Origin of the sequence: Paenibacillus sp. USHLN196 (genome assembly GCF_037144955.1) — a bacterium.
Taxonomy (GTDB): Bacteria; Bacillota; Bacilli; order Paenibacillales; family Paenibacillaceae; genus Paenibacillus; species Paenibacillus xylanexedens_C.
In genome coordinates this window covers 1-57671 of the sequence record NZ_JBBCYH010000002.1, presented here as the reverse complement: position 1 = coordinate 57671, position 57671 = coordinate 1, and the positions used below count along the sequence as shown (strand labels likewise).

At 48.1% G+C, this 57671-nt stretch carries 38 protein-coding genes, 2 rRNA genes, 1 pseudogene and 1 riboswitch; of the genes and pseudogenes, 11 read left to right on the top strand and 30 right to left on the bottom strand.

Annotated elements, in window-relative coordinates; all coding sequences use genetic code 11:
- Positions 1-127 precede the first annotated feature (127 nt).
- From WFI24_RS03545 to nirB, 6 genes are all read right to left on the bottom strand, one after another.
- Complete coding sequence (locus WFI24_RS03545) at positions 128-1684, bottom strand: glycoside hydrolase family 30 protein (protein WP_336758832.1); 1557 nt, start codon at positions 1682-1684, stop codon at positions 128-130.
- Positions 1685-1786: 102 nt separating this feature from the next.
- Positions 1787-4486 carry a beta-glucosidase H gene (locus WFI24_RS03540; RefSeq protein WP_336758830.1) on the bottom strand — a complete coding sequence of 900 codons (2700 nt, stop codon included), beginning with the start codon at positions 4484-4486 and terminating at the stop codon, positions 1787-1789.
- Positions 4487-5135: 649 nt separating this feature from the next.
- Entirely contained in the window at positions 5136-10106 is a 4971-nt protein-coding gene (locus tag WFI24_RS03535) for a DUF4132 domain-containing protein (protein ID WP_336758828.1), read from the bottom strand.
- Between the two features lie 24 nt (positions 10107-10130).
- A complete protein-coding gene (locus WFI24_RS03530; protein WP_336758827.1) occupies positions 10131-10550 on the bottom strand; it encodes a hypothetical protein in 420 nt (139 codons plus the stop codon).
- A gap of 331 nt (positions 10551-10881) precedes the next feature.
- The gene (nasC, locus tag WFI24_RS03525; protein WP_336758826.1) at positions 10882-13014 is read right to left on the bottom strand and encodes an assimilatory nitrate reductase catalytic subunit NasC; all 2133 of its coding nucleotides are present in this window, start codon (positions 13012-13014) and stop codon (positions 10882-10884) included.
- Positions 13015-13034: 20 nt separating this feature from the next.
- Positions 13035-15212 carry a nitrite reductase large subunit NirB gene (gene nirB / locus WFI24_RS03520; RefSeq protein WP_336758825.1) on the bottom strand — a complete coding sequence of 726 codons (2178 nt, stop codon included), beginning with the start codon at positions 15210-15212 and terminating at the stop codon, positions 13035-13037.
- Positions 15213-15639: 427 nt separating this feature from the next.
- Here nirB and WFI24_RS03515 point away from each other — a divergent pair, with 427 nt between their 5' ends.
- Positions 15640-16869, top strand: a complete 1230-nt coding sequence (locus WFI24_RS03515) for a nitrate/nitrite transporter (RefSeq protein ID WP_145321515.1) — start codon at positions 15640-15642, stop codon at positions 16867-16869.
- Positions 16870-16989: 120 nt separating this feature from the next.
- On the opposite strand, the gene fabF is transcribed toward WFI24_RS03515, so the two are convergent.
- Positions 16990-18228, bottom strand: a complete 1239-nt coding sequence (gene fabF / locus WFI24_RS03510) for a beta-ketoacyl-ACP synthase II (protein WP_336759621.1) — start codon at positions 18226-18228, stop codon at positions 16990-16992.
- 143 nt (positions 18229-18371) lie between these two features.
- Between fabF and WFI24_RS03505 the strand changes: the two genes are divergently transcribed.
- Complete coding sequence (locus WFI24_RS03505) at positions 18372-19235, top strand: helix-turn-helix transcriptional regulator (protein WP_336758824.1); 864 nt, start codon at positions 18372-18374, stop codon at positions 19233-19235.
- Between the two features lie 151 nt (positions 19236-19386).
- Positions 19387-20061 (top strand): response regulator transcription factor, encoded by a 675-nt coding sequence (locus tag WFI24_RS03500; RefSeq protein WP_336758822.1) that lies wholly within the window; start codon positions 19387-19389, stop codon positions 20059-20061.
- 19 nt (positions 20062-20080) lie between these two features.
- On the opposite strand, the gene WFI24_RS03495 is transcribed toward WFI24_RS03500, so the two are convergent.
- The 16 genes from WFI24_RS03495 to WFI24_RS03420 all read right to left on the bottom strand — a co-directional run bounded on the left by WFI24_RS03495 (position 20081) and on the right by WFI24_RS03420 (position 40066).
- Complete coding sequence (locus tag WFI24_RS03495; protein ID WP_336758820.1) at positions 20081-23308, bottom strand: response regulator; 3228 nt, start codon at positions 23306-23308, stop codon at positions 20081-20083.
- A 193-nt stretch (positions 23309-23501) separates the two neighbouring features.
- A complete protein-coding gene (locus tag WFI24_RS03490) occupies positions 23502-23807 on the bottom strand; it encodes a hypothetical protein (RefSeq protein WP_336758818.1) in 306 nt (101 codons plus the stop codon).
- 69 nt (positions 23808-23876) lie between these two features.
- Positions 23877-25874, bottom strand: a complete 1998-nt coding sequence (locus WFI24_RS03485; protein ID WP_336758816.1) for a methyl-accepting chemotaxis protein — start codon at positions 25872-25874, stop codon at positions 23877-23879.
- Between the two features lie 537 nt (positions 25875-26411).
- On the bottom strand, positions 26412-27251 hold the full coding sequence (locus WFI24_RS03480; RefSeq protein WP_336758814.1) for a MetQ/NlpA family ABC transporter substrate-binding protein: 840 nt from the start codon (positions 27249-27251) through the stop codon (positions 26412-26414).
- A 91-nt stretch (positions 27252-27342) separates the two neighbouring features.
- Positions 27343-28014: a methionine ABC transporter permease gene (locus WFI24_RS03475; protein ID WP_145321244.1), complete on the bottom strand. Its 672-nt coding sequence runs from the start codon at positions 28012-28014 to the stop codon at positions 27343-27345.
- Complete coding sequence (locus tag WFI24_RS03470) at positions 28011-28820, bottom strand: methionine ABC transporter ATP-binding protein (protein ID WP_336758812.1); 810 nt, start codon at positions 28818-28820, stop codon at positions 28011-28013. The genes WFI24_RS03475 and WFI24_RS03470 overlap by 4 nt, the downstream gene beginning before the upstream one ends.
- 131 nt (positions 28821-28951) lie before the next feature.
- Complete coding sequence (locus WFI24_RS03465) at positions 28952-30847, bottom strand: outer membrane protein assembly factor BamB family protein (protein ID WP_336758811.1); 1896 nt, start codon at positions 30845-30847, stop codon at positions 28952-28954.
- A 61-nt stretch (positions 30848-30908) separates the two neighbouring features.
- A complete protein-coding gene (locus tag WFI24_RS03460; RefSeq protein ID WP_336758809.1) occupies positions 30909-31256 on the bottom strand; it encodes a hypothetical protein in 348 nt (115 codons plus the stop codon).
- A gap of 100 nt (positions 31257-31356) precedes the next feature.
- Positions 31357-32151 carry an energy-coupling factor transporter transmembrane component T family protein gene (locus tag WFI24_RS03455; protein ID WP_336758808.1) on the bottom strand — a complete coding sequence of 265 codons (795 nt, stop codon included), beginning with the start codon at positions 32149-32151 and terminating at the stop codon, positions 31357-31359.
- A complete protein-coding gene (locus tag WFI24_RS03450; protein WP_336758807.1) occupies positions 32126-33697 on the bottom strand; it encodes an ABC transporter ATP-binding protein in 1572 nt (523 codons plus the stop codon). The genes WFI24_RS03455 and WFI24_RS03450 overlap by 26 nt, the downstream gene beginning before the upstream one ends.
- Positions 33698-34291 carry an ECF transporter S component gene (locus WFI24_RS03445; RefSeq protein WP_036672660.1) on the bottom strand — a complete coding sequence of 198 codons (594 nt, stop codon included), beginning with the start codon at positions 34289-34291 and terminating at the stop codon, positions 33698-33700.
- A 570-nt stretch (positions 34292-34861) separates the two neighbouring features.
- Positions 34862-35530 (bottom strand): pectate lyase, encoded by a 669-nt coding sequence (locus WFI24_RS03440; RefSeq protein ID WP_264935380.1) that lies wholly within the window; start codon positions 35528-35530, stop codon positions 34862-34864.
- A 326-nt stretch (positions 35531-35856) separates the two neighbouring features.
- Positions 35857-36732 (bottom strand): radical SAM/SPASM domain-containing protein, encoded by an 876-nt coding sequence (locus tag WFI24_RS03435; protein WP_145321260.1) that lies wholly within the window; start codon positions 36730-36732, stop codon positions 35857-35859.
- A 138-nt stretch (positions 36733-36870) separates the two neighbouring features.
- Entirely contained in the window at positions 36871-37725 is an 855-nt protein-coding gene (locus WFI24_RS03430; RefSeq protein WP_336759620.1) for a carbohydrate ABC transporter permease, read from the bottom strand.
- 6 nt (positions 37726-37731) lie between these two features.
- Positions 37732-38604 carry a carbohydrate ABC transporter permease gene (locus WFI24_RS03425; protein WP_336759619.1) on the bottom strand — a complete coding sequence of 291 codons (873 nt, stop codon included), beginning with the start codon at positions 38602-38604 and terminating at the stop codon, positions 37732-37734.
- Positions 38605-38746: 142 nt separating this feature from the next.
- A complete protein-coding gene (locus tag WFI24_RS03420; RefSeq protein WP_336758798.1) occupies positions 38747-40066 on the bottom strand; it encodes an ABC transporter substrate-binding protein in 1320 nt (439 codons plus the stop codon).
- A gap of 157 nt (positions 40067-40223) precedes the next feature.
- On the opposite strand from WFI24_RS03420, the gene WFI24_RS03415 reads away from it, so the two are divergent.
- The gene (locus WFI24_RS03415) at positions 40224-41132 is read left to right on the top strand and encodes a helix-turn-helix transcriptional regulator (RefSeq protein ID WP_336758796.1); all 909 of its coding nucleotides are present in this window, start codon (positions 40224-40226) and stop codon (positions 41130-41132) included.
- Positions 41133-41303: 171 nt separating this feature from the next.
- On the opposite strand, the gene WFI24_RS03410 is transcribed toward WFI24_RS03415, so the two are convergent.
- A complete protein-coding gene (locus WFI24_RS03410; protein WP_336758795.1) occupies positions 41304-45275 on the bottom strand; it encodes a DUF5695 domain-containing protein in 3972 nt (1323 codons plus the stop codon).
- Positions 45276-45396: 121 nt separating this feature from the next.
- Positions 45397-47385, bottom strand: a complete 1989-nt coding sequence (locus tag WFI24_RS03405) for a glycoside hydrolase family 127 protein (protein ID WP_336758794.1) — start codon at positions 47383-47385, stop codon at positions 45397-45399.
- Between the two features lie 205 nt (positions 47386-47590).
- Positions 47591-47693: riboswitch (TPP riboswitch) on the top strand.
- Between the two features lie 161 nt (positions 47694-47854).
- Here WFI24_RS03405 and WFI24_RS03400 point away from each other — a divergent pair.
- The 7 genes and pseudogenes from WFI24_RS03400 to WFI24_RS03370 all read left to right on the top strand — a co-directional run bounded on the left by WFI24_RS03400 (position 47855) and on the right by WFI24_RS03370 (position 54085).
- Positions 47855-48619 carry an ABC transporter ATP-binding protein gene (locus tag WFI24_RS03400; RefSeq protein WP_336758793.1) on the top strand — a complete coding sequence of 255 codons (765 nt, stop codon included), beginning with the start codon at positions 47855-47857 and terminating at the stop codon, positions 48617-48619.
- The gene (locus tag WFI24_RS03395; RefSeq protein ID WP_336758791.1) at positions 48609-49412 is read left to right on the top strand and encodes an ABC transporter permease; all 804 of its coding nucleotides are present in this window, start codon (positions 48609-48611) and stop codon (positions 49410-49412) included. The genes WFI24_RS03400 and WFI24_RS03395 overlap by 11 nt, the downstream gene beginning before the upstream one ends.
- A 38-nt stretch (positions 49413-49450) precedes the next feature.
- Positions 49451-50524 carry an ABC transporter substrate-binding protein gene (locus WFI24_RS03390; protein ID WP_336758789.1) on the top strand — a complete coding sequence of 358 codons (1074 nt, stop codon included), beginning with the start codon at positions 49451-49453 and terminating at the stop codon, positions 50522-50524.
- A gap of 216 nt (positions 50525-50740) precedes the next feature.
- Positions 50741-51559 (top strand): annotated as a pseudogene (gene thiM / locus WFI24_RS03385) (hydroxyethylthiazole kinase); the annotation flags it as partial.
- Positions 51556-52368: a bifunctional hydroxymethylpyrimidine kinase/phosphomethylpyrimidine kinase gene (thiD, locus tag WFI24_RS03380; protein ID WP_336758787.1), complete on the top strand. Its 813-nt coding sequence runs from the start codon at positions 51556-51558 to the stop codon at positions 52366-52368. The pseudogene thiM and the gene thiD, both read left to right, overlap by 4 nt.
- On the top strand, positions 52368-53033 hold the full coding sequence (gene thiE / locus WFI24_RS03375) for a thiamine phosphate synthase (protein ID WP_336758785.1): 666 nt from the start codon (positions 52368-52370) through the stop codon (positions 53031-53033). The genes thiD and thiE overlap by 1 nt, the downstream gene beginning before the upstream one ends.
- Positions 53034-53341: 308 nt before the next feature.
- The gene (locus WFI24_RS03370; RefSeq protein WP_336758784.1) at positions 53342-54085 is read left to right on the top strand and encodes a MerR family transcriptional regulator; all 744 of its coding nucleotides are present in this window, start codon (positions 53342-53344) and stop codon (positions 54083-54085) included.
- 364 nt (positions 54086-54449) lie between these two features.
- Here WFI24_RS03370 and WFI24_RS03365 read toward each other — a convergent pair whose 3' ends face one another.
- From WFI24_RS03365 to WFI24_RS03345, 5 genes are all read right to left on the bottom strand, one after another.
- Entirely contained in the window at positions 54450-54932 is a 483-nt protein-coding gene (locus WFI24_RS03365) for a hypothetical protein (protein ID WP_260870971.1), read from the bottom strand.
- 282 nt (positions 54933-55214) lie between these two features.
- Positions 55215-55871 carry a deoxynucleoside kinase gene (locus tag WFI24_RS03360; RefSeq protein WP_336758781.1) on the bottom strand — a complete coding sequence of 219 codons (657 nt, stop codon included), beginning with the start codon at positions 55869-55871 and terminating at the stop codon, positions 55215-55217.
- Complete coding sequence (locus tag WFI24_RS03355) at positions 55868-56491, bottom strand: deoxynucleoside kinase (protein ID WP_336759618.1); 624 nt, start codon at positions 56489-56491, stop codon at positions 55868-55870. The genes WFI24_RS03360 and WFI24_RS03355 overlap by 4 nt, the downstream gene beginning before the upstream one ends.
- 245 nt (positions 56492-56736) lie before the next feature.
- Positions 56737-56853 (bottom strand): 5S ribosomal RNA (rrf, locus tag WFI24_RS03350).
- 81 nt (positions 56854-56934) lie between these two features.
- Positions 56935-57671: ribosomal RNA gene (locus tag WFI24_RS03345) — 23S ribosomal RNA — on the bottom strand; the annotation flags it as partial.

Below are 57671 nucleotides of genomic sequence, written 5' to 3'. Positions count from 1 at the left end.
GGTTATGTAAAAGCCCGATCCTGGGATCGGACTTGTTTAATACATCAAATTTGAAATAACTCTACGTTTATTTTACTATGTCTACCATTCAATCTGTACCCATAATTTCCAATCTTGAGTCAACGCTCTACCCCCGTTTTAGCTTCCAACGGAAGGTTGCTGCCGATTGGGAAGGCAGTACATATCGAAACGAATCACCATCCATGACTACATCAAAGGAAACTTCTGCCTCACCCGTGTTAGCCGTAACCAGCACCATCGTTCCATCCGGATTGCGGAAGGCTACGTTCTCGATCTGACCCTGTTCTTGCGTGGAATCCACTCTTACAGCTCCCGGGCGCACATAACGGCTGACGTGACCTAACGTATAATACTCTACATTTCTAGTGATTTCATTATTCTCCGGGTCAATCGTCACAACCCCACGGCAGTTCTCGCAGCCGTCGTTCGTGGGTCCCCCTTGCGGATCGAGTGCAATGTTCCAGAGCAGCACATTCTTCGCCCAGTTGCGAGGTGCACCAATGATGAGATTGGACATCTGCCAGCTCAGATTCTCGCCAAAATCAGGACTCCACTCCCCACCACTACATTCGGTAAAATAGATATTTTTGTCCTGGAAGCGCTCATGCACTTCCGACATGGCAGATGGAACACCTGCATAACAGTGGAAAGCAGATCCATCGATATAGGCAGCAGCCTGCTCATCACCGAGCACCTTGCTGGTATATTCGACCGCCTGATCCCAGTTATGGTCATACGCGATGATTCGCGTATCCAGTCCCGCATCCTGTAGCGCCGGGCCAAGATAATCCCGAATGAACATGGCTTGTTCTTCGGCTCCCATACTCATACTCGGATATTTGTCCGAGGTGAACTCCGGTTCATTTTGCAACGTTATCCCGTAGATGGGAATGCCCTTCTCCTGATAAGCTTCGATATATTTCACAAAATATCTCGCGTACGCTTCATACACCTGGGGATCGTTGTAATCCATATACCAGCCGTTAGTCGTCTTCTCCCCATATTTCATCCATGCAGGGGCCGTCCACGGGGTACCCAACACTTTAAGATCCGGTTTCAGCCCAGTCACACGCTCCAGCGTATTCACAACTTCCTGATCCTTTTCAATCGAAAAGTGTTCCATGTCATAATCCGTGCCGGACTCGATATCATCATAGGTATAACTTGAAGCCTCACCTGATTCATCCACTGAATAATCGGAGGCACCAATCGTATGACGCACCATATCCATGTTCAATCCTTCCGTCGAGAACAGGTCCTTCAATAGTTGTTCTTGCTGTTCCTCTGGAAGCTGGTTGATTAGATGCGCAGATGAACCCGTCATCGCTGCGCCGAAACCATCCATGGTCTGATAGGTCTTGTCCGGATCAATCTGTATGCTAAACTCCCACGGGGAAGGTTCAGACTCCGGCGTTGTAGAATCTGAAGAGCTTGTGTCTGCATCATGTTGATCTGTAATTGGAATGGGCTTCTGTGGTGTAAGCAGATTTTGCTGATCTCCCGTGGTTAACCATACTTCTGCCGCTCTCTGCTCGTCCGCAACAGGTGGCGGAACGGGTTGTTCATCTCGGTTGAGGATAAGCCAAATTCCTACACCGACACAACAAACAGCGATTATCAAGATGATCCATCGTTTGGAATGCTCTCGCCAGCCTATGTTCATCACGCTTCACTCTCCTTCCATTATGGAAAAAGCCGCGGCCATTAGGCCACGACTCATTTTCACTATATATATGAATTAGAACAAACTGCATTTTCGCACAGATTATTTACCAGACTTGCTTCCGATATTCACACTACCTGTCAGACGAACATCATCGGATGCGCTGCCGACATACACTTGAACTTTACCCTTAGGCATTACCCATTCATGTGATGCTTCATCCCAATAGGACAGCGCGCTGCGATCCAATTGAATTTTGACCCGTTGCTGCTTGCCTGCTTTGAGATCAACTTTCGCCCAGCCAGCAAGTTGCTTCTCTGGCGTTTCAACTTTGGTTGGCAGATTGCCGACATAGACCTGTACAACTTCCGCACCGGAAACTTTACCGGTATTACGCAGGTTAAGGGATACTTCTACGGTTTCCTTATCGCCTTTACCAGTGTTCTTCACATGCAGATTACGATAATTAAAATCGGTATACGACAGCCCGTGTCCAAAGGCGAACGCCGGTGTCATGCCTTCTTTGTCATATCCTTTGTACCCTACAAAGATACCCTCGGAGTAGTTACCCACCCCATTCACACCCGGGAATTGTTCCGCAGTGGATACCGGGGTCTGGGAATCATCTGATGGGAACGTCACCGGCAACTTACCGGATGGATTCACATCACCGAACAGCACACGTGCCACTGCATTACCTTGTTCCTGACCTGCATACCAAGCCTGAACGATGGATGGTACTTCTTTTTGCCAAGAATCCATTTCAACAGCACGACCACTCATTTGTACCACGATCGTTTTTGGATTGGCTGCCGCTACCTCGCGAATCAACTGCTCCTGGTTATTTGGCAGTTCCAGATCGGAACGGTCTACATAACCTTCACTGTCATACGTACGTGTCACGACAACCGCGACATCTGATTTTTTGGCCAGATCGACTGCTTTTTGCATTTTGGCATCCACAGCATCTTCAGGAGCTTCCCAGCCGAAACGAACTTGGGCTCCCATGTCATTACTGGATTGTACCGGGAAATCTGTACGATATTCAATCCGAATGTTGTGAGACTCGCCTTCTTTAAGTGTAATTTCTTTCTTTGTAGTGCTCAGTGTCGTACCTTGATTGTCTACCAGCAGCTGGTCATCCACGTATAGTTTTGCAGAACCCAGACTGGTCAGAGACAGTTTGTAATCACCTGTTTTCGGTGCCTTAATGGAACCTGTCCAACGAGCAGACATCTTGGCATTGAACTCCGTTGGTGTCACCGGAAGCTTGGAAGATTGTGCGTTAAAACCTTCATAGTTGTAGAATCCAAGATTCATATTAACCTGATTATCTGTACGAACCAGAGAAGGATTGCCTTCCATATCTTTGTTTGTCCAGTATTCGGCACGCAATCCGTTTTTCGCATTGTCCGAACCACTTTCGTTAGCACCCGCTGGAGACAAGAGCGTGGATGGTACCGCGGACGGTCCGTTAAACGCATCTCCTGCCGAGATCGGATCGGTTCCGGCTGTATATTGCACATCTACATCGTTTCCTGCACGGTTACGAATCCCTTCAAGCGGGCTCACCGTATATGTCGGATTAACGAGACTGCTACCACCACCGGCTGCGGATGCGGTATCCGCATCGGGTCCGATCACTGCAATGGACTTCAGATTTTTGCTCGACAGTGGCAGCATGTTGTCGTTATTTTGCAAGAGAACCATGCTCTCTTCTGCAAACTCACGTGCTTTAGCCCCATCTGCCTTCGCATTGATTTGTGTATTCGTTACAGGGTTGTCGAACAGCCCTTTATCGAACATTTGAAGCAAAATGCGTCTAACCTTCTCATCAATGGTTTGCTCGCTCACTTCGCCATTATTCACGGCTTCCAGTAGCTTACTTCCCCATTTGCCGAAAGGCTCTCCAGGTGTCTCCAGATCCAGACCCGCATTAGCAGATTTGGCCGTGCTGAAGTTTGCGCCGTAGTCACTCATGACGAACCCTTCGAAGCCAAACTGATTCTTAAGGACATCTGTCAGCATCTCCTTGTTCTCACAAGCATATGTACCGTTCACCTGGTTAAATGAACACATAGCCGAACCAAGATCGGCTTTTTCGACCATGGCCTGGAACGGACGCGCATAGACTTCCTGAATCGCACGTTCACTCGCTGTAGCATTGGTCGTGAAACGTTCCGTCTCCTGGTTGTTCAGGATATAGTGTTTCGCTGTAGCGATAACCGGATTACTTTGAATCCCGTTCACATAGGCTGCACCCATGCCCGAAGCCAATAGCGGATCTTCCCCGAGGGATTCGAAGTTACGGGAACCCCATGGCGTACGTGCAATATCCAGTCCAGGACCCAGAACGACATTATGTGTTGTATCATGTGCTTCCTGACCGATCAAATCGCCATATTTCTTGGCAAGATTGGTATCCCAGGAAGCAGCAAGCGCGATGGGGGCAGGCAATGCCGTGGACTTTTTGTCCTGCACATCCGGGTTAGCCACACGTACCCCTGCAGGTCCATCTGCCATCTGTAATGCCGGAATGCCGAGGCGCTCCAATCCATCATTATAGAAACCATAATAGTTATTTACTTTACCAGTTACGAATCCAACTTTCTCCTCCAGCGTCATCTCCTTGAGCAACAGCTCGGTGCGTTCTTCCGCAGATAGAGATGTGTTCATCCATGGCCGATCGGCCCCGGATTCCGCCTCCGCGGCGAAGGCGTGTAGCGGCATAGCCGCAACCGCCACGATGATTAATAGCATAAACCATCGTTTGAGGAAAATCAGATTGAGTCTTCTGTTCATGTTGTAAGCTCTCCTTCTCTCTTGATCATTTTTCTCGCATACATCCTGAATACATGTATACAAGGGAATGCATACTGGTTTTGATCCAGCCTTTCAAGCATTCAGGTCGTCCTGCACATGGCTTTGGAAACTGCAGCCTGCAAGCAAGTCAGCAGATTTCGCTTCCTAACGATAGCCGACCCGTTCATGAATTACATCCACTTAAATTTGGTAAAAGCTCGAGTGGAACGAGCCTAGTTCTTTGGAATCACGTCTCGTCGGATTCAGATAACAGAACAAGAAAACGAATTATTTACATTTCCGTAACTACTTGAGAACAAATTATTTACTTTTAAAAACAGTCAGTTCGACCCACTCCCGATCAACCAGTTAATGCAATTAATTATCAGATTAAGGAATATCTTAAGATGCTTTGGGTCCTAAGACTATTTGAAACCGGAACCAATCCGGCCCATTGAAATATCCAAAAATATAAAAGCAACTGAAGTCCCTTTTAACAGGTTCCTCCGTTGCCTTTATGTTTGGATTTCTCCATATTATTCACTTTTCACCCCTGATTCTTGTTCTACACTCATTATATTGAGATTCCGAGTTACATTGAAAATCAGAGTAACAAATAAAAAACCGCCCCAAGAGGGGCGATTCACTTCTAGTTCTGTATCTGTGCCAGAATCTGCGGGTCCTTAATCTTCTTATCTTCGGCGAGCAACATCACCTTGGACAGAATCTCAGCCGTTCTCGGATCTTCATCGAGGAATGGCAGGAAGATTCGACCCCGATGCTGACTGTGTACCGGTATGATATGAAGTGCACCTGTGGCTTGTTTGAGCACATTGCCACTACCCAGATGAACAGCATACTCACCCAATTCACCATCAATCCGTGCGTAATTCCCGTCCAGACGTACATTGTCGATCTTCAGCAGACGCAACGACTCGGTCACAATAACGTGACGCATCTCGATTGTTGTCAGGCTGGCTTCCGGATCTACGCCACCCACATGTGCAATGCTGACCACCAGATCGATATCACGCATGACTTCCGAGAAGAACGTCAGCGGCACTTCTTGCAGCTCTACCGGTTTGTAGCTCTTACGATCGTAGAACTGTACCGTTTCTAGCGTTGGTACCTCGGTATCTGCCGGTGAGAACCAATCCGCCATGGCATAGAGATTCGCGATCAGATTGTGCTCGTAGCTAACCTTCTGTAGACCTTCTTCATAACTGACCGTCCATTGGCGTCCTTTAAGCAGAGCCACTGCTTTTTTCGGTTGAATCTGATAACCGGCATAGCGGCGGGACACCGTGCCATTAGCCAATTCGTCCTCATTAGGAAGATATAGCTCACGGAATACCTGCTTGAACGGCTGACGCTCCTGACGGGTGAACAGATCCCGTTGGAATTCACTCCAGCTTCCGCTCTGATACAGATGAAGTGGATGAGCAATCAACAGTTGATCCTGTTCCGCTAGTGCATGGACCGTACCCTCCGGTCCTGGTGCAACCAAACCATTGGATGATACATCGAATCGTCCCGTCTTGTCACCTGACTGGAATACAAGCGTTCTTACCAGTGGATGTATAACCGGATTTTGCATCAGACTGGCAATTTCCTCACGTGTAAAGGATGTTCCAGCAGTCATCGAACGTTCCAGCTCCTGCCTTGCCCGTCGATACTGATCCACCAGATCCGACTTGAGCTCTTTCAGTTCAGCGATATATCCATCTTTTTTGAACCGGGCAGGTACAGACTTGAGTGTCTTCCCTTTACTGATAATAACAAGATCCGGCTGGCCTTCCTCATCGAGGACCAATTGTGCTGTTGTGTCAGCATCCAATGCATGAGGTTCAAAGAAGGATTTCATCTCATCCAACTTGCGAGCTTCCATGTCCCACATCAGCCGCGTAACATCGGCATAGCCTGCATTACGGGCAAGGTTGCCCAGTGCATTCTGGGATGCCACCCCTTCACTGGCGCGGCGTTGAGCACCGAATTGCTTGCTCTGCATCAGGAACTTCTGAATGAAATCGTATCTCTCACGCAGATCCTGTTCCCGATTCACTGCGAATGGAATCAGGCTATAGGTTAATAAATGATCCTTGTTTCGCTTATCTGACACGGACTCTCGCATGTCGTCCAGACGAAGCTTGCCAAGTGCAGCATCTGCAAACAATTGGGATCTGCGGTGATTAGCTCCCCCGGAAATGTACTTGGCGCAATCATATAACAGATTGAACCGTTCCTCCCCGACAGCAGCATAGGCTTCTTCAAACCAAGCGATATCAAACGCACCTTCATTGAAATCCTGTGGCGAGATTGGAGAATAGTGGGCCACGATGGTTTCTTTCTCCGCAGTGAAGCGTTCGTTGATATGAGCATGGAAGTACCAGGCTGCACTGCGTAGACCTTCCCATCCCAGATGCTTCGCAACAATCTCCATCCACTGTGGTGCGTACATGGCTGCTTCCAGCAATTTTTTCTCATTCACCGGATACTTCTGGAGCAACTCCCCAAGCCGCTTCTCGTCCTCTCCATCCCGTGGATGACAATTCTGAATCAGATAGCTGAACGTCTCTTTACGTGTTGTATTGTCTCCATAGCTATAGATATATCCACGGACAAATGTATCCTGATCCATCGCAGAGACCAGATGTACCCAGTGTTCCATGCCTTCAATTCGATTCAGTTTCATGGCAAGTGTACTTACTTCTGTGGATAGTTCACCCCGAGTAAGCTCGATCTCCAGAATCCGGTTAACGACTGTATCTCGTAAGTGAATCAGCTTCGGATCACTTGCGATCCCTTCTGTACGAGTGGATGTTATGTCTCTAATAAACAACAGACGATTCGCCCCGACCAGCAGCTGGCGATATATCTCCTGTTCATCAATCATGTTCAACTGGTACGCACGCAAAAAATCTTCAATTGACAGTAAAGACAGCGGCTGACTACTCTCTACAAGACTGGTGAACTGGCAAGCCGTCTGGAAGAACCGTTTGAAGCTGTTATCGTCATGGATTTTGCCCCGAACCACATAATTCCAAGGTCCAGTCAGAATATGAAGCATGCCTGACTCCTTCTCGAGTTGATCAGCAGGCATACTCGCGATGATAGAAGCCCAGGTTCTCTCAGCTATCTCAAACGTGTCCATTGGATCACTATCCAGGAATGCTGCCGATACCAGCGCCACTACCTGATCCTTATACGGTAAAGAATCCAGCAACTGCTGCAGCTTTTCGATATCATCCAGAGGATAGGTCTGTTCGGCAAATGACTTGCGCCAGCCTTCCAGTAACGGAATCTTTTGCAGTTCTTCATAGTCGTACTGTTCACGGAAATAACTGTAATGATCGCTCAATTTACCATTGAATACCCGGAGCTGTATACCCATATACAACTGCATTAACTCCACACTGCTCAAACCGCCCTGTTGAATATAGTTCTCCCATACATCATGTAGCGGGAACTGTTCCAACTGCTTCATTTCACTCCGCTCTGCATACGGAACCCTTGAACGTAGATACGCTCCAACTAGCAACGTGTCTTTGTAGCCAGCGTAGTACTCCACTTCATACTCATAATCTCTGTGTTCATGCACTAATTCACTGAGTCCCTCCAGGAATGGTTTGGTCTTATCCAGGGAGAGCGTAAAGATATCCTTCGGAGTATGGCCTTTGAGGTCACGCTTCTCATCCAGCAATGGCTCACGTCGCTTCGGATCGAATAAACCAAATCCGTTAGAGACTGTGTAACGATTCCCCTGATCTGTCAGCTTATCCAACAGTTTCTGTTCCTTCGCAGTGGGTGTCTCAATCAGTTGCGCCAATGGCTGCAATGCCTCCTGCTGATCTATCCGTTCTGGATCTGCCGCAATCTCGGTCAGCAATTCGAGCGCGCCCAGACGCTGCAGTTCACTCTTGGCCTGCAAAAGTCGCTTCAGTGAGACTGTCAATTGGTCCACGGGTTGCAGTAATAATACATGGATGACCTTCTGACGAAGTGAGCCCGTCTTGAGTTTCATCAACGCCTCCATCTGTTTCATCTCTTCAACCGTCAACGTGAGTAGCTTCGCCTTGGCGAGTGCACTCTCCCGATTACTGATGCTTTTATCAGACAAACTCTCAAACACAAACTGTCTTTGCACTTCATTCTCAGGGTGCTGAACAAACTGGGACAGCAGTTCTCCGCGCAGTTCCGGGCTTAATCGGTCCTTGATTGCAATGACTTCGCCGATCCATTCCGGGTCCATATCATAGGCGGTCAGATATAACATTTTCTTGACTACATCATCCGTATCAATCCGGTAGTGAACATACTCAAGTACACCCGATGGCCCGCCTGACCCGCCTTTTGGAATGGCAGCCAGCATCTGTTTGAACCGATCAAAGTCCTGACGCCGCAAGGCCTTATCTTCAAGAGCAGGCAATGACCGCACGTAGACGCTACGCTGATTTTCTCCATTCTCGAAACTCCAGTTGTACATATACATGGCATCATAATTGGTCACAATCCAGTGCATCAACTCGGTATCCTGCGCTTCCAGATAACAACGTGCAATATCCAATCGAAGCTCTCTGTTCTGGCTGTTAGCCAGTACGTATTGAGCAACAATCTTCTGATATAATTGACCTTGATCCATAATCTCGATTATCTTGCTCTTCAATTCATTCTCTTCAATGACCGCTGTCGCCCACAGACTGATAAAGAGCTTGTTGGCATTCGCTTCCTGCTGCCAGGCCTCGCGTACTTCTGGTTGCTCAAGCGCCTCATAGGCCTGTTCTATCAGCTGCGCGGCAACACGCTGGTTGGCTGCTTCTATACCGATCCCCGTCCATACGGCGAGCGCTCTTACCACTGAACTGAAACGAATCAGGTTGTTGTCGATGATAATTTTTAATATGTAAATATAGGCTTCCAGTGTTCCTTCATCCATCCGCTCCACAATGCTTTGGCGCAGCCCTTCCTGCAACCTTGCTGCAACGAGCAGCTCACCTACCATCTGATATGCCTCTGCCTGATCACTCATAAATATACCTTTGATCATTTCATGAGTTAACAATGCAGTCTGATTGTCACCATAGATAATATCGTGCAGTGCCTGCTTCATATCCCCGCCCGGACGGTCCAGTTCATATGCAATGCAATCCGGCAGTACCGAACGGATCTCATGCAGATAATCCAGCTTGTACTCACGAAGTGATACATATTCACTCAGGGAGAAATTCTGCATCTCCATTCGGAACAATCCCATCAGTTTGCGGATGACCTGTGCAACATGCTGTTCGGGATCGGATGTGCGAAAGGGTCTGCGTTCATAGTTGTTACTGTATGGAAAACGAGTTGCACGCTCTGCGATATAACGGAATCGTTCAACCAATGACTCGCTCGCCAGATGTTGGAGTACATCCAATAGTGGCTGGAATAATGGTTCTTGCGTTTCCGCGGCCAGCCTTCCAAGCAACCCTTCTGTATTCAAAAACATCTTCTCGTCTCCACGCAAATACGTAGACCCGGCGATCTCTGCAACATAACCTGCCAACTCAAGCTGTACCCCTGTTAACGACTTGGCTCTTTCCTGCAATCCATCCATATACACCTGTACTTGCTCTTCCTTATTCATCCTGTTCTCCTCCTTGATCGCTCTCTACCACAGACGTCCGGCAAGCATTGTAAAACGGATAAATACCACGTTATCGCCATCTTTTACAACAAGTGACTCGTCCAGCTTCTGCAATTCTTCATCGTTGAGAAACACTTTGTACAATCCATCCTCATAGGCAGTTATCGCTGTCTCCATCGCAACCACCAGATCAGGAACGCCCTCGTTGTAAACTGTACCAAATCCCACTTTCCCTGCCGCTCCCTGTGCCTCAATCTCATCCGACATCAAGTAGGCAAGCCATTCTGCTTGTTGCTTCTTGTCCTGAAAAGCTTTCACTTGCAGAGCCACCATATTCTCTATGAGCTGCCTTAGCGTATGAGTTGTTTCCGGAAGTTCGGCAGCTTGTTTGGCAAGTACCGGCTTGCGCTTACCCAGACTTTTTACTGTTATCCATACGTTCATTGTCTTGCCCCCTCTGTCTTGCCCTATTTGAAGAAGCTTCCATAAGCCCCGATATCTATACCACGATGCGGAATAACCTAAACTCTAAATGACGGTATGTCTCAAAATAAAACAGAAAATACGTACATATGTACCCCTAACGAACATCATAACTAAAATTCAATCCATATTCATGAGCCAATGCTCATGTTTACGTGGAGCCACGGAACTATGGACTACTTGCGTACATATACGCAAAAAAAGCTGCACAGTCTCATATAAATATGGACTGCGCAGCCGCTAAGCTAATATTAGAACAGTTTAGGGCGCCGGTAACCTGTAATTTTATGAATCATCTCGCCAGACGCAACGGTCGAATGGTTACGGCCGCTGTCTTGAACCCAGGCATCCGGCAGAACGGGTCCAGTTCCGGTCGGGTTGCCCGATTCACATTCTGAACGCCGCCCCAATGCATCGGCACGAACAAGGTATCCTCCCGTATGGAATCCTTGATTCGCGAACGAACCGTGAAGCTTCCGTACACCGATTGAATCTCTACCCACTCCCCATCGTGAATGCGATGACGGGCAGCGGTAGCCGGATGAAGCTCAACGAAGTTCTCCAATTCACGGGCTGCGAGTGCCGGGCTACGATGTGTCTGCACCCCAGTAAGATAATGGGGAAGCACTCGGCCATTGGTCAGAATCAAGGGGAATTCCGGAGATACACCATCCCATCCCGGGCTGGATTCAAATGTGAATGCCGCTCTGCCGTCCGGGTGGGCGAATCGTTCACTAAACAGCAGTCCTTCTCCCTGCTCCTCCGGGGCAGAACACGGCCAGTATACACCTTTCTCGTTACGCAAACGCTCATAGGTAATGCCATAGTAATCTGCCACTCCGCCACGACTCGCTACACGAAGCTCATTAAAGATATCCTCAGCAGTGTCATATTGAAAGTAAGCGGCTTTGCCCACTTTTGCAGCAATTCGGCATAATATATCCCAATCATCGAGCGTTTCGCCTGGCGCAGGTCGCCCCTGTTCACGGAGTAGAACACGCCCCTCCAGATTGGTTAGTGTACCTTCATTCTCCATATAAGATGTAACCGGCAGAACCAGATCAGCCATGCGCGCTGTCTCCGACAGAAACATATCTGCCACGATCAGAAAGTCCAGCTTGCGCAGACCTTCTTCCACCAAACGCACATTGGGATTGGATACAACCGGGTTGGAGCCCATTACGAGTAACGCCCGAATCTCCTGATCATGGACCTTCTCCATCATCTCGTAGGCCGACACCCCTTTGCCTGGCAGACTTTCAGGGTCCACACCCCAGACGGATGCCACATAGGCACGATCGGTTTCATTTTCAATGGATCGATAGCCTGGCAGCTGATCCGCCTTCTGCCCATGCTCCCGTCCGCCTTGCCCGTTCCCCTGACCTGTGATGGCGCCATATCCGCAGCCTTCTCTGCCTATTTTGCCGGTTGCCAGTACCAGGTTCAGAAAGTGCCTCACAGCCATATGCCCATCCGTCTGCTGCTCCACACCACGTGCTGTCATGATCATGCCTGTCTCTGCCTCACCATAGGCCATCGCTGCCTGACGAATCAGCGCCAGATCAACCCCGCACGCTTGTGCCGCCAGTTCGAGTTGCAGATCAGCCAACCCTTGTATCAATTGCTCGTAACCGTGCGTTCGTTCGCCTATAAAATGAGGGTCCACCAATCCGGCATCCATAATCACTCTCAACATGGTATCCGCCAGCAGAGCATCCATGCCGGGCTTCACCTGCAAGTGAAGGTCCGCAATAGCTGCGGTTGCCGTCTTGCGTGGATCAATAACAATAATGAAGGCTCCGTTCTCCTTCGCCTGATTAAAGTACGGCAGAAGGGTAGGTTGGCATTCTGCAATATTAGTACCTGCGAGTACAATGCAGCCTGCCTTGGGAATATCAGACAGTCGGAACGTCAATCCGCGGTCCATTCCAAATACTTTACTTCCGGCAGAAGCCGCAGCGGACATGCAGAACCGTCCATTATAGTCGATATATTTCGTCCCCAACGCAACCCTCGTGAACTTGCCCAGCAGGTAGGCCGTCTCATTTGTCAACGATCCGCCTCCGTACACCCCGACCGTATCTGCTCCATAAGAGTCTTTCAGGTCCTGAAACCGCTCTGCGATGGTCTGGATGGCCTCTTCCCAGGAACAGGGTTCAAGCTCGCCATCGCGACGAATCAGCGGATGCATTAATCGTTGACCACTGAGTGCATGCTGATGAGCATTCATCCCCTTGACACACAGCCTGCCCTGAGAGGCTTCATTCGGAACACCCTGAACCGTATACTCACCACGACGCTGCCCTGCAACAGGTGCAGCCAGTTCTTCAACAGTCATCTTGCATTGCACACTGCAATACGGACACTGGGTCTCCTTTACATAGAGCTTGGAGGCTGTTGGTTCTGAACTTACGGATAATCCCATCTTCCATCCCCGCCTTTCATCTATATATCAGCTTGAAGTGTAGCTGCAAGTTCCTTCTGCAACTGATCATCCAGCAGCGTTTCCCGAATCGACATGAATCCCAATCGCTCCGTCCATGCCCATAACGGCTCATCATACCAAGCCGTTTGGCGATACCACTGAAGGCAGGCTGTTGCAAGCATAGCCGCTTGCCACTCCGTTTCAGCTACTCCGAGCAAGCCACCTTCCTTGACCGGATGCTCTGCATGACCGCCTGCATAGATCTCCCACCCAGCTGGTGAAGCCAGCAAGCCGATATCCTGCACCAGTGCGCTCACCAAGGATCCCGGTCCTGGTGCGATGCCTATATTCACGGATGACGGCATCGCTGCACCGACCCAACGCATACGAAGTTGTGCAGCCAAGCTCCCTGCATCCCTTGCATAGAATGACAAGGGGATATGATCATCCCAGCGCACCTGAACCTCTGAGTGAGCTTCGATCTCATCATCCCTTGAAAGTTCAGCCTGATTTCCATTCCTTTCAATTATCCGATATTCCTTATTCATGATCTCGATGTCATTAATCGATCGATTGGATACCTGTAAGTAATAGTGGATCACAGGACGACATACCACGCAGCCAAGCTCCGAACCCCAACCCAGCTTCTCCAAGATCAAAGATATGTCTGGTAGCCCTATCATAACAACGATGTCATCCAGCATTTCCTTTAGCTCTGCATGCCCAAGCTCCGTACAACTGCAGACCGGCAATGAAGCAGGTTTATCCGGTGTAGCCACTGCGCCACCGCCGCTTTTTTTCAGGTTATGCGTATGTTTCAACAGAGCAGCCACCATCGGGCGACAGCCACCGCATGAACCAGTAGCCTTCGTCTGTTCCTTCACCTGATCTGTAGTCTCAAGATCCTGTTCCTGAATAGCCTTCATAATGGCAGCCTTGGTCACATTGTTGCAGGCACATACGGTCTCCTGAGCGGGTAATGCCGCCGCAGCCACTTCAGCCGGGTCCGGGGCCCCTTCACGCGGAGCTAATTCCGCTACATCAGCACCCCGTTGCACCAGTCCAAGCAATGCCGTTCCTTCAGCTGTATCTCCAAATAAAATGGCGCCGCGTACTTTGCCAGCCTGCATCAGTACTTTTTTGTATGTGCCCCGAATGCCATCCAGATGTTGAATTGCAGTCTGCATGCCTTCTCCGCTAATTTCACCCGCCGAGAAAACATCAACTCCTGATACCTTCAGTTGTGAGTAAGGAATTGAACCCTTGTATTCAGTCGTTTCCTTTCCACAAAGCGTACGTGCGAGCACCTTCCCCTGTTCGTATAAGGGGGCCACCAGACCATAACTGATTCCCCGATGTTCAGCACATTCTCCAACAGCGTAGATATCCGGTACACTAGTGCGCATATAATCATCCACCAGGATTGCCCGATTCGTAGCGATTCCGCTTCGTCTGGCCAGGTCCACATTCGGCCGAATCCCAACAGCGACAATGACAACCTGAGCTTCAAGCTTGGAACCATCTGTGAATAGCAGCCCTTGGGCCTGTGATCGCCCGGTAATTTTCTGCGTATTTTTGGCCAAAAGAAAGGACATGCCCTGCCCTTCGAGTTCCTGTTGAAGCATCGCGGCAGCCTTCTGATCCAACTGCCGATTCATAATGTAAGGGGCGTTATGGACCACCACAGCTTCCATGCCCAGATGCAGCAACCCACGCGCAGCCTCCAGTCCAAGCAATCCACCACCAATAACGGCGGCCTTGCGATATGCTTTGGAATAATCAGACATGCGCGAACAATCATCAATCGTTCGGAAGGACATGACCCGCTCTTTATCAATTCCCGGAATCGGTGGGATAAACGGTGAAGACCCTGTCGCCAGAATCAGGACATCATAGGCTTCTTTTATTCCGGATTCCGTCTCTATATATTTTCCACGGGTATCAATGCGGTGCACCGTCTCACCTGTACATAGCCGTATTTGATGCTCGGCATACCAGGTCCAATCATTGATAATGATATCCTGTAACGAATGCTCACCCTGCAATACTTTGGATAGCATGATCCGATTGTAGTTGGGACGGGGTTCATTACCGTAAATTACAATCTCATACGTATCAGGCTCCAGTGCGATAATCTCTTCGACACACTTCACTCCAGCCATGCCATTCCCGATAATCACCAGTTTGCTTCTGCTCATGGGCTGCCCCCTATCTCTCTCACTCCTGAAAATAAACAGAAAAATCCCTTCTCCATGATTCGGAAAAGGGCACCGTTGCCTCCGGAATCCACACGCCATTGTGTGGATTCATATTAGATTCAGATTAAGGGAATCTCAATCGTATGTCAACATAATTAACACGAAAAACCCGAACCACGCTTTAAAAATGAATTATTTAAAATTCCGTGTAATTTTTGTTGACATCCCTATTTTCTCTTGATTATAATTTGAATCAAAATCACAGTGCTGTGATCAACTCAGATGCGGGAACACAATGACGTGTACCGCCTGTCGGCAACGGGGCCGCAAATCGTTCATATCTGGACGAATTGCGGCCTTTTTCTGCCTCAACACGCACATAGACAAATCACGAAGATCTCAATTGGATGAGGAGCGATGATGGATGATGGAGAGCAAAAGTTTTTGGAAAAGCGGGCATAAGCCCACCCTCTTCGGGGCGTTTATGTATTTTGACATCAGTTTTATGATATGGGGGATGCTTGGTCCACTCGCAGTTGTCATTGCATTGGACTATCCGATGACTCCGCTGGAAAAGGCCAATCTGGTGGCGTTGCCTATCCTTGGTGGCTCCATCCTGCGGCTTGTGCTTGGCTTCATGTCTGATTATATTGGTCCGAAACTGACCGCACAGATCGGGATGCTCGTCACGCTGGTTCCTTTATTACTCGGCTGGTTATGGGTTGACTCCTTAAGCCAACTATACGTGGTAGCACTCTTGCTTGGTGTTGCAGGTGCCTCCTTTGCCGCTGCGCTACCTCTGGCGGGTCAATGGTATGGCAAGGAGCATCAGGGTCTGGCCATGGGTATTGCCGGGGCGGGTAACAGTGGAACTGTACTCGCGACGTTGTTTGCCAATCGCTTGGCTACGCATTTTGGCAGTTGGGAAGTCGTGTTCGGACTTGCTATTATACCGATCGCTCTCGTATTTATTCTCTTTTCTATCTTTGCCAAGAATAGCCCTAACCGGCCTGAACCCAAGAAATTGTCCCAATACGGAAGTCTGCTTAAACAAAAAGATGCCTGGGTATTCTGTGCCTTCTATTGTGTAACCTTTGGCGGCTTCGTTGGATTATGTAACTATCTCACCATCTTCTTCAATACCCAGTACGGGCTCTCTCCTGTTCGTGCCGCTGACATTACCACGTTTTGTGTGATCGCAGGCAGTTTCTTCCGGCCTGTCGGGGGTTATCTAGCGGACAAAATTGGCGGAACACGTATGCTGACTTTTCTTTACACAGGAGCCTGTATCATGCTAATCGGTGTATCCTTCATGCCACCGCTGCCTGTTGTAGTCATCATGTTGTTCCTCGGCATGATGTGTCTGGGAGCTGGAAATGGTTCCGTGTTCCAACTCGTTCCCCAACGCTTTGGCAACGAGATCGGTCTGATGACAGGCATTGTAGGTGCCGCTGGCGGATTGGGCGGGTATGCACTGCCGCTGATTCTCGGTCAACTGTATAGCAGCTATCAATCCTATACACCAGGCTTTGTTATTCTTAGCCTGATTGCAGCAGCTTCCCTAATCCTTGTTCTCTTCATGCAATCCCGCTGGCGTGTGAGCTGGTTGAGTCGAGGCAACAAAGGCATGGCGGAATCGACGTCCCTCTCTTCATAAGGCTTACAACAACTCAGCTGTTAACCAAGGTACAGTGTTTACGGTGATCCATAAGTAACCAAAGGAACAGCGTTGCCCCATCAGGCAGCGCTGTTCCTTTGGTTACGGCGGTCTTTCTGCTTAAGATGAATACTTTTGAAGAACAATAACGGCATTATGGCCCCCGAATCCAAAGGAATTAGACATCCCAATCCGCAGCTCTGCATTTCTTGCCTCGTTAGGTACGTAATCCAGATCACATTCGGGGTCCCTCTGCTCTTGATTGATAGTTGGAGGAATGATACCATGCCGCAGGGTTTGAATAAGCGAGATGGCTTCCGCACCTCCTGCTGCACCAAGCATATGTCCCGTCATGGATTTATTCGCCGTAACCGGTATGTCATAGGCAGCTGTCCCGAAAAGTTGTTTGATCGCTCTCGTCTCGGACAGGTCACCCGCCTCTGTGCTGGTGGCATGAGCATTAATCACATCAATGTCTTCAGGTCCAATCTGAGCCTCTCTCAGTGATGCCTTCATCGCCAGATATGCACCCCGGCCTTCCGGATGGGTGGCTACCATATGATACGCATCTGAACTGGCACCATATCCAATCACTTCAGCAAGAATATTCGCCCCTCTTGCCAGTGCATGAGATAGTGACTCAACGACTAGAATTCCAGCGCCCTCCGCCATGACAAAACCATCTCTCCCCGCATCAAATGGACGACTTGCTGCTTGGAACGCTTCATTTCGTGTAGACAACGCTGTCGCATTACCGAAGCTTGCCAGTGACACCTCTGTTACAGCAGCTTCTGTTCCCCCAGCAATAATAACATCGGCTCCGCCATGACGAATTAACCGGAATGCCTCTCCTATGGCTGTATTGCCAATGGAACAAGCCGTTACGGGCGACAATGTCGGTCCCCAGCAACCAAACCTCATACTGACCATAGCCGCCGCCATATTGGATATCATCATGGGTACCAGTGTTGGGCTGACTCGCGCAGGTCCCCGATCGGACAGGACCTTGCCTTGTTCCATCAATGTCTGGATGCCGCCTATGCCTGAACCAATATATACACCTACCCGTTCACGGTCCAGTTCATCCATCACAAGACCCGATTGTGATACAGCTTGATCCGCAGCAGCAACAGCAAATTGAACGAATCGATCCATGCGCCTTGCTTCCTTGCGTCCAAAACGCTCTTCACCATCAAAATCACGGACCACGCCAGCAATTCTGGTTTTGTACGAAGCTGTATCAAAATGTTCTATAGGTGATATCCCTGATCTGCCCTCAATCAATCCGTTCCAGAATGTATCTACATCATTTCCCAAAGGAGAGATAACTCCCATTCCTGTAATCACGACTCGTTCCATGTCCATTCCATCCTCCTTCAGTGCTGTTGTCTACCTTACGCTTACGCTCTGCTACTAATAGTGCACTTTCGAATATCCTATTACAAGTTGTCAATTATAATAGTATAATGACTACCATGATAACGAGGATCGAAGGTGATGGATTGAACTACGATGTCAGGTTACAAGCCCTGTCCACTTTTCTGAAAACACAGCGTTCCAAAATTTCTCCGGAATCGGTCGGTTTACCCACAGGAAGTCGGCGCAGAACGCCTGGTCTGAGGAGAGAAGAGGTCTCCCAATTGGCAGGGGTGAGCACAACATGGTATACCTGGCTTGAGCAAGGTCGGGATATTCAGGTATCCCATTCCGTATTGGATAACATTGCTTCAGCACTAAGGCTTACTGCGGATGAACGAAAATATCTGTTTTCGCTCGCCATGGAGCATCATTCGGAGCTGCCTACGCCAGAAGAAGAACCTGTTCAACTTCACCCTTCCTTGCAGAAAATTTTGCAGGAACTTCAATATTGCCCTACAGTGATTTCGGATCGACGTTGTTACATCGTTGGCTGGAATGACGCAGCCCGACATGTTTTTATGGATTTTGAACAGATTCCCCCCGAACAGCGGAATATGATCAGTCTATTATTTGATCGAAAAGAATTTCGCAGGCTCGCGGTGAACTGGGAGGATTTTGTTAGCGGATTTCTGGCGATTTTCCGTGCCTATTATGGTCAGTATGTCGATGATGAATGGTATAATTTATTTCTGGATGACATGATGAACAAACATCCCGATTTCCATACCCTTTGGAAACAAAGCAGTGTCAGCAGTGCTCCGGATGTCTTAATCGAATTCAGACATTCCAAAGCAGGCAAAATGTTGTTTGATCTGACTTCGTTGCAGGTTCAAGGCAGCTCCGATCTGCGTTGCAGTGTCTACACGCCGGCACCAGAGACCGCTACCGAGCGTAAACTGATGCGCCTGATCGAGCGTGAAGCAGATTCACCTCTTGGCAAGCATTGACTCAGAATCTCTCAGGTCTTGCCCAATCATGTTAGAATCCTGACATCCTTATGTTGCATATTTTAAATATCAGGGTATACATGATCAAGTATATTAAGCTAACCCATGGATCCTAGACCTTCTACACGAAGTGGATTCAGAAAGGAATATCATGACCAAAGTGCTTATCATTGAAGACGATAACATGTTAGGAGATACATTATCCCTGTATTTGCAAGGTGAGGGGTATGATGTTATCCGTGTCGCTAACGCAAGAGATGGTCTTCTACAACTTCAAGCGCGGCCTGATATCCTGCTTCTTGACCTGTTGCTCCCTGATTCGGAAGGCAAGAATCCCTGTTCTCTCATGCGTCAGCATACGGCAATCCCCATCATCGTCATCTCTTCGTTAACCGAAGTCTCGGAGCGAATTCGATCATTAATAGATGGAGCTGATGATTATGTATGCAAGCCTTTCAGCATGCAGGAAGTGAAAGCACGTATTGAGGCTGTATTACGTCGTTACTCCATATTGAACAGCTCCATTGTCACTGTACAGGATTCCGGAATTTCTCTCGATTTGGCTCGGAGATCCATCCTGTTGAATAACCAGCGAGTGGAGATGACATTCTCCGAATTTGAGATCATGAAGCTATTTGTCCTCAATCCCGGCAAGGTCTACAGTCGTTATGCCTTGATTGAAGCCATTCGTGGTATTGATGCTTATATTAATGATCGCACCATCGATGTGCACATTACCAAGCTTCGTAAAAAAATTGAAGAAAACCCGAAAAACCCCCAATATATTCAAACCATCTGGGGGGTCGGATATAAGTTCACACCTTAACACATCAGTTTCATTCATGTCACCAGGGCAGAGACCCGGTAATGATATCAATCTCCTTTTGCACCTTCTCCAATACCGAACTTAGTTCCTCTTCTTCGAATAACGATCGGGACAAAAGCGATTCCAGTTGAAGAACCAGACGTAACAGCTCCACTGCATGCAGATTGGCAGCTACGCCTCGGAGAGAATGAACGCTGCGGATCGCACCAGCAATCTGCTGCTGGCGAAGTTGAGTGGTCAGTTTGTTCTGAAACGAGTCATACTCCATTCTGAATTTCGTGAGCGCATATTGCAGAATATGTGGCTTGCCGTCCATCTGCCTGATCGCCTTATCTGCATCAATTCCGCTAATTTTCCGCATACCTTTCAGATCAATCCATGTTGCCAATATGTCTGCGATCTGTTGTTCATGGATGGGTTTGGTCAGGATGGCATTCATCCCAGCTTCCATACATCTCTCATGATCTATTTGTAGGGCATTTGCTGTAAGCGCGATTATGGGCGTATGATCGTATTCCCTCATCTTGCGAATATGTCGCGTTGCTTCCACTCCATTCATGTCGGGCATGTACAGATCCATTAGAATCAGTTCCCATACTTGTTCGTCTAACTTTCTCAGAATCTCTGTGCCACTGGCTACCAGCGTCACTTGGAACCCCTTATGTTCAAGCATCGCCCGAATCGCCAGTTGATTGATCTCATGATCCTCAGCTATCAGGATGTGTCCTTTCTGATCAAGCGAATAGGGGTCGTCGCCTTCAGCCAACTGACTTTTTGCCAGCGGCCCTTCACCCTGAAGTGCAAGAATGACTTCGAATAATCCCAGACGTGTAATCGGTTTGACCATCATGATATCAGGGTGCACGGATCTCTCATCAATCCACAGCGCATTTTCGCTAAATGCCCGTGTGTACCCCAACACCTGAATTTTCGTTCGATCCAATCGCTTCATGAAGTTTTCCCATAACGAACCGTTGACTGTGTCTTCTATATCCATATCCATCATGATCAACATGGAACTTGTTCCTTCGGCTTCAGGGGTATACCCATCACTCTCCATCATATGGTTCAAAGAAGTATACAACGTCGGATTCATTCCGAATGAATAGAGCAGCTGCTTCAGGTTTTCGCCCATTCGTTCATCATCTTCAATGATAACCACATCATTCGCACCATATAGGAGAGGGTGTGTCTGCAGGGAGAAACTCTCTTCTTCTTCCGAATCCGCAAGTTCAAATATCAAGTCGAATGAAAATAGACTGTACTCTCCAAGCACGCTGTCCACCCGCAGGTTTCCTCCCAAGGAGGTTACCAGAAGGTAACAGATGACCAGCCCAAGTCCAGAGCCACCATATGTTCGATAAGTGGAAGGTTCCGCTTGCGTAAACGGGACAAAAATATGCTCCATTTGTTCAGGTGAGATTCCAATCCCCGTGTCTTCGATCTCAAAACGAACCTGTACTCGCTCGGCCTCCAATGAAATGACCTCTGCCTGCAAGATAACATATCCATGTTCTGTGAATTTAATCGCGTTACTGAGCAGATTCAATAACACCTGCTCAAGTCGAAAGGGATCACCAATTACCGTTAATGGCAGATCAGGGTCGGTCTTAAAGATGACTTCGATCTCCTTGTACCCGAGGGCCACACCGATCTGATCTGCCACACGCTTGAACACATCCTCTGGTGCAAAGGGTACTTTCTCCAAAATCAGTTTACCTGCCTCCAATTTCGAGAAATCAAGAATATCATTCACCAGAGTAAGCAAGGTTTGTGAGGACGCATTGATTTTACTCAAATAATCTAATTGTTGTGAGGTTAGATCTGTCCGTTGCAGCAACAACGAAAAGCTGATAATTCCGCTCAGTGGGGTACGAATCTCATGACTCATGAATGCAAGAAACTCACTCTTTGCCTGACTGGCTTTGTCCGCCTTGACACGTCGGTACTGATCCGAAATGTCATGAATAACTGCCTTGACTTTCTCGCACGAGTTAGGGGCCTTTACAGGGTATAGGTGAACCCGAACATGCTGTTCTTTCCCCTTCCCAACAATGAGACTCAATTCCGTATCCTGAGGTACATTGTGGTGTAAGACTTTTTGAAAAGATAACACCCAGTTCGCCGACTGCTCAATGAATATCAATTCTTCAAGCTCACGGCCCATGACTTCATGCCTGTCGAGATCAAGAACATCCAGAAATTTCTGATTCACTGACACCACACATCTGTTGCCATCCAAACCGACAAACCAGTCTGTCGACACTCGTTCAAGTGTACGGTATCGTTCCTCATTCTCTTGAATCCTTCGTTTAACTGCTCTGTGTTCCGTAATATCAAGTCCATATCCTATGACATACTTCACCATACCTTCTTCTCGCAGCGGACGAAGCTTCACCAGTGAATAGTAACCTCCATGCTCAATCTCGTAAAAGAAAGACTCCCCTTTCCATGCCCGGTCGAACTGCTTCCGCAGGAACTCTATCTTCTCCTGAGGTAAAATGTTCAACGTACCCAACGTGTAATCTTGCTTCAAACTACTCATATCTAGTCCCAGTTGAGAGAGCATCTGCCCTTCAAGCAGAAGATATTCAAATTTCCCATTCTGTTTATGGATTTTGAACGTGAACCCGGGCTGCATACGAAGCATTTCGAGCATCTCCTGATCCCTCTGAATGACCAATCTCCTATATCGATGATTTTGGTTCAGATAATACAGGAATAATATAACGGACAGCAGGCAGATACATTGAAAAAAGAGAATCTGTCCCATCATTAGCAGAGAAGGAGAATGTGTCTTTAGTACAGAAAACTCATACACAGTAATCAGCAGCAACGCTCCGGCCAACCACTTCTGCATAAATCCCCTGATATACTTAAAGATCAGACATATGGCTACAACAAATAACAACTCTGTCAACGCATACTGCCAGTTCTCCAACAAGGGATTACGCCCCATATTAATCCGAAAAATCCACATGAATGCAAAAGTAACGAAAGCAGAGCCACTCCCACCAAAATAAGCAGCAAGCAGATACACACTGGCCCGGAAATTCAACAATGTACCATCCTCAAGCACAATAGAGAAATAATAGAGCGCCGTGCCTAACATGCTCAGCGTAATACCAATAATGATCCGATTCGTGATGGATGTTGAACGGGTAGCATTTGTTTGGTTCAGATAGTGATGAATCAGGAAAAGAAAGCTCAAAATCAGCGTAAAATTTAGTACAAGATCACGTAGCAAATGGTCACCGTCCACATTACGAATTCAGGAATTCATGCACTCAATGAATATTGCCGGATTCATGGCCACAGTTCCCCAGTATACAAATCATAGTATGACAGGCTCCCTTATTCAATCGACGATATTGACCATTTTTTTGAAAATAACTGATCCTTTCAGCTAACATACTCTTATCGCTAGATGACGTTTTTTCTCATGAAAGTTCATCATTAAATATACTGATATAAAAGAGAGAATCATCCAAATGTACCGATGTTATGGTGACCTGAGCTTCCCATACTTCCTGATCAGCCTTCATTAGTTTGGCTAAGCCGGACCAGGTCTGGTTCCCTCTCCAGTGGGTATCCATCAGCAATCGGGCAGGCTGACCTATGGTGCTATCCCGTGAAAATCCTGTTTTCATTACATAAACGGAGTTCACATCCAGAATCACACCATCTTCATCTGTAATCATGACCGCATCCGTCAGCAATAAGAAGGCCTTGAGTTCTAGTTGCATGGTTGTCCACTCCCTCTGATGAAACATGATGTGAAGCGTCACTGTGCGGTAATCTCTGTTTAATTCCGTTTAATACTTAAACTGTCTAATGAGGTGCTGCAGCTGTTCAGCCATGGAGGACAGGCCCCGAGCCGAGGCAGAGATCTGCTCCATGGCTGCCAATTGCTCCTCTGAGGAAGCAGCAACTTCTTCGGAGGCCGCGGCGTTGCCTGAAGCAATACCTGCCAGTTCATTGGACACAGCGGATACTTCCTGTACACCTGCCGTGATTTCTTGCGATGTAGCTGCAATTTCTTCAATCTGAGGTGTCGTTTCCCGCATGCTTTCCAGAATGCGTTCAAACTTCCGAATGGCCTCTGTTGAGATTTCCATACCCTCTCCAACCTCTGTGGTCACTTTCTCCATCATGCGAACGGAAGCAGCCATATCTTCCTGTACCGCTGTGGTTAGCACGGTAATTTCATTGACGGATTGCCCTGATTGCTCTGCCAACTTACGTACCTCCGCTGCTACAACGGCGAATCCATTCCCATGCGTACCTGCACGAGCTGCTTCAATGGATGCATTCAGCGCGAGCAGATTGGTCTGCTTGGCTATATTTCCGATTAACTCCGTGATGGCTGAAATTTGGTGTGATCGTTCATATAACGCCTGAATCATCTGATTCGTCTGAGCTACCGTTTCTTGAATCGAGTGCATCTGACCCACCGTCTGCTTCACGGTGTTGCCACCTTCTTCCGCTTGTACCGTTGTATGTTTAGCCAAATCAGCAACTTGTATGGAACGTTCGGCGATTCGTGTTATCCCAATCGTAATTTCATTCATGGCCTGATGGTTATGGTCAATACCCTCGGTCTGCTTCTCGGCACCACTCGCAATTTCCTGAATGGCTCGCGCGACCTGCTCACTGGCCGCACTGGTTGATTCCGCACTCTGAGTCATCTCATCCGACGAGATGACAACCTGGCTTGTGCTGTTCTCCACATTTTGAATCAGCACACGCAGATTATGCTGCATTTTGCCAAAGGCATCACTCAGTTCACCAATCTCATCATGGCTTGTGCTGGTAATCGTTTGGGTTAGATCCCCTTCACTCACCTGGATCGCCTGATCCTTCAACTGACGAATGGGTCTAATGATGGATCGCATCACAAGCCAGATAATCACAATACCAACGACGAGGCAGGAGACAATAACAATAATCATTCGATTTAGAATAGGCGCTGCCGCATCGTCTACCTCAGAAGAGAACATGGTGCCAGCGACCTTCCATCCGGTGGATGCATTTGTAGCGTAATACATCACTTTATCCGTTTGATCAAAGGTATAGTTGAAGTTGCCCGATTCATTCGCATACACCGGTTTCCAAAAATCCTCTGTTGCATCTGTTCCGGGTTCTACCGTGGGATGGTAGATATACTTTTCGCTGGCATCCAATAGAACCAGATATCCCTGTTCTCCCACGTTAATTCCACTCACCAAGGTACTGATATTCGACAGATTCAGATCCAGCTGGACTACACCAGATTGGTCATTCAATGCCTTCGCGATGGTGATGGTGATCTCGTTTGTCTCGGCAGAAATATAAGGGTCTGTAACAATGACCTGCTCTGGATTTCCCATTGCTTCGGTATACCATGGTCTTACTCGGGGATCGTAATCCTTGGGCATCTCTGCATCAGAGGACATCAGATACACACCGGCTTCTGTTCCCACACCTATGGTGATGATATCTTTGTTCTGTGCAGCGTACCCCTTCAATTCGTTCACAACCCGAACCTCTGCATCTTCTTGACGCAATTCCTCTGCGAGCGCATTTGCATAGTATTCAATGTGGTCGCGCTTGGCATTAATTGAAAGATCGATGGTGGCACTGGCAAGATTCACGTTTTCCATCGCACTATGTAGAATTTGTTTCTCAACTTCATTCTTCGCACTGTTATAAGACAAGACTCCAATACTGAACGATGGAATTGCCAAGAAAGCAATAAAGGACACGACCAGCTTCGTCTTAAAGTTATTATGGATCTTGTTGAACCAATTCGATTTGCTATTTTTCCGGGACAAATTTCTCTACCTCTTCCAGAATTAATTTAGTTTTACTTGGTCTACTTATAAGTTGAACTAGGGATTATTTACACTTGCCACTCCGATGACAGAACAACCTTCCAATCGCTGTTATCCCCAGATTTTTTGATTCCCCTTCTTAAGGGAAAATCCGTTGATAAAGGCGACCGCTTCGCTTTTCCAGTTTTTTCTGTCCTCTCCGTTTTCGTGTAAATGATTAGTACAGCTTATATAGCTCTTGGTCTAGCTCTCTTAGAGTACAGAACCATCCTTCCTCAAGATATTAAAAAGTAGGTCCTGCCTCTCGTAAAAGACATTTTTCGCGCTAAAAATATTACTTAAATCTCTTAATTTATAATCCTAAAGAACTACTTTCAAACAAATTATACGAAAAAACTATTAAATAAAGTAAGCCAGCGGTATGACCAAATTGTTAACTTTCTAAACAATTGTTAATAGCCTGCGGATTCCATAAAAAAAGATCCAAGCGTTATCGCTCAGATCTCAAAAGCTGTTCACATTGGGACTACATATTCACTATTCAAATGCCGGGATCGCAATATCTGCATATTTCTCTTCGAAGAAGGCTTTGACCTCTGGGCCTGCCATACGTTTAGCCAACTTCTGAATGGCTTCAGAGTCCTTGTTATCCTCACGGGCAACCATGGTGATCGCAAAATGGGAATCATCCTTCTCGGTTAACAATGCATCCTTCTTCGGTGTAAGACCGAGCGGACTGGCATATGCCGGAGTCATGGCTACCAGATCGGCATCGTCCATCATGCGAGCCAGCATCAGCAAGTCCACTTCTTCGAACTTGAAGTTCTTCGTATTCTCGGTGATGTCTGCCTGTGTGGCGTTAAAACCTACGCCGTCTTTCAGCTTAATCAATCCGTTTTGCTCCAGCATCACAAGAGAGCGACCAATGTTGGAAGGATCGTTCGCAATCGCAATGGTTGCACCTTCTGGTAGTTCATCAATGGATTTGTACTTCTTGGAGTAACCTCCATAGATGGCGTTATAGATGGGTTGTACTGCCACCAGATTCGCATTGTTTGCTTCATTATATTGGGTCATGTAGGGAACGTGCTGGAAGAAGTTTGCATCTACTTCCTTGTTTGCCAGTGCCGTATTCGGCTGAACGTTATCGGACAATACGACAACTTCCAGATTGACGCCATCTTCCTTCAACAACGGTTTTACAATATCCAGTACGTCTGTCATCGGTGGAATCAACGTTGCTACTTTTAACGTAACTTCTTGTCCTGCCTGAGTATCTTCCTTTGTTCCTTCTGCCGCAGGTGTTTCTTCTTTTTGGCCACAAGCAGCTACAACCAGCACCACTGCGAGCAACATAAGCATCATTTTTGCTTTCATTTCATGTCTACCCCTTATCATGTCATCTGTATTGGTCTTTCTGAATCTTGCTACCGACTACTGTACTTAGCCTGATTGAATTCAGCCCTGTTCAGGATCTGCGATCCAACCAGTGAGACAGTCTGCTACCCGTGAATTGGATCATCTGTACCAGGATAATCATAATGACGATCGTAAATACCATAATCTCCGTTTCGAAGCGCTGATAACCATAGCGAATGGCAAAATCGCCAACCCCGCCGCCACCTACAATGCCCATCACCGTCGAGTAAGAGATGAAACTGATGGTCGCTGTCGTGAGTCCCAGTACAAGGCCAGACCGTGCCTCCACATACAGGAATTTCACGACAAGCTGCATCGTCGATGCCCCCATGGATGCGGCCGCTTCCACCACTCCCTTGGGTACATCGAGCAACGCTTGCTCCACCAGTCTGGCATAGTAAGCAATCGCAATGACTGAGAGTGGGACGGTTGCCGCCAGTGTACCGATGGACGTTCCCACGACGATTCGTGTGAATGGAATCATGAATACAACCAGCAGTAAGAACGGAAACGAACGAACGATGTTGACGACACTGCCGAGGATAAAAGACAGCGTTTGATTCTGATACCGTTGTCCTTTGCGGAATAGGTACAGCAGTGTACCCAGAGGTAACCCAATCAGAACAGCTGCCGCAATGGAGATGCCCACCATGACAAAAGTCTCTCCAATCGCCTGCCATATCTCATGCTGATACTTCAGCACAGACTCAGGTAACCTCATAGCTTGTCCTCCTGTTCTGCCTGACGTGATAGAGATGGACCTGTCATCCCGTATTCGTCACCTGCAAGCAAAGAGGTCAGCAGATCAGGCTGCGGAGCGGGGATACTGCTCACTTCCGCTTTAGACAACGTTCGAACGAGTCTCCCATCCTTCATGACGGATATCCTGTGACATAGTCTGCGAGCCACTTCCATCTCATGTGTCACCACGACAATGGTCACGCCCAGCGTTTCATTGATATGACGCAGCACATCCAGTATGCCGTTCGTGGTCTGTGGATCCAGCGAAGACGTCGGTTCATCACAGAGCAGCACATCCGGACGACTGGCGAGCGCTCGTGCAATGGCCACACGTTGCTTCTGTCCTCCACTAAGCTGTGCAGGATATTGATCTGCCTTGTCTTCCAGTCCAACAAACCTCAGCACCTCAAGTCCACGTTCGACTCGCTGCACACGGGATACACCCGCGAGTTCCAGCGGCATGCAGACATTGCCACTCACTGTTCGGTTACTGACAAGGTTGAAGTGTTGAAAAATCATGCCAATGGATCTTCGTGCCTGACGCAGACTCCGCTCATTCATCTGGGTCAGGTGCTGCCCATTCACAACAACCTCACCATCATCCGGCTTTTCCAATCCGTTGAGCATCCGCAGAAGCGTGGATTTGCCTGCACCACTGGATCCTATGATGCCATGTATTTCTCCTTGTCCCACTTCAAGGGACACCGAGCTTAATGCTTCGAATCCCTGATCTGCACGGGAACCGCGCTCGTTGTAACGTTTGCTTACACCATATAATGAGATCATGGAGAGTCCTCCCGTGAATGATCATGCATGGTTCTTCAAGAACACATGAAGAAAGCCCGCACAGCCGATAACCGGAGCGCGAGCAAGCCTGTTCATTTATAATAAATCAACATTCCATACGAGACAAGCTTTTAAGGTGAGATTGCCTCCTGCAGATGGCTAGCTTCATATAGACGAAAACGTCCGTTGGACGACCCCACATACACTTCATTTCCGATTCGGTTGATCATTCCATTCTTCGCATCCCGATCCCGGTGCTCCGGGCTTCCCATCACAACGTCATGTACACGACCCAGCAGCACTCCATCCTTTTTGTTCAATACGAGCAGATTCTCATCCATGGGCAGCAGCAACTGATCATCAATGATCAGATAACTTCCCTGATTCGTTGGATACCTCAGAGTTGCAATCGTATCTTTGGCATTCCAACGCGTCTCCCCCGATTTATAATCCAAAGCCGCTGGATAGCCATTCTTAATCACATACAACTGATCCTCTTCCACCAGTCCTCGTTCAATCTTGCCCTTGATCGTCCAGCGTGTTTTGCCTGTCTTGGCATCATACAGGGTAGTTGTAAAATCTTCATATTCGCCGTAATGATCGCCGTTTTTGTTCTCACGGATCAACAACATGCCATCATTCAGCTCCTCAAATCTCTGTCCTACTCGAGCAGGGAATTGGGCAAGCTTTTTCCCCGTGTTCAGATCAAGCAGAAGCCACTGATTATCTAGTGATAGCCATCTTTCAGCATTCGTGGTTGCAAAGGGTTCAAGACGTTCAATTCCACCAGTATATGGATCATTCCAAAATTGTTCTATGGTGGATCGTTTGCCCTTTAAGCTCCATACGGTTCGCCCTGATTGCGGATCGGCTGCAACCAGCTTATTCTTTTCCCAATACAACACATAGGGGTCATCTGCACTCTTGTTCAATAATCCATAACCCGTAGCCAGTTTTCGCGTCCACAATGTTTTTCCGTTTGCACTGTCCAGAACCGTTAACCAACTGTTGCTTGAGCTCTCAACAACAGGGTTATCCACAACCACAACGTTCTTAGCAGCGGTGATGCCATTTAGTCTAAAATTTTGCTTAGGAGTGTACGTCCACATGACCTTTCCGTTCTTCAAGTTCAGATGACGAATACGATCCACGTATTTTTTCTTATCAGGATCATAATCGGTGTAGATTGTAACGTATTTGCGCTCTGCATCCACCTCTGCCTGCTGTCTTCCAAAGCCCCCATTATTCCCCCATAATTTCTGGCCCGAATGTCGGTCAAGAGCATATATGGAACCTTCGTAGTAATCCCCGCTAAATCCACCGTCATCCCCTTTCATCAGGAGTACATCATCCGTGGCTGCTTGTAAAAAAGTGTAGTTAATATCCCCCTGGTTGGTCCATACCGGTTTCCAAGGGATTGTCGTCGGCAGTGTTGTGCCATAGATTTTTGTTGTGAACCCATATTCATCCGCCCGACTGATGTTCCAATCGGAAACGACAGCATTTCGATTATCCTGTGCTAAATTCCAGCGTGTTCTGACCAGTCTGCCATTCTTGTTGAATGTAACCAGAAATTGCGCATCTTCCCGCTCATATCTCCAGGTCTGTCCAATACTCATTGAATAACCCGTGAAATTTAGATTGCTTGAACTCTCTTTCCAATCCGGCTCGCCTAACCACCCAGCCACTTGTTTGGAGGTGGTTGCCTTGTTCAGCTTAATATCTGTCAGATGGCGTATAACCAAAGTTGGCAGCGATGCATCCTGTTGGTACCAGCCATCAGCCACATTCATCCGCTGTTCTATAGCCTGTGCCTTGATCCAGAAGAGTCCTGGCCGATACGTGGAGGATTCTTTATTCCAGACTCGTGGGGCAATGGAGACCCCATACCATCCTTTCCACTTTGCAACAATAACAGCCTTATCCGTTAGCGCTTTCTCAAAAGACCAGGTTGTAGAACTATCTGGAGCCAGATACAGCTTACTGCCTGATTGGAGCGTGAAGCTTTGGGGAGCTGTCTCCGTCATGCTTCTGCTCTCCTTCAGGGCATACCAACTTGGCAGCCAAAAGTCTCCATAATCGGTTGACTTAAGCTGCACCCACTCGCCTCGAACCGAGGCCAACGTATACTTTTCGTTTTTTTGTTGTATAGTATTCAATCCCCAGCTGGTCAGCAGCCACACTGCCGTCCCTTCTGTTTTTGAACAAAGGTATGTCATTCATGAACGTAACGGTATCTCCTTGTTTGTAGGCCAACTGTGTTGATAAGACTTGAGAACTTGCACCCAACGCTTGTGGCGTGGTAGCCGAAGCTTGTCCTCCAAGGGCGACCATTTTGGAATCCAGCAGCATCCATCCCGTCAACAGCACAGCAGATACTCCAGTCAAGGTAATCCATTTGTAGCCTATTCTCTGCCAGTCAGGACCCGTCTTCACTCTCGTTCATCCCCATCCATTAGAAGTTATTTCCATATAGACGTCACAAACAGGAAAAAGTTACCTTTCACCTCAATATATTTCTCGCTATCTTCCAGTATTACCTTACATCCAACATCGTAGCATGATAGGGAAAGGTGACACCCATGTAATAAGCAGCTGTTAAGGTGAGAATATAATAAAATACGAACCACAGATCAGCTCGCGAATAGCCAATCTGAATGTAATACGTTCGGCTCGCGCCATCTGTGAACCCTTTCGCTTCCATCGCTACCGCCATTCGCTGTGCACGGCGAATGCTCTGTGCCAGCAGCGGAATAGCGTAACGCTTGAGTGTACCATACACATTCCAGCGAGAGCCGCGTTGCTGTGTTCCACGAATACGAATCGCATAACGGAGCGTCTGGAATTCATCCAGCAAAATGGGGATCATGCGCATCGCGGCCAGAAAGCTATAGGCATATTTTGCAGGAAGCTTCCATTGCTGCATCAGGGAATAAAACAGCCTTACCGGCTTCGTTGTCAGTCCGAACAGCAAGCCAGCCGCTGCCATAGTCAGCGAGCGAAAACCCAAGTGTAGACCGCGATAGAAACTCTCCTCGGTAATGTGAATCAATCCCCACTTATACCATGTGGTCTCACCCTTACCAAACATCATCATACCTGTAGACGTGGAGATAAACACCAGAATGAATGGTGATGCGTACAGCATCAATCTATACCATGGGTGACCTGTCCAGCACAGTAACAGCATCATCGCCAAAGCAACGTTGGCCATTACATTCAGATTGTGAATGAGGATAACGATGACAAACATCATCGTCAGAATGATCATCTTTAATCCCGGATTGACGTTATGAAGCCAGGTTTCACGGTGAGGAAACGACAGTTGCATCAGATAACCTCCCCTCATCTACCGTCCAGATTCGGGTGCAATATCTTTTTACAATTTCACGATCATGGGTAACCATCACAATAGCTGTTCCTTCACGCCGCAATTGCTCCAGTTGTGTTAACATGGCAAACGTATTACGGGCATCCTGTCCAAAAGTAGGTTCATCCAACAGCAGTATTCGTTGCTCTCTCACCAGTGCAGAGGCAACGCTCAAGCGTCGTTTCTGCCCCATCGATAATTGGTAGGGATGACGCTCGGAGAGGTCGATTAGTCCAAATTGATTCAACATATGGTCAGTCCTGGCAAGTCTTTCTTCCGTTGTAAGCCTGCCCCCCAGCAATGAGAATTCTACTTCTTCCGCGACGGTATTCGTCACAAATTGAAACTCCGGGTTCTGAAATACAAACGCGATTCGATCTGCAAGCTGCTCTGTTTTGCCAGAAGGCTGACCGTCCACCTCATAATGACCTGTTGTTTTCAGGATATTCATCAGAGATAACAACAATGAACTCTTGCCAGCTCCATTAGCTCCGACAATACCAATCCAATCCCCATGCCATACTTTGGCCTGTTCTACCTGAATGAAGGGTCTTTTCCCACGCCATCCGGTGAACTGCTGCAAGTCCAGTGCAGGCTGATAAGCGGGTGATACAGGCGATAAGGATGAGACGTGAGATATGGGGGATATACCCGGTGTATTGGATAAGCCAGACGATTGCTGTGTTTCCAAACTTGAGATGCCGTGATCCACACGCACTTGAAGCTCTCCAGAAGCACTTCCCTCTTCTTGCTTAGCTGCCTGCTCGTGCTCATCCCACACACCCGGATACCAGATTCCATAAGCCTTCAGCTTGCCCCGTTCATCCGTAAATACCTGCTGTGCTGGCCCATCCGCCACAATTTTTCCTTCAGGTGATAACACAATGATGCGGTCGACCATATCTACAATCTTGTTTATTTTGTGTTCAACGATGATGATCGTTTTGTCACTGGCGATCCTTCTGACGGTATCCCACACCTGGGAAGTCCCCTCATCATCCAGCAGTGCAGTGGGTTCATCCAAAAACAATACCTCCGGGTCCATGGCAAGCATTGAAGCAATCGCAAGACGCTGCTTCATCCCCTGAGACATGGACTGGATCAATACACGATTCTGTTCAAAGGATAACCCCACTTGTTTCAGAACATATTCAATCAGAGTAGGCATCTCTTCACGCGAAATATTTCGGTTTTCCAGAACAAATGCGATCTCTTCATCCGTAAAGGACATACAGAACTGGGTATCCGGATCTTGAAAGACCACTCCTGCTTTGGCGGGAACCTGAATATCATCACATTTCATCGGAATCTCTACCGAACGTGGAATTAAACCGCTCAAAATTTGCAATAACGTCGATTTACCGGAGCCACTCGGGCCAAGCAACAGCACTTTCTCTCCTTGACGCACAGAAAGAGACAAGCCTTGAAATACCAAGGCTTTCTCTCCCGGGAACTTGCATCTTAGATTTGTCACACTTACCGCTTGCGAATTCCCTTCCCCGTTCATCTAATCCAGCGCCTCATAATCCTGTTTGGATACCGGTCTGAGTGAACGTGTTACACCGGTCAGTTCCAATGCTTTGGCGAGATAATAAGCGAACACTCCTGCAATCAAGATGCTTCCGATGAAGCGGAATCCGATAAATAACGTATAATTCCAGGCCGAGAGTGAATCAATATACCCGTATTGGTAATCCAGCAAAAGCGAAGCCGCTGCGGCTCCTATGGCTGCAAGACAGGTGACAAACAGATTGGTTTTGCGATACAAAAATGCTGCGAAGAATATCTCGGCTCCCAATCCTTGCAACAGACCGTATACAAGTGTGGACATGCCCCATTCACTGCCCAGAAAGGCACTTACCGTTGAAGCCGCAACTTCAGCAAGAATAGCCACGCCTGGTTTACGAATGATGACAAAAGCAAACGTGCCCGCCATAAACCACATGCCATAGATCATCTGCTCCGCATGAACGCCAAATGGTTTCATCAAGTCATATGTAGGTCCCCATATCTTGTAAATCACCCCAAACACTACTGCGATCACGATGGTTACCAGAATATCTGTTAGTTTCAATCGCTTGTTGCCTGCTGTTGTTGCCATCTTCTCAACTTCCTTCCTTTGTTCCCTGTGGGGGTTGTAAAAGTGTGTGTTCAAAAAGACTAGTTTTCAGTACCAAGAAGATGGGATGAAGCTAGAAATGGAGTAGCGGAGCGTAGGGAAAACTACGTGAGCAACGGACATTTCGGCTGAATTCCATATTCGATGCTGATGATGCCGTCAGGCATCCTTCGTAATCAAAAGCAGACTTTTTGAACAACCTCTAAAAATAAACGAAAAAGCCTCCCCGGTTCCGGGAAGGCCTTACGTACAGTGTACAATTCTCACAATCATGTATTGGATGGTTGACGCAAAGACGGAATATCAATCCTTCTCTCTCCGTTGTAGCAGAAAATTCACCACAGCTGAAGAGAAGTCCTGTTGTTATCCCCCATTAATTTGCACATTTCACCCTTACATATTGTAAATCCATGTTCTCTACGCTGGCATTACCCAGATCAGATGTACGGTCAGCGGCACAAGGCCACTCTCTCAGCCCAACTTCATTGAGCTCCCGGTTCACTTTATTTCATTGCTTCTAATGTACATCAGATGGGTATTTGTGGCAATGCCTTAATATTGCGTATTTCCGGACTGACTCGTTTTTCCTGAAGCGAAGCCCTTGAACAACGTTGGTACTTTGGAATACCGTGTATTCGTGATTTTCCCCACAGTTGAGCTGCTATCTGTCCGCAAAATGGAATCCTTCACATTGGAAATGTCCGAGTTGGACACATTCATTGTGACTGCATAGGATGTTCCGCCATTCTGACGCACCAGCTTGCCGATATCATCCGCTCTGAAATTTTTGATGTTGATCGTACCGGAGGCATTCATCTGGAACACTTTGTCATAGGCCTTGTATGCTGCACCACCTGTAATGTTCACAGTCCCTGCGGATTTTAACGTGAGCGCATCCTCACCGACATCCTTCCAGGTTACATTTTCAATATTGCAGTTGCCATAACAGTGCACCCCATCCGCCGCTGGTGCTTCAATCACAACATTTTTTAACGTAGCTCCTGCTTCCAGTCGGAAAATGGGTTTCTGGTTCTCGGCCTGGCTGCCATCTCCTAATGTTTTGGGATCAGCGGCAACACTCTTGCCTTTACCATCATACGTTGTTCCTTTGGGAACAATGATTGTTGTCTTCACAATCTCGGGAGCAGCAGACACCGGAATTGCACCAAATGCAGAAGCAAGCAGACCAACCGACAACAATACCGTCAACATCTTTTTCATCAATAAACATCCTCCCTTATTTGGATTGAATGGGTTCAAGCAGAGACTTGTCTTCATATACACTAGAGAGAAATCTCTGTGTTCAGAACCTACCCTGATCCTACCAAAAAAGGGAATGTTACGAGAATAATCATTAGGTCATGTTTACATTTTTTAGCATAATACCTGATGTCTAAGTATTCTTTGCAGTATCATGTTTACTTGTTATGTACCGATATCAACTTCGGATATGCTCTATTTACAACCTCAATATACACAACAAAGACCACATCATCTGTTACAGACAACATGATCTTATGAAAACATGATTGTATTCACTTTATATTCTAGGCTCCAAACCGCTGACGGTAACCGCACTTCCGGCACAACTCTTCCACAGCTTCCCGCTTGGAAAAACCATACACCAGATTGCTCGCTCGCTCACCCTCAATAATCTCCGAGAATGACTTCTCGTGCACATTACCGAGGTTAATGACACCCTCACCATCAAGACAGCATGGAACCACCGTTCCATCGACAAGTACAGCCGCCTGACCACGTAGTGCATGGCAAAAGCCTTTCCCGTCATCTTCCGGTGCATCCAGACTTGGCCACTGGAATTCATGGTCCTGGTTCAGGTATACATTCGGGGCGATTTTGACCCCGCTGCCTGGAACCACTTTTTCCTCAATGCGGAAGTCCAGATTGAACTCGCGTTCCAGCACTTCAAGGGTCTCCCGATTTCGATTCATCTGAGCATTTGTGAAGTTATCCTGCGTCAGATTCCACAGCCGGAATGAGATGATGACGTTGTGCTTCACCGCTTCGTGTACAAAAGACAGAATGTTGCTCAGGTATCCGTCACGATCAGTTGAACCTTCATGCCCGTCGAAGCTGTGTAGGGAGAAGTTCATCTGCCGCAGCGCCGGTTTGCCAAGCAATTTATGCTGAGTCTTGGGCAGCAGCGTACCATTCGTTGTAATGTTCACCTTGAGTCCCTTCTCATGTGCGGAATCAAGCAGCAGATCTATTTTGGGATGCAACAAGGGTTCACCTTTGACATGTAAATAAATATGGTTGGTATGTGGTTTAACTTGATCCAGTATATTGTTGAAGACTTCAGGGTCAATGAATCCTTTGGCACGCTGTGTCTGCGGACAGAAGCTGCATGCCAGATTGCAGATACTTGTGATCTCAATATATACTTTTTTGAACGTTTTCAACTCGGGTCCCCATTCTGCTTCGGAGGGAGCAATCCCACCTGCATTTGTGATCCGGCCAATATGCGCCATCCCTATTATATCGGGTTCGTGAGCCGAGGTAAATTGTTGAACTGTTTACGAGGTTGAAAGTTTAACCCATTATCCTTTGACCCCGCCAACCGTGAGTCCTGAGATAAAAAATCGCTGGAAGAACAGGAACAGAATCAGAATAGGTACAATGGCAAGTACGGCTCCAGCGATTAGTTCTTCGTAATGATTGCCGAGTGGTGATACGAAAGACGCGAGTCCAATTGGCAAGGTAAATTGTTCTGTTGTCCGAAGCACCACGAGTGGCCAGAGAAAGTTATTCCAGCTGTTCATCGCCTGCAAGATGGCTATCGCCCCAAATGCAGGAGCCATCAGCGGCACCATAATCCGAAAGAAGATGCCAAACTCCGTACAACCGTCAATTCTTCCTGCATCCATAAAATCCTTCGGTAGACCTTGCGCAAACTGCCTGAAGAAGAAAATCGGTAAAGGTGCCACGATGAAAGGCAGAATAACGCCCCACACCGTATTGATCAGCTTCAACTTAATCGTCAGTTCATATAAGGGAAGAAGGATAATCTCCATCGGGATCATCATGACGACCAGCACCAAGGTAAAGATCAGATTCTGCCCCCTGAACCGATAGACCCCCAGGCCATATCCGACCATGGAGGAGAACAGCAAACTTAATACCGTGAATAATGCTGTGATGACGAGACTGTTTTTGTACCATGTAAAATAGTTTCCTGCTGCTCCCGTGCCGGTGAAGATCGATTTATAATTCTCGAAGCTCATCAATGCCCAATCCCATCGGACATTGAGTCCATATCGAAACAGTTCCGTAGCCGGTTTCAGTGAAGCGAGGATCAGTGCATATAACGGAAACAGCATCAAGATACCCAAGATTACGAACAACAACAGTAACAGCAGCGAGGCCAGATTCAGTTTGATTCCCAATCTATGCATCACGTCCTAATCCTCCTTCCTGAACATGCCGAGTACGGTCAGTTGAAGCATACTAATCACGAGTGTAATCACCAACAACGTAATGCCAATTGCTGCGCCGAATCCCAGATTGAAATACTGGAAACCTTGTTGGTAGATATACCCCACCATCGTTAATCCGATATTCTGCGGAGATGGTTTCCCCGCCCAGAGCATGTAACTCTCCGTGAACATGGCATATCCGCCATACAAAGTAATCGTTATCACGTAGATCGTGATCGGTTTGAGCATCGGCACGGTAATCTTGGTGAATTTGTTCAATACACCCGCCCCATCGATATCTGCCGCCTCATACAGATCTTTGGGGATGCTCTGTAATGCCGATAGAAAGTACAGCATGTTAATTCCGATCCAGCGCCAACCTGCCAGTACAACGAGTGCGACCATCGCAAGGGACGAACTGTACAACCATTGCTGGCTGGGAATACCCAGCAGGTTCAGGATGGAATTCATCAGCGCACCATCCAGTTCGCCGAAGATGAGCCGGAACACAACCCCCGCTACAACAACGGAGGTGAGTGCCGGAATAAACAGAGCCGAGCGGAAAACATTACGAGCCATCATGCGACTTGAATTGAGTAATACAGCAAGCACAAGCGGGACGGGTACCAGCAGGAGCAGCGTCCAGAACGTGTAACGCGTACTATTCCACAACGCTGCCCGAAAATCGGCATTCCACAGTTTACTGTAATGCTCAAGCCCCACATACTGTACGTCTCCGGGGAGCACCTGCTGGAAACTCATAACCCCAGCTCGAAATAACGGGTAGGCAAAGAAGATGAGAAAAGACAAAATGAACGGTAACACAAACAGATACGGTGCCCATGTTCTGGCACTCATCCGTACTCTCCGCCGCCTGGTGGCGTGTACAGAAACCGTTGTTTCCTTTTGCAGCTGCACTGTGGACCAACCTCCAACCCGGAATGAACTGTATACTCTGTATGAAAGAAACGTAATTGATGATTAAGCCTAACCATTCAGCTTAACGGGTTAATTCAGCCTGCACCTCATTCAATACCTGCTCAGGGTCTTTCAGATTAATGAAGATATCTGGCATGGCTTTGTTACGGACCGCATCAAATACTTCGGGTGACTTCTCCCGAATATTGACCGGAGCAATCTCATCTTTCACACTCAGCAGCGTATCGAAGATATCGTCCCCGAAATAATCCGTGTATTTGTTCGATTCCTTCATCGCTGAATCGGTCCATACGTCGGTACGAATCGGGTCAAATCCGAGCTGTTTCCAGATCTGAAGATTACCTTCCTTGGATAATTTCGCATAAGCGAGGAACTGCTCCGCAAGCTCCACAGCGCCAGACTGATTCGTAATGGACGTTGCCGTTCCGCCCATACCCGCTGAACGATTGCCGCCCTCTTCCCATGCCGGCATCGGACGAATGATCATTTTCCCCTTCAGATCGGGAATATGGTCCGTGAACCGATTCATGAACCAGAATGGCATAAATACCGCCGCAGCACTGCCTTGATCCATGTAACCGAAGTATTCTTCCGTATCATGTCCTGCCCCTGGAGCGACAGCAGCTACCCCTTCCTTCACCATCTGTTGAAAGAACTTCATCGTCTGCACATTTACAGCCGCGTTCACCGTCACATTGCCGTCTGCATCCACCTGATCTGATTTCTGTTGACTGATGGCCGGCCACCAGGACCAGTTACCGTTACCTTCAAATGTAATCAACGGTTTGCCTGTCTTCGCGAGCACCTGTTTTCCTGCCTGTTCAAAATCACTCCAGGTCTTGATATCATCTGCATTCACACCCGCTTGATCCAAAATCTCCTGGTTGTAGTACATTACAGTCGCACCGACATGATAATCGATACCGTAATACTTGCCTTCCTTGCTGTAGATCTCGACACGGGATTGTACAATGTTATTCAGTTCTGGCTTGATCATGTCTGTCAGATCCACCAGTTGCGGGACACCTTTCATGAAATTGGGGAATTTACTCTGCTCAATATCCACCAGATCTGGTGCACCTACACCCGACTGTAATGCAAGCAGCAGCTTCGTATGCATATCATCGTATGGAATCGTGGTCGCTTCCAATTCAATCTGTTGATCCGGATGTTCCTGATTCCACTGCTCTGCCATACTTTCATAAAACTTCTGATGCGCATCTACAAACGTCCAGAAAATGAGTTTGGTCGCTCCCCCTTGTGCGTTTCCTCCGTTTCCCCCAGATGACCCATTGGACGCTTCCTTTGTCGTACTGCATCCACTCAAGACCGTCATCACCGCAAGAATACATACCCCTAACCAAACCAGCATTTTCTTCATGTACAATCCCCTTCCCAAGGCTGTGATATGAATCAGATGAAGGATAAAGCCAATTTCGTAAGCGCTTTATTTTCTATGTTACTTGCTGTATCATAAAAAATAAATGCTCGATGCCAACATGAATTTTAAATATTCCAACCTGTTCGGAGGTGCCGGATTGGACTCACCCATACTTCACTTCATCACCCCGCCCATTCCCTATTTTATCGATTGTGGACGTGCGTATTACGAAGCTGGTGAATACCATATCAGCCGCAGTGACATCGGTGTATTTGATCTCATTGTTGTTACCCGTGGTTCTCTCGCCATCAACGAGAATGGAACGGAATGGCGACTTCAGGAAGGAGAAGCCTTGATTCTGATGCCTGATGGCCACCATTATGGCAGTGCTGCATGTGAAACGGAGACAGAACTGCTCTGGATTCATTTTCAAACCTATGGCAGCTGGAAGCAATCCAGCGATATGGATGAGTGTCTGGCGAATCAGGCCCACCTTATTGAAACACACAAGAAAAGCGCATATCTGAATCATTGTGATGTATGTTCCATCTTCATTCCCAAACATCTGCGAATTTCACCCAAGGAAATGGAGATGCTGGAACACTTTTCACAGCTTGATCAGGAGCCCCAGTCCATGCGAAACTGGAAAAGACAGGCGACCTTTCAACAATTCATGCAGCATCTCGATCGTGGACTATCCTCCCTGTCCGATGTAACCGCCATTCGAATCGCCGAGAAGATTGAATTATATATCCGTCATAACTACTCACTTCCAATCTCCAATCCTTTGCTGCAAAAGGAACTGAATTATCACCCGAACTATCTGGCCCGAAGTATGTTGAAAGTCTACGGCATGACACCTATGGAATATCTGTTACACTTCAGACTCGAACAGGCCAAAAAGCTGCTGCTGCAAACGGCCTGGTCCGTTGCTCGCATTGCCGAGGAGATCGGCTTCAATCATGTATCCTACTTTTCTTCCTGCTTTTCCAAAAAAGAAGGTATCTCACCCTCCAACTTCCGTAACAAATTTACCGGTACCGAATACAAACCCAAGTCGCTATAAGTCTGTCCAAGTTGATATAGCAAAATAGCGCCCGGTAGGTCGAGATCACGTTGCTCTGCAACGCATTTCTTCGAACAAACTGGGCGCTACTTCATGTACATTCCGCAATAATATCGGATATTTAGGATGCTACCTAGTACCTGTTACGTGACGGTTAACGGCAACATCCATTCAACTTTCACCAGCCACTGGCTCCTCTCCCGTTGCAATAATGATCGTCACGTTCGCTTGCGCCTTCAACTCCGTACCCTCCACGGCTCCTTCAACCGTGAACGTGCCCGCAGCGGCAATTTGCTCAGCCGGGACTTCATTCCAGACCACAGCAACGTCCTTTGTTGTACCATCGCTATACGTCACAGCAACAACGGCAGGCAAGGTTGGCATTTCACCCACCACAGTCGTCAAATCCACACTTCCCACCTCACTAACGTCCAGCTGAGGTGTGTTCTCTTCACCCAAATCCGGTATGGCAACAACTTCATCCTCCCCATTCAGGGCCAGCGAATTGCTGGATGCAAGGGTTGCCACTTCGGTTGCGCTCAGCGCACGACTATAGATACGGAAATCATCAATGAGCCCGTTAAAATAAGGATCCGGGTACTGTGACTTGCCAATATAGTTATTCTTGGTCTGACCGAGACTGGACGGTTTCAACGTCATATTGTTATTCCGCCCGACTTCCACACCATCCACGTAGATGATTCCCGTGTTTCCTCCCAGCGTAACGGTCACATGTTTCCACACGCCCACCGGGAGACCGGGCACATTAATCGTCTGTTCCTGGCCTGCAGCATTACCTCCAGTGGTGATCGCAAATCTCATATTGTTCCCCACCTTCGGTGTCAGGAACATATAGGTTCCCGTCCCCGGACCAAAATCGAAAATGCGCGTAAAGTCACTGAGTGCGTTAGCTTTTACCCAAGTTGCGATCGTGACAGAATCCGCCATGCTGACAATACCTTCAGGTAGTTGCACATAACCGTCCGTACCTGACAGACTAATGGCACGATTCTTTTTGCCTGTTACCCAGGATGTTGTGCCTTTGGCCGTCGCATGGTTGCCACTACCGGAAGAATCCGCGGCAGCCGTGCCTGTGTTCTCATCAAAATTATACTGTGCCATCTTCTCCGGAAGTGGCGGTGCGGCGTTCACCGTCACTTGCACGGTGTCATTTGCCGACAATATTGAATCATTAGCCGTTAATCGGAATGTATAGACACCCGCAACCGAAACGGTTGCCTGCGTATACGCTGAATTTGGCGATGCAAAAGAGACCTGTGCTCCTGCCGGTCCATTCACCAAACTCCATCCCAAGGTTAACTGACCACTCGGCAGTCCATCATCGGTGACGATCCCCTGAAGGCGAATCTTCTCCGGCAGTGTGATGGAAGAATCCGTTCCTGCGTCTACCGTTGGAGCCGCATTGGCATCCGGCGTCGTAGGCGTAAGCTCCACATTGTAAGACGCCGCTGTACCTGCATCTACCTTCAACGTATTCACCGGTTGATAGGCATTGAATTTGCCTTTCACCTGACCGTCCACCTTGATCAGATATGTGCCTGTTTTCAGCCCTTGGAACGTAATGGACGTCTGGTGTGGCTGGCCTGGTGTCAGATTCTTCATATCCAGCCAGACATAATCCTTCGCTACAGCCAGTTTGGCCCCTGTATACTGGTCTTTGTTCAATTCAATGTACAGTTTTTCAGTAATCAGATTAAGCCTCTTGAACAATCCATCCAGTGGCGTGATGTTATATTGTCCATTCGTAAACGTGACATCTGCACCGTACCCTGTCAGTCCAAAGATCGGGTCCACCGCAATATCTGCACTTAATGTCTGCAATGCACCGAACAAGCCCAGGTCTGCTTCCCCTGTCATCCCGCGCCAACCATTCAATAACGGTACATTGGCTCCACCGCCAGTTCCATTCGTACCATAGTTTCCTTTCTCGGCCTGATACGTCCAGGAAGCTGCACCAAAATTGTCCGGGTCAGCACTGATCTGTCCCGAGTTAATGGCCCCTACGTTAGCAATCTTCGCGGCATAGGACAAGCGCTGTTGTTCTTCCCGCTTGCTGCCTTCATGGAACCGAATCCAGTCATCCATGGCGTATCCAGCCAGAGAGGTTGTGTACTGGAAGTTAAACCAATTCTCCCCCGTAATCGTTACCGGGTCCGTGTAGTAATACCACACCGGCATATGTCCACGGGAAGCACGGGTCTTGAGGTTGATTTTCCCCATAATCTCCAATGCTCTACTCTGCTCTGCTACTTGATCGGAATGCAGCTTCGCCAGCGTGTATACGGCTTCCTCACCCGTATTGTCATAGCTGTATTCAGAGCCATAAGGATAAGTCGTATTCTTGAAATTCCCGTATTTGGTTCGCATTTTCGTGATGATATCGTTGGCCTCCGTGTCATACCCTTCTTTTTTCAAAGCCTGAATGATATCGGGAGTCGTCAATTCTCCCATCAGCCCAGTATTCCAGTTGTAGGCGACAGGCCCCTCGTAGAGGGCTTTGAAAATGTTATAAGCGCGCAGCAGATAGGTTTCTTTGTCATGCTTGTAAGTAACGAGATCAGGGTATAAATCCGCAATTTTATACATGCTGAAATAAGTGTTATACACATGTGGATAGGCATATCCACGGTAGGTTGGTGTGGTATTCGGCTCTGGCATCAGAAAATCGTGAATCAGATAATCTTCATGATGTCCATTCATCAGATTGGTCCAGATCGCTGTCTCCAGGTAATCATCCACGGCCCGAATTTCCCGGGCAACGGGTGTCAGCGTGTTCTTTTCAGCCAGAAACTGTCCATGTGTCAATCCCCAGTCATCGCCCCAACCCCAGTAGCCATTGAACACATTGCGCTTGGACTTGGTATTCATCATCCAGTCATCAAACACTTTGTCCCGGATATCCCCCGGCAAGTTCCACTGGGTTTTATCCACCATAAAGGTCGAATGATCCTGCAACGCTTTGTCGACTGGATCAATGGCATAGAATTGCAGCACCGTTTTTTTGCCGCCATCATACTCCACAGTCACGTTATTGGGCCCTAGCTGGCTGAACTGCAATTCATAGATTTTATGATCGCCAGGCTTGCTTTCCTTTAACGGCACAACCGTTCCATTCGCATACTGCACTTTGGTGATGGTCTTGGTCGTACGCAGATCCACCTTCGCTTTCTGGTTGGTCGGCACGATCATGCCTGGAACTACGGTTACATCAATAAGTCCCGCGTTATATAGTGCATTCTTCGCTGCATGTTCATCCGCAATAGCCAGGAACTTGAATCCGTACGTCTTGGACTGGCCTGCTTCCAGAACCAGGCTTGTATTCGGCAGATATCCCCGGTTGGTGGATTTGATCACGTTGGAATGGATATAGAAAACGTTGAGTCCTTCAATCCATTTGCCTTCATTTGCCGGATTCCAGGCCCACTTGCTACCCGGGTGCTCCTCATTCCGCCACCGATCCTGATACTCGAATCCGGCTCCTGTCGTTGCATCTGGAATCAGCATCAGATAAGAACCGATACCGCTTGGGCGGCTGGCCGTAATATAGGAGCTGTTGTTGCCAACAAACGAGTGTGTAACGACCCGTGTCTCATAGATCGCATCACCATAGGTCCACTGTTCATTGAATGGCAAGGGCAGACCCAGATCACCAATCTCAAGCTTCTGTCCGCTCGTATTCTGCACTTCAATCTTCCACAGAATGGAGCCATCTGTCTGGGTGGTGTAGGTCTCGATCACTTTGAAATTACGGATACCTTGAGCATTCGATGCATTCGCATAGGTCACCGTCACCTGATTGCCGGAATTCGTGATGGTTCGCCCATCTGCCGACAGATTGGTCCAGGCTTTCGTCCACGCCCCACCATTCAGTCTGTACGTGAACATCAGTTCACCGAGCCACTGGTGGTCTGCTGTATTTTGTTCTGGCGCAACGGTTGCATTCATAACGTATTCCGTCGGAAAAGCATCGCCCTTGATCTTAATGGAAGAGATTTCGCCATGACTTCCCGTCTGGAGAATGAGCTTGTCAGTGGACAACTCGTGGGCATACGTTTGATCCGTAGCAAATACAAGCGCAGCCGCCAGGAATAGCACTGCGGTCAACATCATTTTAAACCTCATGAACTTGGCCTCCTCAATGGATTCATCGTTAACGTTCATAGGCTGGTACACGACTTATAACCGTTCTTCATTCTTCCGTCTTATCTGAACGGAGTTCGCAACAACCGATTCCAAACCTGCTTCAGTCCCCGTGAATCACCTCCTTTCCATGTTGTTGCTGACCCTCTCCGTCCCACTCTCGAACCCAGACACTCATCTCGCCCTCTTCCCGATTCGCCCATGTAAAATAGGGAACGAATCGTAGCGTCACGGGTTGAACCTCCCGTCTCACATCACTGCGATATAGTTGAACTGCACCATCCTCATGACTTACGAGTCGCCTTGCTTCTATGGTAAGATCGGGAACACCCAACAGATTCACTCCCCCATGATTCACCTCAAATTCCGCTGATGCGGGTAATTCAATACGATATAATCCTGCACCGTTATCCGTTTCTTCAAGGCAATACATAAAGGGTCCGCGCTGAATGGCAACTTTACCAAACGTATCCCTGATGTAGTCATGGCCTCTCATGCGTAACACCTCCATGGGAAAACGTAACCTGATCTCATCTCCGGCTTGCCAGCATCGTTGCACTTTCATGTAACCGCATTCAATTATAGCGTCGTCTACATCTGCCTTTTCTCCGTTAATCCACAACTCCGGAGATACACACCAATCCGGTTTTCTTAATGCCATTGTGAATCCTGTCTCCTCCCCGGAAACAGACTCGATCCGGATAACCGCTTCTCCGTTGGAGGTATAGGTCGAGTTCATATTTACGGAAAAGTCCGTACCATTCAGCGTGAATGCTGCTTCGCCACCGATATACAATTGCACATACAGTGTGGATGCAGCCTCATCGGTGGTATACACATATTGATCCAATGAAGCCAGTAACCGTGCGATATTGGGTGGGCAGCAGGCGCAACCGAACCATCCCTGCCGACGTGTCCGCACATGTGCATAATTCGGATTCACCTTGAGCAGCTCCGGATCGGCTTCGAGCGGATTCACATAGAAGAAGCGTTGTCCATCCAGTGACATGCCGCTAATTACGGTATTGTACAGTGCTCGCTCCAATACGTCCGCATACTTGCTGTCCGGCTTGATCTGAAACATGCGTTTTGCCCAGAAAATCAATCCAATCGACGCACAGGTCTCCGCATAGGCAGTGTCTCCCGGCAGGTCATAATCCCCTGTGAATGCTTCCTCTTTGGCAGATGAACCGATGCTCCCCGTAATGTACATTCTCTTGTTGACCGTATTGCTCCATAATCGCTCACATGCTTCTTTCAGCGACTCATCTCCCGTCTCTGCCGCTACGTCTGCCACTGCAGCACACATATACACCAAGCGAACCGCATGGCCTTCCGCTGTATCCTGCGCTCGAATCGGAAGGTGAGACTGAGAGTAGCTATGACGGTGAACCATATCCAGCTCTCCAAAATGCACACTACGCCCACGCTTCTCCCATTCCTGCACAAAATAATGTGGACTGTTCCCCCGCTGCTCAAGAAAATAATGGCTCATATTCAGATAGGCCTCTTTCCCGGTGGTCTGATACAGCTTGAATAGGGCCAGTTCAATCTCCTGATGCCCATCATATCCAGGCAATTGTCCAGGTTCTGTACCGAATACCGTCCCAATATGATCGGCCAGACGAATGACCACATCCAGCAGATTACGCTTACCCGTTGCCTCATAATAAGCGACACCCGCTTCAATCATATGACCTGCACAGTACAGTTCGTGGCATTCCGCCAGATTCGTCCAGCGTGCTCCAGGTTCTTTTAGTGTGAAGTAGGTATTCAAGTAACCGTCAGCTTGTTGAGCCTGAGCAATGGTCTCGATGACCCTATCCACAATGCGTTCCAGCTCTGGATCTGGTTGGGCTGCAAGCAGGTATGACGCAGCTTCGATCCACTTGGCCACATCACTGTCCTGAAATACCATGCCATAATGCTCACCCTCTTCTTCACCCGCAGCAATGCGAAAATTATGAATGGCCCGGCTAGGTTCAGCCCCCTCGATGCGATCATTCAGTGCCTCCCATTGATAGGGGACAACCACGGTCCGTACCAGATCAACATAATGGGACCAGAACGGATCTTTTATTTTATTTCTCATCGGAACCTCTCCTTGTTCTATTCAATATCCTCATTTTACAAATCATTACAGGTCGATGAAATCATCATTTCCAACTGAAATTTGTATGATTACAACCTCACTCTCAGGTTCTGACTCCAAGTCCACCTCAAGAATTCCATCATGCTGCCTCTTTACAGTTCATGTTCAAGTGATATATGCTGAATACACAACTGCATATCTTGTACATTTGCACTAGGGGAGCCCTGCGGCTGAGACGAATATGACTATTCGGACCCTTTGAACCTGATCTGGATCATACCAGCGGAGGGAAGTGGAGCGGCCTTTTAGTAAGCGGAATTTTATCATGTATATGTGAAGATAAATTGCGGATCTAACTTACAGACCCACTCATTTCTCCGGAAATGGGTGGGTCTTTTTTGTTTCTTTTTGCGGAGTACAAGATGCCGTCGTTATTCCAGCAGTCTGACATCAAGGGGGTGAGGATCAGATGAACAACCATGTAACCATTCACAACGTAAGCTTCGCTTTTCCCGAAAAAAAGGATTCCCCCGTGCTCGCCAATGTGTCGCTTCAGGTTCAACAAGGAGAATTTGTCTCGCTCATCGGCTCCAGCGGATCAGGCAAAAGCACGCTCTTCAAGCTGCTCGCAGGCTTGCTTGAACCTACCGTCGGCACCATCGACATTGCCGATGTACCGCAAGGACAAAGGCTCGGACGAGTCGCTTATATGCCGCAGAAAGATCTGCTGTTATCCTGGCGTACCGTCATGGAGAACTGCATGCTGCCTGCCGAGCTGGCACCAGGCCGACAGGACAAGGACAAGCTGCGGGCCGACATCATGGTTGGATTAGCAAGATTCGGCCTGTCAGGTTATGAACATTCCTATCCGGATGAGTTATCCGGAGGCATGCGGCAGCGGGTCGCACTGCTTCGTACTTTGCTTACAGGCGGACAGCTCATGTTGCTGGATGAGCCCTTCGGTGCGCTCGACGCCTTAACCAAACGCGAAATGCATCGCTGGTTGTTGGAGCTGTGGGAGGGCTTTGGCCAAACCTTCTTATTTATTACACATGACATTGAAGAAGCCCTGCTGTTAAGTGACCGCATCATTCTGTTAACTCCAGGGGGTCAAAGTCAGCAACTGTTGGAAATGACGGTTCCTTTGCCACGTCCAAGGCATTCGGACCTGATCTACGAACCGGCTCTCGTGCAGATGAGGCAACAACTGGAGGAACAATTGCATGCAAAATGATAGAGCTGAGGTTAGCGTCTGGACGTGGTGTTCGAAGTGGCTTTCCCAATATGGTTTGTTTATTATGCTCATGCTCTTATTACTGGCGATCTGGGAAATGATTGTACGTATGGGATGGGTGCCTTCCTTCATCATTCCCGCACCCACAGCCATCGCAGGCTCACTGGTTGAGCATCGTCGTCTGCTGCTGACCCTACATCTGCCTGCTACCTTTATGGAGGTTGCTGTTGGTTTTGGCTTGTCCATAGTGAGCGGAATTATGCTGGCGACAGGCATGCATATGAACCGATCGATTAAAAAGGCCTTATATCCCTTCATCGTGATTAGTCAGACCATACCGCTGATTGCCTTGTCCCCCGTATTCATCCTGTGGTTCGGCTACACGCTGTGGAGTAAAGTCGCCGTGGTGTTCCTGATCGCATTCTTCCCCATTGTGGTCAGTACCTACGATGGACTCCGCCAAGGCGATCCGGAGCAGCGTGAACTGCTGCTCACCATGGGCGCTAGCAAATGGGATATTTTTCGCAAACTCCAGGTTCCACTGGCACTCCCTTCTTTTTTCTCGGGGCTAAAGATGTCTGTGGTGTACTGCGTGGTTGGTGCAACGATAGGCGAATGGCTTGGTGGCAGTAAAGGGCTCGGCTACTTCAGCCGCCGCATGTCCAGCAACATGAATACGGATGCGATGTTCGCCGCTATTGTGCTGTTATCCCTGCTGGGAATCATTTTGTTTGCACTGATTGCTTGGCTGGAGAAACGATTTAGCATACGGTGTCATGGAGAGAAAAAATAGCTTTACAAATCCAAACGATGAAATGAGGAAATTCATTTATGAATAACAAAGGCATATACTCCCTGCTTCCTATCATGCTCATCAGCCTGTTGCTGATCGTTAGCGGATGTGGTACCACAGGTGCTAGCAAAAACACGCCAACAACAGATTCGGTGACCAATGCAGAGCAAAAAGACTCGTCTGTAACAGAACCAGCCTCAGACACCAAAGATAAACTGTCCATCATGCTCGACTGGTACCCGAATGCAGTACATTCCTTCATCTACGTTGCTCAAGAAAAAGGATACTTTGCAGATCAAGGTCTCGATGTCGAAATTCAGATGCCTGCGGATACCAATGATTCGCTCAAACTTGTTGCTGCCGGGAAAATTGATCTGGCTCTAAGCTACCAACCCCAAATCTTGCTTGCGCGTAGTGAGAACATTCCTGTACGTTCCATTGCTGCTGTTGTTCGGCATCCGCTTGTGCATCTGTTGACCGAAGCCAATGGTAACGTGAATTCACCCAAAGATCTTGAAGGAAAGACTGTCGGCTATTCCTCGATTCCCCTGTATGAAGCGATGGTGCGTACGATGATTAGCCACGATGGCGGCAACCCCGACAACATGAATCTGGTCGACGTCGGGTTCGATCTGATTCCTTCGCTGGCTTCCGGACAGGCGGATGCGATTATGGGTGGTTTTATTAACCATGAACAATTGATTCTGGAGAAAGAAGGACATGCCATGAGATCAATTAACCCCGTCGATTATGGTGTGCCTGATTATTATGAATTGGTTCTGACTGCAAGTGAAACGGGCATTGAAGCGAAAAAGGACCAACTTAACCGGTTCGTCAAAGCGATCCAGGAGGGACAGAAATATGTAACGGAGCATCCAGAAGAAGCCTTGAATATTCTGCTCGCTCATGAGAATGAAACGTCTCCGCTGGACGCCGAGATCGAAACTAAAAGTCTGGCTATTTTACTGCCACTTATGAATGAAGAAGGTCAACCGTTTGGTCGGCAGGAAATGGAGTCGTGGGAGAATGTACGTGCATGGCTCGTTGAAAACGAATTGATTCCTGAATCAGTGAAAGCCGAGGATGCTTTTATTAATCTGCACGGAGAGTAACTAAAGAAGAAGCATAGGGAATCAAAGCAAAGTTAAATGCGCCTTAACATGTCTGGAATAGAGCATGGAGCGAGTCCTAACGAATCTGAGCGTCCTAATCAAGGATTTGAAGCGGTCTCAGAAATCTAAGAAACCTGAGATACGCTATATCCGAATAAACAGCCGTTTACAGCTTTTTGGTCAAAGGATTCAGGAACGCATACAAAACAAGGAGGAAATTATATGTCTTATCTGGAACGTGTTCGTACACAAAACCCGTTGGTACACAATATCACCAACCTTGTCGTGGCTCCCTTTACAGCCAATGGTCTGCTTGCACTTGGTGCGTCCCCTTTTATGGCCTATGCTCATGAGGAAGTTGCCGATGTCGCCAAGATGTCAGGAGCCGTGGTACTCAACATTGGTACACTCGATGACAAAGTCGTTCAGGCGATCCGATTGGCTGGTCAATCAGCTAATACACATCACGTGCCTGTTGTGCTCGATCCCGTCGGTGCAGGTGCAACCGCCTATCGTACAGAAACCGTTCAGATGCTCGTTCGTGAGCTACGCCTCACAGTACTGCGCGGCAATGTGGCGGAAGTCGCCAATGTCATCGGTGAGAGCTGGAATATCAAAGGTGTGGACGCAGGATCAGGTGAGGGTGACCGGATCGGCATTGCGGAGCGGGCAGCACATAAGCTCGGCTGTGTCGTGGTCATTACGGGGAAAGAAGATATCATTACCGATGGACAATCCACATTCCTCACGAGTAATGGACATGCCCTGCTCACTCAGGTCACGGGTGCTGGCTGTCTGCTAAGTTCAGTGATTGGCGCTTTTACAGCCATAGTGGAATTGGAAGCCGATCTTCTAGGCAGTGTTGTTGAAGCGCTTTCTTTTTATGGCGTAGCGGCTGAACTAGCGGCAGAGCACACGGCACATCAGGGCCCAGGCAGCTTTCAGATTGAGTTGTTGAATCAACTGGCACAAGTGACACCTGAACTCTTGGCAGAGCACGCACAGATACGTCAGATCCGTGGAGGTGCAGTATGAACATTGCTCAAGCGCTAACCATTGCAGGCTCTGATAACGGGGGCGGCGCAGGCATTCAGGCTGATCTGAAAACGTTCCAGGAGCTTGGGGTATACGGCATGACCGTTATCACGGCTATTGCTGCCCAAAATACTACAGGTGTACAGGGCGTCTTTCCCATCCCTTATGATGGCATTGCCCAGCAATTGGACTCGACCGGGGAAGACTTTCAGCCAACTGCGGCGAAGACCGGCATGTTATATAGTGCTGAGATTATTCGGCTCGTCGCGGAAAAATGGCAACAATACCGTTGGTCTAATCTGGTCATCGATCCCGTGATGGTCGCCAAAGGTGGTGCTCCTCTCCTTCAGCAGGAAGCTGTACAGGCGCTGGTCACAGAGCTATTGCCCCATGCCCTGATCACAACACCCAATATTCCGGAAGCAGAACTGCTCACCGGGATGTCCATTACGAATCTGAGTCAGCGGGAAGAAGCCGCAAGACGGATTGTACAGATGGGCTCGACGTATGCTTTGCTCAAAGGTGGTCATGATGAAGGAAGTGGCATGATCGTGGATGTGCTCTACGATGGACAGTCTTTTCATTATCTGGAGAATGTTCGTGTGGTAACACGTCATACGCATGGAACGGGATGCACATACTCTGCTGCCATCACCGCAGAGTTAGCTAAGGGTTCATCGGTTCTGGCTGCCGTTACGACCGCGCGAGCCTTCATTCAGGCAGCCATCGAAGATGAGCTGGGGATTGGGGCTGGACATGGACCAACGAATCATTTTGCGTATCAGCGCAGACAGCGAGGTGAGCAGTGATGCGCCCTTGGGATGCAGAAGCCGTACGACGCGCGATGCAGGTGTATTTGGTGATGGGCAGCGTCAATACGACGCAAGACCCGGTGGAAGTGCTGCGCCAGGCCATTGCTGGCGGCATCACGCTGTTCCAGTTCCGTGAAAAGGGAACTGGCGCCCTGGTTGGCGAAGCTCGCAGCTTGCTTGCACTGCGGCTTCGCGAGGTGTGCAGCCAGCACGGGGTCCCGTTCATCGTAAACGATAATGTGGAGCTGGCTGTAGCGGTGGAGGCCGACGGCGTGCATGTCGGCCAAGATGATGCGGACGCGGCGCTGGTACGCGCCCGCATTGGAGATGGGCGGATGCTTGGCGTATCCGCCCACTCTGTTGATGAGGCGCGCCGTGCGGTGCAGGCGGGCGCCGACTATCTTGGCGTCGGGCCCATGTACCCGACGCGCTCCAAAGCGGATGCCCACGCTGTGCTGGGCCCCGCAGGGGTAGCGGAACTGCGCGCCGCAGGCATCGCAGTTCCGATGGTGGGTATCGGCGGCATTACGCCCGATACCACGGCCGCCGTGATGGCGGCTGGAGCCGACGGCGTAGCCGTCATCTCCGCCATCGCGGGCGCGGCCGATGTGCGCGCAGCGGCTGCGCAGTTCGCTGCGGCAGTGCGCGGGATGCAGGCGTAGCCATGCTCTCCCTGCACTGCCAGCCCGTGGGCTGCACCGAATGCATATGTGCAGCCCACACAACTGCTCGCTCTCCTCTCCATAACAGAGGAGCCTCACAACACCCCTGCGGTGCGGCAGTCTATGTCTTCGACTCAGAAGCGCTTCCGCTCCCCTAAAGTGACTAATACAATAATCTAGTCACTTCTAGCTCCCTAATCCATGATCAAGATGCAGCCTCCATGCTCGCATCTTGTTTTTTCATTTTCAATTGTTGACTCTCACGTAACGTGACACTGTACAATCGGTGTTGTAAGGAGGTTTTACACATGGCCATGAAGGTAAAAGAAGTTGCCGAACTCGCCTCGATCAGTGTGCGCACACTGCATCACTATGATGAGATCGGACTATTAACCCCGGACGAAGTGACTTCTGCCGGATATCGATTATATTCAGATGCCAATCTGGAACGGTTGCAGCAGATTTTGTTTTTCAAGGAACTCGACTTCTCTCTGAAGGAGATCAAAAACATTATAAACAACCCCTCCTTCGATCCGGAGGAAGCGCTAAATATGCATCGATTAATTCTATTGGAAAAGCGTCAACGCTTGGACCAGATGATCGCTACGATTGATAAAACAGTTTTACACGTGAAAGGAGAAATTAAAATGACAGCCAAAGAACAATTCGAAGGATTTGATTTTAGCCAGAATCCGTACGAACAGGAAGCGCGGGAGCGCTGGGGAGACCATGCCGTTGATCAGGCAAACCAGAAGCTGCACAGTCAGTCGGGCGAGAAGCAGAAGGCTCTATCCGATCAAATGAATGAAATCTACAAACATCTGGCTGCACTTCGTCACACAGAACCAGCATCTGTGGAGGCACAGGCCGGCATCAAAGAATGGTACACCTGGCTGAACCAAATGGGAAGCTACTCACCTGAAGCCTTCAGAGGACTCGGTCAAATGTACGTGGACGATGAACGCTTCACACGCAATATTGATCAGTTTGGCGATGGTTTGGCAGTATTTATGAGAGATGCCATGGCTGTATTTGCGGATCAAAACAAATAATATAGACTGTCTGAGCCCATTGCAGTATTATTCATCTCTATGTCCATATTCAACTCCATAGTCATCAAGGGAGACGTCCTAATTCATGCTGTTTCAATAATCATGCACACGATATCAATATTTCCGACATTGCCGCCCATATACAAAAGGGACGTACGCCCTCAGGCATCACGTCCCTTTATGTATCCAAGTAACTCAGCCGCAATGTGAACAACTCATATTGGTGTTCACTCTGAGCACTTTATGAATATCTGCTGTTACCTTTACGCTCTCTCCGTTGTTATTGCCAACGACAAGTGCAGCATAAAGTAGATTGCTCTTTACTACGTTTTTCTTCCACTTCCTACGTCCAATGTCTATCGGATTAAGCTCTAGGTGCGTGATCCGATGACGACGCGTCCGAAGCCAGGCTGGTTCTCGCCATACGGCCAGGAATCTGCCATGCAGACACAATCGCAAGCACAATGAATAACAAATCAATCGGTTGACTGAAATAATCCTGGAAGGTTTCCACAAACGCACTGATCATCTCGCTATCAAACACGAGTTCCATTACGCTTACATCACCAAACAGTTCCGAAGTAAAGTATACCACCGTCAGATATTTACCCAGCAAAATGCCTACGAGAGCAAAAAGTACAGCTATGATCTTATGTACTGTCGCAATTTGTTTGTTCGAGAACAATACAACTGCGTAGCCCGTGAGCGCTCCAATCAAAATGGCAATAAGTCCTACCTCATACTCGGTCATTGCAGCAATGGCTGCCCATACAATGCCTCCCAGAATGGCTGCAATTAAGCCACCAATGATCGGCATACCGATTTTAATTCCTTGTTTCTCTTCCACGTTGTCTTTCCCTCCTGAGTCATGCTTATGCTAATTTTCCAGAAATCACCTTTCCTATGAAACCACAAAAAGACCTATTTTTCAACAACTTTCTACTTTTAGTGACCATGTATCCATTATGTTAGAATAGATATATTAGGTATCCATTTCCATATTTACTTAGAAAAACGATGTTACATTTGTTCAAAATGCATCCCAGGCACTCTCATGATACGAAAAAACATCCCTTTTAGCAGCCTAATGGCCATGAAAGGGATGTTTGTCTTTGTTTGCATCTTATTTTTACATTTGAGGTTCCTTGGAAGGCTGAATGACAGCTGCAATCTGTGCCAAAATGGCATCTACCGATGCCGGATCATGCACATCATACTCATCAATGTTCAGGCGCAACACAGGGCAGGCCGTAAACTGATTAATCCATACCGAATAGCGCTCATGCATGTGCTCCCAGTATGAACGATCCGTTTGAATCTCCATCTCACGTCCGCGTTCTGTAATGCGGCTCAAAATCGACGGCAGGCTGCCTTCCAGATAGATCAATACGTCTGGATGTGGAAAATAAGGTGTCATCACCATCGCTTCAAACAAACTGCTGTATGTCTCAAAATCGGTAGCAGACATGGTCCCTTGATCCGCATGCATCTGTGCAAATATGCCTGTATCTTCGTAGATGGAACGATCCTGTACGAATCCTCCACCCAGTTCAAAAATCTTCTTCTGTTCCTTAAAGCGCTCTGCCAAGAAATAAATCTGCAAATGAAAGCTCCAACGCTCGAAATCATGATAGAACTTCTCCAAATAAGGATTGTGATCGACTTGCTCCAGAGAGGTCTTGAAATTCAAACGCTGTGCAAGTGCAGCTGTTAATGTGGATTTGCCCACCCCAACCGTACCTGCTACCGTAATTAATGCATTCGATGGAATGCCATAGTTATTCATATGATATACTCCTTTACCTGATTAACAATCTGCCTGAAGTGCTCAGGATGTTCTACAAAATCGAGTTGCTCCGCGTCGACTTTAATGATTACTGGCGGATTCGAGCTTTTGGCCAGATAGTCCATGCCTGTTTTGTAATCGACGATCAGTTGTTCCATATATGCCGGGTCCATATCCTGCTCAAATGAGCGTCCACGCTTGTTAATGCGGTACATCAACGTATCGAGTTCAGCTTCAATATAGAGCACCAGATTGGGCTTCGGCAGATCATCCGTTAACAGATGATAGATTTGACGGTATTTATCCCGTTTCGTTCCCTTTAAGGTACGCTCCGCAAAAATCAAATTTTTATAGATATGGTAGTCCGAAATAACAGGGGTATTCTGCTCTACGTAGTGAGCCCCCGTGTCTTCCAGTTGTTTAAATCGATTACACAGAAAAAACATTTCCAATTGGAAACTCCACTCGTCGATATCCTGATAAAAGGAAGCCAGAAATGGGTTCTCTTCTACGATTTCTTTAACCAGCGGAAGGTTCAATTCATGGGAAAGCATCGTTGCCAGCGTTGTTTTCCCCGCTCCGATCGGACCTTCCACGGCAATAAACGGGGCTGATTTCATCGTGTTCACTGTTCCTCCTCGTACTTATGCGTGTTTCCGTTTCTATATAGACCTCACCTATTGTATCACAGCTTTATGGATTGGGACGCCAGTATTTTATGTATAAAACAAGTCAAATCGGAACCAATACGATGCAAACCTTCTGTCACATACGTAATTAGTTTCTATCTATTAAAATAACGCGGTATACACAATATAATAAAAAAAAAAGACACACTCGATATCATCAAGTGTGTCTTCATATTGCTTGGCGGCGTCCTACTCTCCCAGGACCCTGCGGTCCAAGTACCATCGGCGCTAGAGGGCTTAACGGTCGTGTTCGGGATGGGTACGTGTGGAACCCCTCCGCCATCGCCACCAAACGCATAGCTTAGCTTACATTTCAGAGTTGTTGTTCTCTGAAAACTAGATTCGAAACGAAACATGCGAATTACAACTTGCTATTGGATAAGCCCTCGACCGATTAGTACTGGTCAGCTCCATGCATTGCTGCACTTCCACCCCCAGCCTATCTACCTCGTCGTCTTCAAGGGGTCTTACATACTGGGAAATCTCATCTTGAGGGGGGCTTCACGCTTAGATGCTTTCAGCGTTTATCCCTTCCGTACATAGCTACCCAGCGGTGCTCCTGGCGGAACAACTGGTACACCAGCGGTACGTCCATCCCGGTCCTCTCGTACTAAGGACAGCTCCTCTCAAATTTCCTACGCCCACGACAGATAGGGACCGAACTGTCTCACGACGTTCTGAACCCAGCTCGCGTACCGCTTTAATGGGCGAACAGCCCAACCCTTGGGACCTACTTCAGCCCCAGGATGCGATGAGCCGACATCGAGGTGCCAAACCTCCCCGTCGATGTGGACTCTTGGGGGAGATAAGCCTGTTATCCCCAGGGTAGCTTTTATCCGTTGAGCGATGGCCCTTCCATGCGGTACCACCGGATCACTAAGCCCGACTTTCGTCCCTGCTCGACTTGTAGGTCTCGCAGTCAAGCTCCCTTATGCCTTTGCACTCTTCGAATGATTTCCAACCATTCTGAGGGAACCTTTGGGCGCCTCCGTTACTCTTTAGGAGGCGACCGCCCCAGTCAAACTGCCCACCTGACACTGTCCCCGCACCGGATTACGGTACCAGGTTAGAACCTAGATACGATCAGGGTGGTATCCCAACGTTGCCTCCA

Excerpts from the sequence above, each read along its gene's own strand:
- WFI24_RS03500 (WP_336758822.1), top strand. The coding sequence starts at position 19,387 with ATGACCAAAGTGCTTATCATTGAAGACGATAACATGTTAGGAGATACA.
- WFI24_RS03515 (WP_145321515.1), top strand. The coding sequence starts at position 15,640 with ATGGAGAGCAAAAGTTTTTGGAAAAGCGGGCATAAGCCCACCCTCTTC.
- WFI24_RS03540 (WP_336758830.1), bottom strand. The coding sequence starts at position 4,486 with ATGAACAGAAGACTCAATCTGATTTTCCTCAAACGATGGTTTATGCTA.
- thiD (WP_336758787.1), top strand. The coding sequence starts at position 51,556 with ATGAACATTGCTCAAGCGCTAACCATTGCAGGCTCTGATAACGGGGGC.
- WFI24_RS03455 (WP_336758808.1), bottom strand. The coding sequence starts at position 32,151 with ATGCAACTGTCGTTTCCTCACCGTGAAACCTGGCTTCATAACGTCAAT.
- WFI24_RS03400 (WP_336758793.1), top strand. The coding sequence starts at position 47,855 with ATGAACAACCATGTAACCATTCACAACGTAAGCTTCGCTTTTCCCGAA.
- WFI24_RS03355 (WP_336759618.1), bottom strand. The coding sequence starts at position 56,491 with ATGAAATCAGCCCCGTTTATTGCCGTGGAAGGTCCGATCGGAGCGGGG.
- WFI24_RS03440 (WP_264935380.1), bottom strand. The coding sequence starts at position 35,530 with ATGAAAAAGATGTTGACGGTATTGTTGTCGGTTGGTCTGCTTGCTTCT.
- WFI24_RS03470 (WP_336758812.1), bottom strand. The coding sequence starts at position 28,820 with ATGATCTCATTATATGGTGTAAGCAAACGTTACAACGAGCGCGGTTCC.
- WFI24_RS03490 (WP_336758818.1), bottom strand. The coding sequence starts at position 23,807 with ATGCAACTAGAACTCAAGGCCTTCTTATTGCTGACGGATGCGGTCATG.
- nasC (WP_336758826.1), bottom strand. The coding sequence starts at position 13,014 with ATGGGATTATCCGTAAGTTCAGAACCAACAGCCTCCAAGCTCTATGTA.
- WFI24_RS03425 (WP_336759619.1), bottom strand. The coding sequence starts at position 38,604 with ATGAGTGCCAGAACATGGGCACCGTATCTGTTTGTGTTACCGTTCATT.
- WFI24_RS03360 (WP_336758781.1), bottom strand. The coding sequence starts at position 55,871 with ATGAATAACTATGGCATTCCATCGAATGCATTAATTACGGTAGCAGGT.
- fabF (WP_336759621.1), bottom strand. The coding sequence starts at position 18,228 with ATGGAACGAGTCGTGATTACAGGAATGGGAGTTATCTCTCCTTTGGGA.
- WFI24_RS03545 (WP_336758832.1), bottom strand. The coding sequence starts at position 1,684 with ATGAACATAGGCTGGCGAGAGCATTCCAAACGATGGATCATCTTGATA.
- WFI24_RS03410 (WP_336758795.1), bottom strand. The coding sequence starts at position 45,275 with ATGAGGTTTAAAATGATGTTGACCGCAGTGCTATTCCTGGCGGCTGCG.
- WFI24_RS03390 (WP_336758789.1), top strand. The coding sequence starts at position 49,451 with ATGAATAACAAAGGCATATACTCCCTGCTTCCTATCATGCTCATCAGC.
- WFI24_RS03480 (WP_336758814.1), bottom strand. The coding sequence starts at position 27,251 with ATGAAAGCAAAAATGATGCTTATGTTGCTCGCAGTGGTGCTGGTTGTA.
- WFI24_RS03530 (WP_336758827.1), bottom strand. The coding sequence starts at position 10,550 with ATGAACGTATGGATAACAGTAAAAAGTCTGGGTAAGCGCAAGCCGGTA.
- WFI24_RS03420 (WP_336758798.1), bottom strand. The coding sequence starts at position 40,066 with ATGAAGAAAATGCTGGTTTGGTTAGGGGTATGTATTCTTGCGGTGATG.
- WFI24_RS03405 (WP_336758794.1), bottom strand. The coding sequence starts at position 47,385 with ATGAGAAATAAAATAAAAGATCCGTTCTGGTCCCATTATGTTGATCTG.
- WFI24_RS03475 (WP_145321244.1), bottom strand. The coding sequence starts at position 28,014 with ATGAGGTTACCTGAGTCTGTGCTGAAGTATCAGCATGAGATATGGCAG.
- WFI24_RS03450 (WP_336758807.1), bottom strand. The coding sequence starts at position 33,697 with ATGAACGGGGAAGGGAATTCGCAAGCGGTAAGTGTGACAAATCTAAGA.
- thiE (WP_336758785.1), top strand. The coding sequence starts at position 52,368 with ATGCGCCCTTGGGATGCAGAAGCCGTACGACGCGCGATGCAGGTGTAT.
- WFI24_RS03465 (WP_336758811.1), bottom strand. The coding sequence starts at position 30,847 with ATGACGGAGACAGCTCCCCAAAGCTTCACGCTCCAATCAGGCAGTAAG.
- WFI24_RS03535 (WP_336758828.1), bottom strand. The coding sequence starts at position 10,106 with ATGAATAAGGAAGAGCAAGTACAGGTGTATATGGATGGATTGCAGGAA.
- WFI24_RS03430 (WP_336759620.1), bottom strand. The coding sequence starts at position 37,725 with ATGCATAGATTGGGAATCAAACTGAATCTGGCCTCGCTGCTGTTACTG.
- WFI24_RS03445 (WP_036672660.1), bottom strand. The coding sequence starts at position 34,291 with ATGGCAACAACAGCAGGCAACAAGCGATTGAAACTAACAGATATTCTG.
- nirB (WP_336758825.1), bottom strand. The coding sequence starts at position 15,212 with ATGAGCAGAAGCAAACTGGTGATTATCGGGAATGGCATGGCTGGAGTG.
- WFI24_RS03370 (WP_336758784.1), top strand. The coding sequence starts at position 53,342 with ATGGCCATGAAGGTAAAAGAAGTTGCCGAACTCGCCTCGATCAGTGTG.
- WFI24_RS03395 (WP_336758791.1), top strand. The coding sequence starts at position 48,609 with ATGCAAAATGATAGAGCTGAGGTTAGCGTCTGGACGTGGTGTTCGAAG.